General features: G+C 64.4%; 50 protein-coding genes, 1 other RNA gene and 1 pseudogene (2 of these 52 running past the window's edge). 14 read left to right on the forward strand and 38 right to left on the reverse strand.

Annotated elements, in window-relative coordinates:
- The 3 genes from ligD to JNB89_RS09865 all read right to left on the reverse strand — a co-directional run.
- On the reverse strand, positions 1–48 hold the beginning of the coding sequence (ligD, locus tag JNB89_RS09855) for a DNA ligase D (RefSeq protein WP_220362065.1). 2,877 nt of this gene lie to the left of the window's left edge; the window shows 48 of its 2,925 coding nt (coding positions 1–48); its start codon is at positions 46–48; its stop codon lies off the left edge, out of view.
- A gap of 206 nt (positions 49–254) precedes the next feature.
- Positions 255–1,280 carry a Ku protein gene (locus tag JNB89_RS09860; protein ID WP_013339148.1) on the reverse strand — a complete coding sequence of 342 codons (1,026 nt, stop codon included), beginning with the start codon at positions 1,278–1,280 and terminating at the stop codon, positions 255–257.
- A gap of 398 nt (positions 1,281–1,678) precedes the next feature.
- On the reverse strand, positions 1,679–2,911 hold the full coding sequence (locus tag JNB89_RS09865; RefSeq protein ID WP_220362066.1) for a cytochrome P450: 1,233 nt from the start codon (positions 2,909–2,911) through the stop codon (positions 1,679–1,681).
- Positions 2,912–3,112: 201 nt separating this feature from the next.
- Between JNB89_RS09865 and serB the strand changes: the two genes are divergently transcribed.
- Complete coding sequence (gene serB / locus JNB89_RS09870; RefSeq protein WP_220362067.1) at positions 3,113–3,958, forward strand: phosphoserine phosphatase SerB; 846 nt, start codon at positions 3,113–3,115, stop codon at positions 3,956–3,958.
- 55 nt (positions 3,959–4,013) lie between these two features.
- On the opposite strand, the gene JNB89_RS09875 is transcribed toward serB, so the two are convergent.
- The 11 genes from JNB89_RS09875 to JNB89_RS09925 all read right to left on the reverse strand — a co-directional run bounded on the left by JNB89_RS09875 (position 4,014) and on the right by JNB89_RS09925 (position 17,662).
- Positions 4,014–5,198 carry a cystathionine beta-lyase gene (locus JNB89_RS09875; protein ID WP_220362068.1) on the reverse strand — a complete coding sequence of 395 codons (1,185 nt, stop codon included), beginning with the start codon at positions 5,196–5,198 and terminating at the stop codon, positions 4,014–4,016.
- Positions 5,199–5,344: 146 nt separating this feature from the next.
- Positions 5,345–6,022, reverse strand: coding sequence for a hypothetical protein (locus JNB89_RS09880; protein ID WP_220362069.1), 678 nt, complete (start codon positions 6,020–6,022; stop codon positions 5,345–5,347).
- Between the two features lie 47 nt (positions 6,023–6,069).
- Positions 6,070–7,254 carry a beta-ketothiolase BktB gene (bktB, locus tag JNB89_RS09885; protein WP_220362070.1) on the reverse strand — a complete coding sequence of 395 codons (1,185 nt, stop codon included), beginning with the start codon at positions 7,252–7,254 and terminating at the stop codon, positions 6,070–6,072.
- Between the two features lie 75 nt (positions 7,255–7,329).
- Positions 7,330–8,265: a sugar kinase gene (locus tag JNB89_RS09890; protein ID WP_013339141.1), complete on the reverse strand. Its 936-nt coding sequence runs from the start codon at positions 8,263–8,265 to the stop codon at positions 7,330–7,332.
- A gap of 3 nt (positions 8,266–8,268) precedes the next feature.
- Entirely contained in the window at positions 8,269–9,660 is a 1,392-nt protein-coding gene (rimO, locus tag JNB89_RS09895) for a 30S ribosomal protein S12 methylthiotransferase RimO (protein ID WP_013339140.1), read from the reverse strand.
- Positions 9,661–10,161: 501 nt separating this feature from the next.
- Positions 10,162–10,767 carry a polyhydroxyalkanoate synthesis repressor PhaR gene (phaR, locus tag JNB89_RS09900; protein WP_013339139.1) on the reverse strand — a complete coding sequence of 202 codons (606 nt, stop codon included), beginning with the start codon at positions 10,765–10,767 and terminating at the stop codon, positions 10,162–10,164.
- A gap of 128 nt (positions 10,768–10,895) precedes the next feature.
- Positions 10,896–11,636 carry a 3-ketoacyl-ACP reductase gene (locus JNB89_RS09905; RefSeq protein ID WP_013339138.1) on the reverse strand — a complete coding sequence of 247 codons (741 nt, stop codon included), beginning with the start codon at positions 11,634–11,636 and terminating at the stop codon, positions 10,896–10,898.
- 207 nt (positions 11,637–11,843) lie between these two features.
- A complete protein-coding gene (locus tag JNB89_RS09910; protein ID WP_135893572.1) occupies positions 11,844–13,025 on the reverse strand; it encodes an acetyl-CoA C-acetyltransferase in 1,182 nt (393 codons plus the stop codon).
- 119 nt (positions 13,026–13,144) lie between these two features.
- Positions 13,145–14,971, reverse strand: a complete 1,827-nt coding sequence (phaC, locus tag JNB89_RS09915) for a class I poly(R)-hydroxyalkanoic acid synthase (protein WP_220362115.1) — start codon at positions 14,969–14,971, stop codon at positions 13,145–13,147.
- A gap of 538 nt (positions 14,972–15,509) precedes the next feature.
- Positions 15,510–16,370: a peptidoglycan editing factor PgeF gene (gene pgeF / locus JNB89_RS09920; protein ID WP_220362116.1), complete on the reverse strand. Its 861-nt coding sequence runs from the start codon at positions 16,368–16,370 to the stop codon at positions 15,510–15,512.
- Positions 16,370–17,662: an RluA family pseudouridine synthase gene (locus JNB89_RS09925; RefSeq protein WP_220362071.1), complete on the reverse strand. Its 1,293-nt coding sequence runs from the start codon at positions 17,660–17,662 to the stop codon at positions 16,370–16,372. Before JNB89_RS09925 ends, pgeF begins: the two co-directional genes overlap by 1 nt.
- Before the next feature lie 86 nt (positions 17,663–17,748).
- Between JNB89_RS09925 and JNB89_RS09930 the strand changes: the two genes are divergently transcribed.
- A complete protein-coding gene (locus JNB89_RS09930; RefSeq protein ID WP_085955104.1) occupies positions 17,749–18,561 on the forward strand; it encodes an outer membrane protein assembly factor BamD in 813 nt (270 codons plus the stop codon).
- Positions 18,562–18,733: 172 nt separating this feature from the next.
- On the opposite strand, the gene rlmD is transcribed toward JNB89_RS09930, so the two are convergent.
- From rlmD to surE, 6 genes are all read right to left on the reverse strand, one after another.
- On the reverse strand, positions 18,734–20,164 hold the full coding sequence (rlmD, locus tag JNB89_RS09935; RefSeq protein WP_218741482.1) for a 23S rRNA (uracil(1939)-C(5))-methyltransferase RlmD: 1,431 nt from the start codon (positions 20,162–20,164) through the stop codon (positions 18,734–18,736).
- Between the two features lie 90 nt (positions 20,165–20,254).
- On the reverse strand, positions 20,255–21,031 hold the full coding sequence (locus JNB89_RS09940; protein ID WP_135893669.1) for a 3'-5' exonuclease: 777 nt from the start codon (positions 21,029–21,031) through the stop codon (positions 20,255–20,257).
- A 4-nt stretch (positions 21,032–21,035) separates the two neighbouring features.
- Entirely contained in the window at positions 21,036–22,124 is a 1,089-nt protein-coding gene (gene rpoS, locus JNB89_RS09945; protein WP_013339130.1) for an RNA polymerase sigma factor RpoS, read from the reverse strand.
- Positions 22,125–22,135: 11 nt separating this feature from the next.
- Positions 22,136–23,074 carry a peptidoglycan DD-metalloendopeptidase family protein gene (locus tag JNB89_RS09950; RefSeq protein ID WP_135893668.1) on the reverse strand — a complete coding sequence of 313 codons (939 nt, stop codon included), beginning with the start codon at positions 23,072–23,074 and terminating at the stop codon, positions 22,136–22,138.
- A gap of 5 nt (positions 23,075–23,079) precedes the next feature.
- Positions 23,080–24,183, reverse strand: coding sequence for a protein-L-isoaspartate(D-aspartate) O-methyltransferase (locus JNB89_RS09955; protein WP_135893569.1), 1,104 nt, complete (start codon positions 24,181–24,183; stop codon positions 23,080–23,082).
- Positions 24,180–24,938: a 5'/3'-nucleotidase SurE gene (surE, locus tag JNB89_RS09960; RefSeq protein WP_013339127.1), complete on the reverse strand. Its 759-nt coding sequence runs from the start codon at positions 24,936–24,938 to the stop codon at positions 24,180–24,182. The genes JNB89_RS09955 and surE overlap by 4 nt, the downstream gene beginning before the upstream one ends.
- Before the next feature lie 155 nt (positions 24,939–25,093).
- On the opposite strand from surE, the gene JNB89_RS09965 reads away from it, so the two are divergent.
- Complete coding sequence (locus JNB89_RS09965) at positions 25,094–26,068, forward strand: NADPH:quinone oxidoreductase family protein (protein ID WP_135893568.1); 975 nt, start codon at positions 25,094–25,096, stop codon at positions 26,066–26,068.
- 128 nt (positions 26,069–26,196) lie between these two features.
- Here the strand turns inward: JNB89_RS09965 and JNB89_RS09970 are convergent, their stop codons facing one another.
- The 8 genes from JNB89_RS09970 to ffs all read right to left on the reverse strand — a co-directional run bounded on the left by JNB89_RS09970 (position 26,197) and on the right by ffs (position 35,480).
- Positions 26,197–27,021, reverse strand: coding sequence for an ABC transporter permease (locus tag JNB89_RS09970; RefSeq protein WP_013339125.1), 825 nt, complete (start codon positions 27,019–27,021; stop codon positions 26,197–26,199).
- A gap of 66 nt (positions 27,022–27,087) precedes the next feature.
- On the reverse strand, positions 27,088–27,900 hold the full coding sequence (locus JNB89_RS09975; protein ID WP_013339124.1) for an ABC transporter ATP-binding protein: 813 nt from the start codon (positions 27,898–27,900) through the stop codon (positions 27,088–27,090).
- Between the two features lie 49 nt (positions 27,901–27,949).
- Positions 27,950–28,987: an ABC transporter substrate-binding protein gene (locus JNB89_RS09980; protein ID WP_013339123.1), complete on the reverse strand. Its 1,038-nt coding sequence runs from the start codon at positions 28,985–28,987 to the stop codon at positions 27,950–27,952.
- Between the two features lie 110 nt (positions 28,988–29,097).
- Positions 29,098–30,423, reverse strand: coding sequence for a CaiB/BaiF CoA transferase family protein (locus JNB89_RS09985; protein ID WP_220362072.1), 1,326 nt, complete (start codon positions 30,421–30,423; stop codon positions 29,098–29,100).
- 97 nt (positions 30,424–30,520) lie between these two features.
- Positions 30,521–31,117, reverse strand: coding sequence for a recombination mediator RecR (recR, locus tag JNB89_RS09990; RefSeq protein WP_027211160.1), 597 nt, complete (start codon positions 31,115–31,117; stop codon positions 30,521–30,523).
- 554 nt (positions 31,118–31,671) lie between these two features.
- Positions 31,672–31,998 carry a YbaB/EbfC family nucleoid-associated protein gene (locus JNB89_RS09995; protein WP_006048866.1) on the reverse strand — a complete coding sequence of 109 codons (327 nt, stop codon included), beginning with the start codon at positions 31,996–31,998 and terminating at the stop codon, positions 31,672–31,674.
- 79 nt (positions 31,999–32,077) lie between these two features.
- Positions 32,078–34,984 carry a DNA polymerase III subunit gamma/tau gene (dnaX, locus tag JNB89_RS10000; RefSeq protein ID WP_220362073.1) on the reverse strand — a complete coding sequence of 969 codons (2,907 nt, stop codon included), beginning with the start codon at positions 34,982–34,984 and terminating at the stop codon, positions 32,078–32,080.
- Between the two features lie 397 nt (positions 34,985–35,381).
- An RNA gene (gene ffs / locus JNB89_RS10005) (signal recognition particle sRNA small type) lies at positions 35,382–35,480 on the reverse strand.
- A 467-nt stretch (positions 35,481–35,947) separates the two neighbouring features.
- Between ffs and trxA the strand changes: the two genes are divergently transcribed.
- From trxA to JNB89_RS10040, 8 genes and pseudogenes are all read left to right on the forward strand, one after another.
- Positions 35,948–36,274: a thioredoxin TrxA gene (gene trxA / locus JNB89_RS10010; protein WP_006048864.1), complete on the forward strand. Its 327-nt coding sequence runs from the start codon at positions 35,948–35,950 to the stop codon at positions 36,272–36,274.
- Positions 36,275–36,531: 257 nt separating this feature from the next.
- Positions 36,532–37,800, forward strand: a complete 1,269-nt coding sequence (gene rho / locus JNB89_RS10015) for a transcription termination factor Rho (protein ID WP_013339119.1) — start codon at positions 36,532–36,534, stop codon at positions 37,798–37,800.
- Positions 37,801–37,988: 188 nt separating this feature from the next.
- Positions 37,989–38,132 (forward strand): annotated as a pseudogene (locus JNB89_RS31360) (MerR family transcriptional regulator); the annotation flags it as partial.
- A gap of 196 nt (positions 38,133–38,328) precedes the next feature.
- Positions 38,329–38,619: a hypothetical protein gene (locus tag JNB89_RS31365; RefSeq protein ID WP_346656200.1), complete on the forward strand. Its 291-nt coding sequence runs from the start codon at positions 38,329–38,331 to the stop codon at positions 38,617–38,619.
- A 16-nt stretch (positions 38,620–38,635) separates the two neighbouring features.
- Positions 38,636–39,469 (forward strand): zinc-dependent peptidase, encoded by an 834-nt coding sequence (locus tag JNB89_RS10025; RefSeq protein ID WP_220362074.1) that lies wholly within the window; start codon positions 38,636–38,638, stop codon positions 39,467–39,469.
- Positions 39,470–39,647: 178 nt separating this feature from the next.
- Positions 39,648–39,914, forward strand: coding sequence for a type B 50S ribosomal protein L31 (locus tag JNB89_RS10030; RefSeq protein ID WP_013339117.1), 267 nt, complete (start codon positions 39,648–39,650; stop codon positions 39,912–39,914).
- Positions 39,915–40,218: 304 nt separating this feature from the next.
- Entirely contained in the window at positions 40,219–41,976 is a 1,758-nt protein-coding gene (locus JNB89_RS10035) for an ArnT family glycosyltransferase (RefSeq protein ID WP_220362075.1), read from the forward strand.
- Positions 41,977–41,982: 6 nt separating this feature from the next.
- Positions 41,983–43,362, forward strand: a complete 1,380-nt coding sequence (locus tag JNB89_RS10040; RefSeq protein ID WP_220362076.1) for an MATE family efflux transporter — start codon at positions 41,983–41,985, stop codon at positions 43,360–43,362.
- A 121-nt stretch (positions 43,363–43,483) separates the two neighbouring features.
- Here JNB89_RS10040 and JNB89_RS10045 read toward each other — a convergent pair whose 3' ends face one another.
- The gene (locus JNB89_RS10045; protein WP_220362077.1) at positions 43,484–43,906 is read right to left on the reverse strand and encodes a carboxymuconolactone decarboxylase family protein; all 423 of its coding nucleotides are present in this window, start codon (positions 43,904–43,906) and stop codon (positions 43,484–43,486) included.
- On the reverse strand, positions 43,858–44,358 hold the full coding sequence (locus JNB89_RS10050; protein WP_218741493.1) for a MerR family transcriptional regulator: 501 nt from the start codon (positions 44,356–44,358) through the stop codon (positions 43,858–43,860). Before JNB89_RS10050 ends, JNB89_RS10045 begins: the two co-directional genes overlap by 49 nt.
- 287 nt (positions 44,359–44,645) lie before the next feature.
- Between JNB89_RS10050 and JNB89_RS10055 the strand changes: the two genes are divergently transcribed.
- Positions 44,646–45,338 (forward strand): ComEA family DNA-binding protein, encoded by a 693-nt coding sequence (locus JNB89_RS10055; protein WP_220362078.1) that lies wholly within the window; start codon positions 44,646–44,648, stop codon positions 45,336–45,338.
- A 211-nt stretch (positions 45,339–45,549) separates the two neighbouring features.
- Entirely contained in the window at positions 45,550–45,978 is a 429-nt protein-coding gene (locus tag JNB89_RS10060; RefSeq protein WP_013339111.1) for a YidB family protein, read from the forward strand.
- 203 nt (positions 45,979–46,181) lie between these two features.
- Here the strand turns inward: JNB89_RS10060 and clpB are convergent, their stop codons facing one another.
- Positions 46,182–48,779 carry an ATP-dependent chaperone ClpB gene (gene clpB, locus JNB89_RS10065; RefSeq protein ID WP_013339110.1) on the reverse strand — a complete coding sequence of 866 codons (2,598 nt, stop codon included), beginning with the start codon at positions 48,777–48,779 and terminating at the stop codon, positions 46,182–46,184.
- A gap of 132 nt (positions 48,780–48,911) precedes the next feature.
- Positions 48,912–49,421: an Rrf2 family transcriptional regulator gene (locus tag JNB89_RS10070; RefSeq protein WP_013339109.1), complete on the reverse strand. Its 510-nt coding sequence runs from the start codon at positions 49,419–49,421 to the stop codon at positions 48,912–48,914.
- 299 nt (positions 49,422–49,720) lie between these two features.
- Between JNB89_RS10070 and JNB89_RS10075 the strand changes: the two genes are divergently transcribed.
- A complete protein-coding gene (locus JNB89_RS10075) occupies positions 49,721–50,263 on the forward strand; it encodes a group III truncated hemoglobin (protein WP_220362079.1) in 543 nt (180 codons plus the stop codon).
- A gap of 46 nt (positions 50,264–50,309) precedes the next feature.
- Here JNB89_RS10075 and moaE read toward each other — a convergent pair whose 3' ends face one another.
- The 6 genes from moaE to JNB89_RS10105 all read right to left on the reverse strand — a co-directional run.
- Complete coding sequence (gene moaE / locus JNB89_RS10080) at positions 50,310–50,786, reverse strand: molybdopterin synthase catalytic subunit MoaE (RefSeq protein ID WP_220362080.1); 477 nt, start codon at positions 50,784–50,786, stop codon at positions 50,310–50,312.
- A gap of 29 nt (positions 50,787–50,815) precedes the next feature.
- Positions 50,816–51,073: a molybdopterin converting factor subunit 1 gene (gene moaD, locus JNB89_RS10085; protein ID WP_220362081.1), complete on the reverse strand. Its 258-nt coding sequence runs from the start codon at positions 51,071–51,073 to the stop codon at positions 50,816–50,818.
- Between the two features lie 24 nt (positions 51,074–51,097).
- Positions 51,098–52,351: a molybdopterin molybdotransferase MoeA gene (locus tag JNB89_RS10090; RefSeq protein WP_220362117.1), complete on the reverse strand. Its 1,254-nt coding sequence runs from the start codon at positions 52,349–52,351 to the stop codon at positions 51,098–51,100.
- 361 nt (positions 52,352–52,712) lie between these two features.
- The gene (gene thrC, locus JNB89_RS10095) at positions 52,713–54,164 is read right to left on the reverse strand and encodes a threonine synthase (RefSeq protein ID WP_013339104.1); all 1,452 of its coding nucleotides are present in this window, start codon (positions 54,162–54,164) and stop codon (positions 52,713–52,715) included.
- Positions 54,165–54,172: 8 nt separating this feature from the next.
- Complete coding sequence (locus tag JNB89_RS10100) at positions 54,173–55,504, reverse strand: homoserine dehydrogenase (RefSeq protein WP_013339103.1); 1,332 nt, start codon at positions 55,502–55,504, stop codon at positions 54,173–54,175.
- Positions 55,505–55,600: 96 nt separating this feature from the next.
- Positions 55,601–56,702, reverse strand: partial view of a pyridoxal phosphate-dependent aminotransferase gene (locus tag JNB89_RS10105; protein ID WP_041728852.1) — the 3' portion only. Its footprint extends 146 nt past the window's final position; only the last 1,102 of its 1,248 coding nucleotides appear in the window; its start codon lies beyond the right edge, outside the window; its stop codon occupies positions 55,601–55,603.

Raw genomic sequence — 56,702 nt, forward strand, 5'->3', positions numbered from 1 at the left:
TTCGTCGAAACGGCGCTTGCGGTTGTACAGGTCGAGTCGGTCGTTCATGGCGCGGGTTCCATCGGGTTCAGATGAGCGATGGTTTGCGGCGCGTTATCGGCGCGCCTCGCTCCTGTGGTTCCAGCGGTCGGACGCGTGCACGCTTGCGTCCGCGCAGCGCGCCGTGCCGTGCCGGGTGCACTGTTCGATGCGCGATGCACGATGCCGCGCGCCGTCGCAGACGCTGCCGTTTCCATTGCCCATGCGTCGCTTCGTCAGGCCGCCGCGCGGCGCTTGCGTGCCGCCGTCGTCGACTTGGTCGCGGCCCGGCCACCGCTGCTACTGCCGCTGCTGCTACGCGACGTGCGGGCGGAGCCCGTCGAACGCGCGGTTCGCGGTTTTTTGCGCGCGGGCGTCGAACCGCCGTCGTCTTCGGCATCGGCATTCCCGTCGTCGGCTTCGTCGTCTGCGGCACGCTTGCGCGAGCCCGACGCAGGCTTGTTCTTGCCCCGCCCCAAGCTGCGTTTGAGCAGGTCGGACAGATCGAGAATGTCGGCGGATTGACGCGCTTCGCGCGGCGCCTCGATGTCGGTGATTTCCTCAGTCTTGCCTTCGCGGACCTTGCGATCGACGAGCGCCATGATGTCGTCGCGGAACGTGTCGTGATACTTCGACGGATCCCACGTATCGCTCATGTCGTCGATCAGCTTTTGCGCCATGTCCAGCTCGCGCGCGCTGACGCCCGCGGCCTTGGCGCCTTCGGCAGGCAGCTTGAATTCGTCGAAATCGCGCACTTCCTCGGCCCAGCGCAGCGTGTTCAGCGCAAGCACCGGCCCGACCGGAATCAGCGCGGCCAGATGCTGCTTGTTGTGCAGGACGACGCTTGCCACGCCGACCTTGCCCGACGATTTCATCGCCTCGCGCAGCAGCGCATAGACCTTTTCGCCCTTGCGATCCGGCGTGAGGAAGTACGGCGTGTCCAGATACAGGAACGAGATGTCGGGCGCGTCGACGAAAGCCAGAATGTCCACGGTCTGCGTGGATTCGGGATTGGCCGCGCGAATCTCCTCGTCGGTCAGGACCACGTACTTGTCCTTCTCGTATTCGAAGCCGCGCACGATGTTATCGCGCGTCACATCCTTGCCGGTGCGTTTGTTGATCTGCTTGTAGCCGACCGGGTCGATCGTGCGTTTGTCGAGCAGATTGAAGCCGACCTTCTCCGACCGGGTGGCCGGATACAGCTGCACCGGTACGTGGACAAGGCCGAAGCTGATCGCGCCTTTCCAGATCATATGTGCCATCGTGCGCTCCCCTGGGCCTAAGACCCATGACGAAGCAGCAAGCGTGCCACGGCTTGGCGGCAACGCGCGGCGCGAGCCGCTTGCGTGCCGCGCGCGTCGCGCTGTAAGTCTTGCATGAGGGCGGCAAAAACTACGGAGTCCGGCGCATTGCAGGTGTTGCTTTGATCGTTACTTCGATTGCCGCTACGAGTGCCGCTTCAATTGCCACTTCGCTTGCCGCTCCGATTGCCGCGACGATGGCCGCTCCGATTGCCGCTTCCATGGCCGCTACGCCACTTCGAGCGCCGAGTCGAGCGCGCATCGATGCCGCATCAACGCCGCATCGCCGACGCGTGACGCGGACATCAATGTTGGATCATCGGCACCTCGAGCGCCCCCCATGCCGCCACATCGGCACTTCACGCGCAAAGCAGCGGAACCTCGGCAAAGCCGCGAAACCGCACGCGTCCGCCGCGTACCGGGTCCCCGTCGAGCCGATACGCGGGAAAGCGCTGCACGAAACGGCCGATCGCAATCCGCGCTTCGAGCCGCGCGAGCGAAAGACCGGCGCATTGATGAATGCCGAAGCCGAAAGCGAGATGCCGGTTCGGCTCACGGCGAATGTGGAAGCGATCGGGCTCCGGGAACTGCTCGGGATCGCGATTGGCCGCGCCGATGCACAGCGTAATCGGCGTGCCGCGCGCAACCGGCAAGCCGCCGATTTCGGTGTCGACAGTCGTCATGCGGTTGCCGAGTTGATTCGAACTCTCGAAACGCAGGCATTCCTCCACGGCCGATTCGATCAACCCAGGCTCCGCGAGCAAGGCCGCGCGCTGATCCGGCCATTCAGTCAGCGTGACGAGGCCGTTGCCGATCAGGTTGGTGGTGGTTTCGTGGCCTGCGTTGAGTATGAAGATGCAGTTCTGCAGCAGTTCTTCTTCCGACAATTGCTCGCCGCCTGCCTCGCCCTGAATCAGGCGCGTCAGCACGTCGTGCTGCGGATCGCCCGGCTTGCGCCGGCGCCGCGCAACGAGATCGCGCAAATAGTCGACGAACTCGCTGACAGCGCGGTTGCCACGTTCGAATTGCGCGGGGGTGAGCGACGGTTCGAGCGCGCCGAGAATCGCGAGCGACCAGTCGCGCAACGGTGCGCGCTCAGCATGCGGCACGTCGAGCAGATTGCCGATGATCTCCACCGGAATGGCCGACGCGAAGTCGCCGATCAGGTCGATGCGTTTGCGCTCGGCCGCGGCGTCCAGCAAGCCGTCGACGAGCCGCACGAGACCCGGCTCCATGGCCGCGATCGCGCGTGCCGTGAGCGCTCCGGCAATCAGCTTGCGCACACGCGTATGGCGTGGCGGATCGTTGAATACGAGGCTCGTGGTGTGATGCGTGTAGAGCGGCGAGTCGCCATACTTGGGGCGGAACTCGACGGTCTTGTCGGAGCTGAAGGTTTTCGGGTCGCGGTAGACGGCCTGCACGTCGCGAAAGCGCGTGAGGAAGAGCGAACCGTCCGGCATGCGCTTGACCGGCTCGTGAGTACGCAGCGCGTGGTAGACCGGGTATGGGTTCGCGTAGAACCCGGGGCTCAGATCGCGCAGATCGAAGTCTCGCGCGAGAACGGCTGGATCGTCGGCGGTCGCGGTAGGCATGCGTTGTCTCCAATGTTCGTTTTGTCAGTATGAATGGCGCGTGCGCGGATTGCACCGGCGCGAGCCGTTACAATAGCGGGATTTTCCGCGCGCGCCGTGGATCCGCGCCGTCGAGCGCCGTCGCGCGTGAGTCCTTGCGTGAGTCCTTTCATTGGTCCTCGCGTCGGTTTCTGCGTCAATTCCTGCGTCAATGCGTCGTTCATGAACCTCGTCATCCAAAGCCCCACGCCTCTTTCCGCCACTCACCACAAAACGCTCGTCGCGCTCGCGCGCGGCTCGCAGGCCACGGCCGTCGACGCAACCGCGATCCGCATCGCCGACGCCGACCCCGCGCAGCGCCCCGACCTCGACGTGTACTGCGGCACCCATGGCCTGGACTACGCGTTTGTCGAAGCCGGCCGCAAGCTGAGCGACTTCGGGCTCGTGGCAATGGACATGGACTCCACGCTGATTACCATCGAGTGTATCGACGAAATCGCCGACTTTTGCGGTCTGAAAGCGGAAGTCGCCGCGATCACCGAAGCTGCGATGCGCGGCGAGATCAAAGACTTCAACGAAAGCCTGACGCGCCGCGTCGCGTTGCTGAAAGGGCTCGACGCGAGCGCACTCGAACGCGTGTACGAAGAGCGGCTGCAACTCTCGCCGGGCGCCGAGCGCATGCTCGCGGGCGCGAGACAAGCGGGACTGAAGACGCTGCTGGTGTCGGGCGGCTTTAACTTCTTCACCGAGAAACTGAAGCGGCGGCTCGGCCTCGACTTCACGCGTGCGAATACGCTAGAAATTGTCGACGGCAAGCTGACCGGCAAGGTGCTCGGCGAGATAGTCAATGCGGATGTGAAAGCCCGCACGCTGCGCGAGACCTGTGCGCAACTGGGTATCGAACCGTCGCGTGCAATTGCCATGGGCGACGGCTCCAACGATCTGAAGATGATGGCGCAGGCGGGACTGTCGGTCGCGTTCCGTGCGAAGCCGGTCGTGCGCGAAGCGGCCAGCGTCGCGTTCAATTACGTGGGGCTCGACGGACTGCTGCGCCTCTTCGAGGCGTAATACGCAACGCAGTTGAACGCGCCAGCGCACGACTGCGTCGCCGATCCACCGCTCTTTAAGCAAGCAGCGCGAGGCACTGTTCGATGTCCGCGCGCAAATCCGCTTCTTCTTCCAGACCAACGTAGAACCGCACGAGCGTGCCGCGATGCGGCCATTTCGCTGCGCTACGCATCGACGCGATGTCGTACGGCATGACGAGGCTATGCGCGCCGCCCCAGCTCCAGCCGATTGCGAAGAGCTCGAGCGATTCGCAGAACCGGTCGATTTGCGCCGCGCTGTAGCGCGCGTCGAACACCACGGAGAACAGCCCGCCCGCACCCGTGAAGTCGCGCTTGAAAAACTCGTGGCCCGGACAGTCGGCAATGGCGGGATGCAGCACCGCCGCGATTTCCGGCCGCGTCTTCAGCCATTGCGCAAGCGCGAGCGCCGAGCGGTCGTGCTGCTGGAAGCGCACCTGCATGGTCGGCAGGCTGCGCAGAATCAGCGAACAGTCATCCGACGAAACGCCGAGACCCATGCGCATGCGCGCCGCCTTCAGCTTCAGATGCAGTTCGCGGTCCACGGTAATCGTGGCGCCCATCAGCACGTCGCCGCCACCGGACTGATACTTCGTCAGCGCCTGCACCGAAATGTCCACGCCGTGATCGAACGGCCGGAAAGCGAGGCCCGCCGACCAGGTGTTGTCGATTGCCGTCACCACGTTGCGCGCGCGCGCGGCGGCGGCGATCGCGGGCACATCGGACACTTCCATCGTGACCGAGCCTGGCGCTTCCAGCCAGATGAGCCGCGTGTTCGGCTGGATCAGCTCGGCAATGCCCGCGCCGATCATCGGATCGTAGTAACGCGCCGTCACGCCGAAATCGCGTGCGAGCCAGTCGCCGTGATCGCGGTTCGGCGAATAGACGTTGTCCGGTATCAGCACGTCGTCGCCGGCTTTGACGAGCCCAAAGTACACGTTGGAAATCGCCGACAGACCCGACGGCTGCAAGAGCGCGTGATTGCCGCCTTCGAGCGCGGCAAGGCGCTGCGCGAGTGCCAGCGAAGTCGGCGTGGCGTGCAGGCCGTAACGCCACTGGGCGTCGTTTTTCCAGTCCAGTGCGCGCATGGTCGCGAGGTCCGGAAAGACCACCGTCGAGGCACGCGTGACCGGCATCGAGAAAGACTCGAAGCCAGGCGTGAGTTGGTCCTGCGGGTGCACGATGCGCGTTTGCAAAGCCCGTTTGAGTTTGGATTGGGTCATGTCGAAGTCGTTGAAGAAAGACGATGCGAAGCGCGGACCGCGCCGCGCCGTTCACGCAAAGAGTAGTTCACGCAAGAGTAGACGAGCCGGCAGAGGTTCGCCTCGCCGCCATGCAAAGCCGCGCGCCTGGCGGGACCGACGCGCGATCACTCGCCGGTTTGCAGGTTGCTCACGCCGCCGACCGGCTGACCGCCGCCCGCTGCGCGCGCCGGTTGGGGCGCTTGGGACGATTGAGGTGCTTGCGACGATTGATGCGCTGATGGCGATGCGGGCACGGCCCCCGCCTTCGCCCCGTTCGCCGCCTTCGCTGCCGCGGCCGGCGGCAATGCTTGTCCTGGTGCAAGCGGCTTGAGGTCGAATGGTTGCGGGTCGGAATCGTCGACATTCATGCGCTCGCCCGCGAGTGAGCCGTCCGCGGCGAATTTGCCGACCCAGTTGCCGGTGATATGCGTGCCGTCGTTCGACTCTTCGACTTCCAGCGTATCGCCGTCACGGTCGCCGGCGATCAGGATCACTTCGCCTGTGTCGGCGAACTGATACTCGCCGTGCACGCCCGCCGCGTCGTCCGTCTTGGCGCCCAGACGCAGCACGATCTGACGCGAGCCGAGCGTGCCGCTGTAGCGCGGAAATTTCGCGAACTCGGGGCTCGGCTTGAGCGGCAACTGAATCGGCGGGGGCGCGGCAAGCTCCTTGACTGCGTCGCTTTGCGCGAGCGCCACGCTGGGGAAGAAAGCCACCGCGCCTGCATAGAGCAGTGCGGCAATGCTGGTCACCATGACGCCGTGCCGGCGCGCCACCCCTTCCACCGATTTCAGTTCCTGCATCCGTTCTTCCTCATGACTTGTCCAGCTTGCCGCGCGCGATACGCGCTTCAGATCCGCTCGAAGATCGCCGCAATGCCCTGCCCGCCGCCGATGCACATCGTGACGAGCGCATAGCGCCCGCCGACGCGCTGCAGCTCATACAGCGCCTTCACGGTAATCAACGCGCCCGTCGCGCCGATCGGATGGCCGAGCGAAATGCCCGAGCCGTTCGGGTTGACCTTGGCCGGGTCGAAGCCGAGTTCCTTGCTGACCGCACACGCTTGCGCGGCAAACGCTTCGTTGGCCTCGATCACGTCGAGGTCGGCGACCGTCAGTCCGGCGCGTTCGAGCGCCTTGCGGCTCGCCGGCACCGGGCCGATGCCCATGTACGCCGGATCGACGCCAGCATGCGCGTAGGACACGAGCCGCGCGAGCGGCTGGATGCCGCGCTGTTCGGCCACGCCGCGCTCCATCAGCACGACAGCCGCCGCCGCGTCGTTGATGCCCGATGCGTTGCCGGCTGTTACCGTGCCGTTTTCCTTCGCGAACACCGGCTTGAGCTTCGAAAAATCTTCCGCCGTGGCGTTCAGGCGCGGATGCTCGTCCGTGTCGAAAACAACTTCGCCCTTTCTCGACGCAATCGTGATCGGCAGGATCTGTTCCTTGAAGTAGCCGTTCGCGATGGCCTGAGCCGCGCGGCGATGCGATTCGAGCGCGAGTGCGTCCTGTGCTTCGCGCGAAATCTCGTACTTGCGCGCGACGTTTTCCGCCGTGACGCCCATGTGGATCGACTGGAATGGATCGTTCAGCGCGCCGACCATCATGTCGACTAGGCGCGCGTCGCCCATGCGTTGACCGAAGCGCGCAGCGGGCATCGAGTAAGGCGCGCGGCTCATGTTTTCCGCGCCGCCGCCGATCGCAATGTCGGCGTCGCCGAGCAGAATGCTCTGCGCAGCCGACACGATGGCCTGCAGGCCCGAGCCGCACAGGCGGTTCACCGTGAGTGCGGGCGTGTGCTGCGCGACGCCGCCGTTGATTGCGGCGACGCGTGCCAGATACATATCCTTCGGCTCTGTATGCACGACGTTGCCGAACACCACGTGACCGACTTCGTCGCCGGGTACCTTGGCGCGCGCGAGCGCCTCGCGCACGACCCGAGCGCCCAGCTCGGTCGGTGCAAAATCCTTCAGACTCCCGCCGAAACCGCCGATTGCCGTACGTACACCGCTTACCACCACTACGTCGCGTTGCATCGCTCGCTCCTTTTCAGTCTGTCCAGATGGTTTCCTGCTGCGCGCGCCGTCTCGCCGTGCGGGGTCGCGCGACGCTCAGCCCGCCAGAATCCGTTCGACCGCCGCGCCCGAGGGGATCGGCGCAACGGCGCCATAGCCCTGCGTGGAGAGCGCCGCGGCGACGTTCGCATAACGCGCCGCCTCGAACGGATCGTCGCCCGCGACGAGCCGCGCGATAAATGCGCCGCCGAAGCAGTCGCCCGCGCCGGTGGCATCCACGGCATTCACCGCGTGGCCAGGCACGACGCGGCGCGTGTGCGGCGTCGCGATATACGAACCTTCCTTGCCGAGCTTCAGGGCGACCACGCGCGGGCCGAGCGACAGCAGAAAGTCGACGATCTCGTCGCGGCCTGTCAAGCCGGTGAGTTCGGTGACGTCGTCCCAGCTCGGCAGGCAGATGTCGGTTTGCCGGATCGCTTCGAGCATCACCGCGCGCGCCCGGGCGAGCGGCCATAGCTTCAGTCGCAGATTGGTGTCGAAACTCACGCGCACGCCATTGGCGCGGGCATGGGCGATGGCTTCGAGCGCCGCGTCGCAGGCGCTCAGACTGATCGCGAGGCTGATGCCGGAAAGGTGCACGACTTTGGCCGCGGCAATCGCATCGAGCGGCAAATCGCGCGGCGCATAGCGGCTTGCTGCGGAGCCCGCCCGCAGATAGTCGAACGCGTGTCCATCCGGACCATGCGAGACGAAATAGACGCCCGTGGATGCATGCGGATCGACGCGCACAAGCGAGGTGTCCACCTGCTCGCGCTCCCACAGATCGATCAGCAGCCGGCCGAAATGATCCGCGCCGACCGCGGACACGAAGCCGGTGCGCGCGCCTTGCCGCGCCGCCGCGATGCAGAAGTTCGACGTATCGCCGCCAAAGCCTTGCAGATAGTTCGGCTCGTCTTTCGCCGACTGATTGAACTCGATCATCGCCTCGCCGAGCGCGAGGATCTCCGGGTTAGCGGACGTGCTCGCCGTCATCGCTCAGACCTCGCCCCACAGGTCGTGGCCGTCGGCGCCGGTGATCTTGACCGACACGAAGTCGCCGACCTTGTAGCGCTTCGAAGCCTTCGCGGCCGGCGCGATGTACACGACGCCGTCGATCTCCGGCGCGTCCGCGGCCGTGCGGCCGATGCCGCCGTCCGCATTGGTCTCGTCGACCAGCACCTTGAGCGTCTTGCCGACCTTCTTCGCGATCCGTTTGGCCGACACTTGCTCGGCCACTTCCATGAAGCGCGCGCGACGCTCCTCACGCACTTCGTCGGGCAACGCGCCGTCGAGCTCGTTTGCGCTCGCGCCTTCAACCGGCGAATACGCAAAGCAGCCGACGCGATCCAGCTCGGCTTCGCGAATGAAGTCGAGCAGCGTTTCGAACTGCTCTTCCGTCTCGCCGGGGAAGCCTGCGATAAACGTGCTGCGAATCGTCAGATCGGGGCACATCTCGCGCCACGCCTTGACGCGCTCCATCACTTTTTCGGCGTTGGCCGGGCGCTTCATGCGCTTGAGCACCTCGGGATGCGCGTGCTGGAACGGCACGTCGAGGTACGGCAGCACGTGGCCTTTGTAGGGACCGGCGGCCATCATCGGAATGACTTCGTCGACGCTCGGATACGGATACACGTAATGCAGACGCACCCACGCGCCGTATTGCGCGGCGAGCTCGCCCAGTGCGCCGACCAGATCGGTCATGCGCGTTTTCAGCGGCTTGCCGTTCCAGAAGCCGGTGCGGTACTTGACGTCCACGCCGTAGGCGCTCGTGTCCTGCGAAATGACGAGCAACTCCTTCACGCCCGACTTGAACAGATTTTCGGCTTCGAGCATCACTTCAGCGACCGGCCGCGAGACGAGATCGCCGCGCATGGACGGGATGATGCAGAACGTGCAGCGGTGGTTGCAGCCTTCCGAAATTTTCAGATACGCGTAATGACGCGGCGTGAGCTTCACGCCTGCGGCCGGCACCAGATCGACGAACGGATCGTGCGGCTTCGGCAGATGCGTGTGCACGTGCTGCATGACTTCGCCGAGCGCATGCGGGCCGGTCACGGCGAGCACCTTCGGGTGCACTTCCTCGATCAGACCCGAGCCGCTCGCGCTTTTTTTCGCGCCCAGGCAGCCGGTCACGATCACCTTGCCGTTTTCGTTCAGCGCCTCGCCGATCGCGTCGAGACTTTCCTGCACCGCTTCGTCGATAAAGCCACAGGTATTGACGACCACCAGGTCCGCACCGTTGTAGGTGCCCGAGATTTCGTAGCCTTCGGCACGCAACTGCGTGATGATCTGCTCGGAGTCGACCAGGGCTTTAGGACAGCCAAGGCTAACAAACCCGACCTTCGGGCTGGAGGGCGTGGGCGAAGTGGAGGGCGTGGTCTGCGACATAGGTGAATCCGGCGTATAGCGGTGACGTGGCGACAAGGAAGCGACGGGGACGGCGCGGCAACGGGTGAAAATGGCATGGCAACTGCGTGGCAACAGCGCAGTAACAGCGCGGCAACCGAAACGAAGACCGGCAACCGCACTGGCAACCGGACCGTCAACGAACCGGCTCGCATTATTGCGACCGCCCGCGCTAATGATCCGGCGTGCCGCGCACGCAACCCGCTATTGTACCGCGCGCCGCCGACCCTGCTATGTCGGCGCCCCACACCTGGCGCAAGCCACCACCAGTACCGCACCGACGGCGGATTCACACCGCAGCTCGCGCCGTGACTGGCCTTGCCTGCGGCGCCGCGGAACCGGCCGGGAATTCAGGCCGCGAATTCAAGCCGGGCAGGCCAGGAATTCAGGCCCAGAATCAAGACCAGGAATTCACGTCCGGATTTCAGATCCGGAACTAAGGCCCGAAATTCCGCCCGCAACGTCAGACCCCGCAAGCCCCGCTTACTTCTTCTCCGGCTCGGGATTGGACTGCGGATTCGCGGGCGCCGCGGCGGCATTGCCGCCGCCCGGCCCGAACGGGAAAGTCGCAAACATCGACTTCGCCTGGTTCTGCATCTGTTCCTGCATCTGCACGAACATGTTCTTCGACTGCTCGATGTAGCTCGTCATCATGCCCTGCATCATCGGCGCCTGCATGTTCATGAACTGCGACCAGACCTCCGGATTCATCGCCTTGCCTTCGTACAGGTTCTTCGACTGGTCGGCGAGCTTCGCCTGAATGTCGATGAACGCCTGGATGTTCTTCTCCAGGTACGTGCCCATCATGCCCTGCATCGCATGGCCGTAGAAACGGATGATCTGCGAGAGCATCGACGACGAGAACATCGGCAAGCCGCCGCTTTCCTCCTCGAGAATGATCTGCAGCAGGATCGCGCGCGTCAGGTCCTCGTTGCTCTTCGCATCGATAACCTTGAAATCCTCCTGGTCCAGCACGAGCTGTTTGACATCCGTCAGCGTGATGTACGTGCTTGTCTCGGTATCGTAGAGCCGCCGATTCGGGTATTTCTTGATCAGTCGTTCGGCTGCTTTCTTTGTAGTAGTAGTCATGTAACGCCTTTGAGCGCAAGTAGAGCGCGGACGGCGCGCCGGCTGCGCAATCGGGCACTTGCGCAACCGGAACGCCGCCGGAACCATCCGAGCGGGGCGCGCCGCCTCGTGAGCGGCGCACCGCTCGCTCAGCCCATATGCAAACCGCCGTTCAGCGAGAAATCCGCACCCGTGGCAAAACCCGATTCGTCCGACGCAAGCCACGCCACGATCGAGCCGATTTCATCCGGCTGGCCAAGGCGGCGCACCGGAATGGTCGCGACGATTTTTTCCAGCACGTCGGGACGGATCGCCTTGACCATGTCGGTGCCGATGTAGCCCGGCGACACGGTGTTGACCGTCACGCCCTTGGTGGCCACTTCCTGCGCGAGCGACATCGTGAAGCCGTGAATGCCCGCCTTCGCAGTGGAGTAGTTGGTCTGGCCGAACTGCCCCTTCTGCCCGTTCACCGACGAAATGTTGATGATGCGGCCAAAACCGCGCTCGACCATGCCGTCGATCACCTGCTTCGTCACGTTGAAAAGACTGGTCAGGTTGGTGTCGATCACCGCGGTCCAGTCTTCGTGCGTCATCTTGCGAAACACCACGTCGCGCGTGATGCCCGCGTTGTTCACCAGCACGTCGATCTCGCCGACTTCGGCCTTGACCTTGTCGAACGCGGCCTTGGTCGATTCCCAGTCGCCGACGTTGCCTTCCGACGCGATGAAGTCGAAGCCGAGCGCCTTCTGTTCGTCGAGCCACTTCGCGCGGCGCGGCGAATTCGGGCCGCAGCCCGCGATGACCTTGTAGCCTTCCTTGTGCAGGCGCTGGCAAATGCTGGTGCCAATGCCGCCCATGCCGCCCGTTACATACGCAATTCGCTGTGTCATAACCTAGACTCCGTTGTCGTTCTTGAGGCGCCGGCCGGCTGCTCCAACCGGCTACCTCCACCTCGCCCCATGCTTGTCCACCATGCCGCCGGGCGACCGGCCGGCGAGGCCGCCGCTGTCAACGGCGAACCGCACGCCCTCGACCTGGCGCCTGCGCCGCGCCGCCTTGCGGGGCGCCCGCAAGCGCTGCCGGGGCGCACTTCGTCGTCAAACGCGCTCGACCGCCAGCGCCACGCCCATGCCGCCGCCGATGCACAGCGAAGCCAGACCCTTCTTCGCATCGCGCTTCTGCATTTCATGCAGCAGCGTAACCAGAATCCGGCAGCCGGATGCGCCGATCGGATGGCCGATGGCAATCGCGCCGCCGTTCACGTTGATCTTCGACGTGTCCCAGCCCATCTGCTTGTGCACGGCGAGCGCCTGGGCGGCGAACGCTTCGTTGATTTCCATCAGGTCGAGGTCGTTCACGCTCCAGCCCGCGCGCTCGAGGCAGCGTTTGGACGCGGGCACGGGGCCCATGCCCATGACCTTCGGATCGACGCCCGCGTTCGCGTAGGCCTTGATGCGGGCAAGCGGCGTGAGACCGAGCGCTTCCGCCTTCTTCGCAGACATGACGAGCACCGCCGCCGCGCCGTCGTTCAGGCCCGACGCATTGGCCGCAGTGACCGTGCCTTCCTTCGAGAAAGCTGGCTTGAGGCCCGCCAGCGACTCGGCAGTGACACCGTGACGCACGAACTCGTCGGTCGCGAAACGCAGCGGCTCGCCCTTGCGTTGCGGAATCTCGATCGGCACGATTTCGTCGTCGAAACGGCCCGACTTCTGCGCGGCTTCGGCCTTGTTCTGCGACAGCGCCGCGAACGCGTCCTGCTGCTCGCGCGTAATGTCGAATTCCTTCGCGACGTTTTCTGCCGTCACGCCCATGTGATACTGGTTGTACACGTCCCACAGGCCGTCGACGATCATCGAGTCCACGAGCTTTGCGTCGCCCATGCGGAAGCCGTCGCGCGAGCCCGGCAGCACGTGCGGTGCGGCACTCATGTTTTCCTGGCCGCCGGCGATCACAATGTCCGCGTCGCCCGCAATGATCGCGTTCGCTGCGAGCATCACCGCTTTGAGGCCCGAACCGCAAACCTTGTTGATTGTCATGCCGGGCACCGCCGTAGGCAGGCCCGCCTTGATCAGCGACTGGCGCGCCGGGTTCTGCCCCGAGCCCGCCGTCAGCACCTGGCCGAGGATCACTTCGCTTACCTGCTCGGGCTTCAGGCCCGCACGCTCCAGTACCGCGCGAATCACGGTGGCGCCGAGTTCCGGTGCGGCGATCTTCGCCAGCGAACCGCCGAATTTGCCCACTGCCGTACGAGCGGCCGATACGATCACAACATCAGTCATTTCCATATCCTCCGGGCTTGCCGGTCAATGCGACCGCGGCCCGTCAAGTTAAAAATCTCGTTGCTCGTGAATGGTGAAAGAGCCAGCTTGCTTCGTTGCGTCCGGTCCGCGCGAACGCCCTACTCCCGCTGCCGCACGTAGCGCCCCGGCGCCGGCTCGATGACCGGGAAGTCCTGCGAACCCGCCGCGGCGCGCGGCTTGATCTTCTTGCCGCCGTACTGGTCGAGCCAGGCGGTCCACTCGGGCCACCAGCTTCCGGGTACCTCTTTCGCGGCGCCGAGCCATTCGTCCGGGTCCTCGGGCAAGGTCGTCGCGTCGCTCTCGAGCGTCCAGTAACTGCGCTTCTTTTTCGCGGGCGGATTGATCACGCCGGCGATATGACCCGACGCGCCGAGCACGAACTTCAACGGCCCGGTGAGCAGCGGCGCCGACGCATAGGCCGATTGCCACGGCACGATGTGATCTTCGCGCGAACCGTAGATGAAGGTGGGCACGTCGATCTTCGACAGGTCCACTGGCTCGCCGCAGGTGGTCACCGCGCCCGGCTCGCGCAGACGGTTCTCGAGGTACGTGTTGCGCAGATACCAGACGTACATGGGACCCGGCAGGCTGGTGGAGTCGCTGTTCCAGTACAGCAGGTCGAACGGCACCGGCGTGCGTCCCTTCAGATAATTGTCGACGACATAGTTCCACACCAGGTCGTTCGGTCGCAGGAACGAAAACGTGTTCGCGAACTCGATGCCGCGCATGAGTCCCGGCGGCGCGCCGTTCTTGCCGCCGATGGTCTGCTCGCGCATTTGCACGTGCGCCTCGTCGACGAAAATGTCGAGCACGCCGGTGTCCGCGAAATCGAGCATTGCGGTGAGCAGGGTCATGGACGCGGCCGGATGTTCGCCGCGCGCCGCCGCCACCGCGAGCGCCGTGGCGAGCAGCGTGCCGCCGACGCAGAAACCGAGCGTATTGATCTGCTCGCGGCCGCTGATGCTGCTGACCGTTTGCATGGCCGTGAGCACGCCTTCGCTCACGTAGTCGTCCCAGGTTTTATGCGCGATGGACGCGTCCGCATTGCGCCACGAAATGAGGAACACCTGGTGCCCAGAATCGAGTGCATGGGCGACGAGCGAATTCTCCGGCTGCAGATCGAGAATGTAGTACTTGTTGATGCAAGGCGGCACGATGAGAAGCGGCCGCTCGCGCACGGTCGCCGTGCGCGGCTTGTACTGGATCAACTGGATCAGGTCGTTTTCGAACACGACCGAGCCTTCGGTGGTCGCGAGGTTTTCGCCGACCACGAAGCGCGATTCATCAGTTTGCGAAATCTTGCCGCGCTGCATGTCGGCGAGCAGATTCATCACGCCCTGGCGCAAGCTCTCGCCCTGGCTTTCGAGCAAGGTCTTTTGCGCTTCCGGATTCAACGCGAGGAAATTGCTCGGCGATGCAGCAGCCGTCCATTGCTGAACCGCGAAGCGGATGCGCTCGCGCACCTTCGGCTCGGCTTCGAGCGCATCGACCATTTCCTGCAGATAGCGCGCATTCAGCAGATACCAGGCGGCGGTGAACGCAAAGGCCGGCGTGGCGCTCCATGCGTCCGAGCTGAAGCGGCGGTCCTTGAGTTCGGGCGCCTTGGGCGCCGCGCCGCCGCTCGCCTGCTGCAGCAGCACCATCGCTTCACGCGTGTAATCGGCTTGCAGTTTCTGCAGACGCTCAGGTGGAATTGCCGCGGCCGGCAGATTGAAACCGGCGAGAGACTGCATGCCGGGCATTGCGCCGGCCACGAGTTTGCTGAAGTCAGGCATGCCAGGAAACGACGATATGGACGGCAGAGCCCACGCAGCGGCGCCCGGCATGGAAGGAACCTGCGGCATGGCAAACGGCACGCCTTGAGCGCCAGCCGCTGTACCGAACGAACGCCATGCGTTTAACCATGCGTCGAAAAATTGTTGCATGCCCGCGGCCGGTGTCGCGCCGCTGGTGTCGGCCTGCTGCGTTTGCTCCTTCGAGGAGTCGGTGCTGGGGGAAGCTGAGGAATGAGAAGCTGCCATACCTGCTTTTGACCGGTGAGTCCTTGCGGACGGTTGAGAGGCAGGTTCTTGCGCACGTGGGCGATCGCTCGCGACCTCGTCACGCCCTGTCCCATGTACGAGGAGCTGTGGGGAACATTCTTGCTCCCCATCGCAAGGCATGTCAATGCTCGTTCCCGATTTTGCCGCAGTGCGATAGTTTTTTAATTATCGTTTTCCCTGTAGGACGCACAGGCCTTTTCGGACATATGTCAATTGAATGGCGGATACTGAAAAAACGCTGTATCGCCACGCTTGATTCACATGAACGAGTCATGCGGCACATCGGCAACTGGCCGGGCGCGGCGCCCTCGCGACGCCTTCCGGCAGTGCAGCAAAAACGCGCGGCCGGGTGCACAACCAACTTACCGATCTGCGATGCACGCAGCGACCCTGCGGGCACTGCCGCGCCATGGTCCTGTTGTCAATCGCCGAGCGTCTGCGCTTGGTCATCCAGCCAGATCAGCGCGGCCATGCGCCCTGTCTCGCGGTCGCGGCGGTACGAGTAGAAGCGCTCGCGCTCGTTGACCGTGCACATGTCGCCACCCACGACGCGCGTGACGCCGAGCCGCTGCAAGCGCAGGCGCGCCAGCGTGGGAAGGTCCGCCAGATATTTTCCGGCGTTGCGCGGATGCGCGGCGAACGCGGCTGCGGTCGCGTCGCGTTCGTCGGCCTGGGCGGCGTTCATGAAAGCGTCGCGTACGTCCGGCCCCACTTCGAACGACTCAGGGCCGATGCACGGCCCGAGATACGCATGCAGCGCACTCGGCTCCACGCCGGCCAATGCGGCGACACGACTGGCCGTCTGCTCGACGATGCCTGCCGCAAGGCCGCGCCATCCGGCGTGCGCGGCACCCACCGCGCGCCCCGCCTCGTCGCACAAAAGCACCGGCATGCAGTCCGCCACCATCACCACGCAGGCTATGCCCGCGCGGTCGGTCACGCTTGCATCCGCTTCCGGCGGCGTACCGTTTGTCTGCGCTGCGCGCAGCGCGTCCTCGGCCCGAAGAATCTGCGCGCCGTGCACCTGCGCAAGCCAGGCCGCCTCGCTCACCCCGGCGAGCGCAAGCAGGCGTGCCCGATTAGCCGCGACGGCGGCTGGGTCGTCACCGGACTTCATGCCCAGATTGAGGCCGCCGGGCTGGTCTGCTCCATCTTGCCAGCGGCCGAACGGCGGCCCGCTCACGCCGCCGCGGCGCGTCGTGACGAGCGCGCGCACGCGCGGCGCAACGTTCCATGCGGGTTGCACGACGTCGGCAAAACTCAGTTCGGGCAGGCTTGTCATCATGCGCGGTCATCCTCGTCTTGCGTGCGGTGGGAGTCGGCTTCGGCTTCGTCGTATTCGTCGTATTGGTCGTCTTGGTCGAGCTCCATCGGCTCGTCGCCGGACGCTGCTTCGTAGCCGTCGTCCTCATAGTACGTGTCGTCGAATTCGCCTGCATCGTCGCGACCAAGGCCGAGCGCCGCCGACAGCGCCGCCATGTCTTCGGGCACGTCCGCGCGCCATTGCATGCTGCGGCCGGTTTTCGGATGAATCAGGCCGAGGCGCCACGCATGCAGCGCCTGGCGCGCGAACTCGCCTGGCAGCGGCGTGACCGAGCGCTTGCCGCGCGCGCGCCCATATACGGGATCGCCGAGCAGCGGATGGCCGATATGCGCGCAGTGCACGCGAATCTGATGCGTGCGGCCGGTTTCGAGATCGCAGTGAATGGCGGTCACCGGCTGCCGTTGCCAGATCGCCGTGTCCACGCGCCGGAAATGCGTGCGCGCCGGTTTGCCCGAGGCGCCCGTAACCACTGCCATGCGCGTGCGCTCACGCGGATCGCGGCCGATCGGCGCGTCGATCGTGCCTTCTTCGGGCATGTTGCCCCACACGAGCGCGAGGTAGCGGCGCTTCACCGTGCGCGCCTGCAGTTGCCGCACGAGGTCGGTCTGCGCCTCGAGCGTGCGCGCGACCACCATCAGACCTGAGGTTTCCTTGTCGAGCCGATGCACGATGCCCGCGCGCGGCAGACCGGCCGCCGCGTCGCCGTAGCGGTACAGCAGACCGTTCAGCACCGTGCCGCTCCAATTGCCGGCCGCCGGGTGCACGACCATGCCGGCCGGCTTGTTGATGACGACGAGCGTGTCGTCCTCGAACACGATCTCGAGCGGCACCGGCTCGGGCGTGAACGCGAGCTGCTCGGGCAGCAGATCCGGCACGAGTTCGATGCTCGCACCAAGCGGCACCGGCTGGCGAATCTTTGCGGGCTTGCCGTCGATGCGCACGCGCTCCGCCTCGATCCAGCTTTGCAGACGGTTGCGCGAGAATTCGGGAAACACGCGCGCGAGCACCTTGTCCAGACGCTCGCCCGCCAGCTCGTCGGGCACGACGACGGTGCGCGGCGTTTCGTCGGTGACGCGGTTCGCGACGCTCGGCACGGCGCTCGCCAGCGCGGCCTTGCGAAGCGCCTCGGCGCCCAGGTCGTCGTCTAGCGAATCGGGCCCCAACGCGTCGGCGGGGTCGGCGCTTACGTTATAATCTTCGTTGCTATTCCGGGCACCGGTTGCAGCGCCTGGAGTATTTGAGCGGGTCATTGAGTCTGGGTCACCTGGACGTAAAGCTAGACTGGAAAATGCGAGCCTTGAACACCATCACTAAAGCGGCGATCAATTTGAAGGCCATGAAGAGCGCGGCCCGGAAAGTGGCCGGATACATTGCGTGTGCCGCAGCCGTCGCGGTTGTTGCGGCTTGCCACGGCCTGCCGGAGAAGACCGACGAAACGGCAACGTGGAACAACAACAAATTATATACGGAGGCGAACGACGCCCTGAACGGCGGCGACTACGGCAAGTGCGCGAAATACTTCGAAATGCTCGAAGGCCGCGACCCGTTCGGCCACTTCGCACAGCAGGCGCAGATCAACGTTGCGTACTGCAACTGGAAAGACAATGAAACCGCGGCCGCAGACCAGGCTATCGACCGCTTCATCCAGCTGCACCCGGATCATCCGGACATTGCCTACGCGTACTACCTGAAGGGCATGATCCACTTCAACGACGACCTCGGTCTGTTCGGCCGCTTTTCCGGTCAGGACATGAGCGAGCGCGATCCCAAGTCGCTGCGCGAGTCGTACGACGCCTTCAAGGTGGTGGTGGACCGGTACCCGAACAGCAAATACGCGCCGGACGCCGCGCAACGCATGCGCTACATCGTGAACGCGCTTGCCTCGCACGAAGTGCACGCGGCTGACTACTACTACCGCCGCGGCGCCTATGTCGCCGCCATCAACCGCGCGCAGCTCGCGTTGAAGGAATACAAGAACGCGCCGGCTATCGAAGACGCGCTGCACATCATGATGCTGTCGTACGAAAAGCTGAACCAGCCGCAACTCGCCGACGACACGAAGCGCGTGCTCGCCGGTACCTTCCCGGACAGCCCTTATGTCACGGGTCGGCCGAGGCCGGGCAAGGAAAAGTCGTGGTGGCAGTTCTAAGCCGCTTAGGCCGCTTAGGCCGCTTAGGCCGCTTAGGCCGCTTAGGCCGCTTAAGCCGCGCGCCGGTCTGAAACCGGCTCAAGATTGCTTCACGACAAAACGCCACGACTTCGCAGTCGTGGCGTTTTTGCTTTATGCACGAGCCCAAAGCGCGTGCGCGTGGTGCGCGGAATCAGTCGCGCTCGAATAGCGCAATCGACTCCACATGCGAAGTGTGCGGGAACATGTTGACGACGCCCGCACCCACCAGCCGGTAGCCCGCCTCGTGCACGAGCAGGCCCGAGTCGCGGGCAAGCGTCGACGGATTACACGACACGTAGACAATGCGCGCGGGCAGCGGCCCGGTGCCGCTCTGCGCGATCTCGGCCAGCGCCTTGGCGACGGCCAGTGCGCCTTCGCGTGGCGGATCGATCAGGAACTTGTCGAAATGGCCGAGCGCGCGCAGGTCGTCGGCAGTGACTTCGAACAGATTGCGGCAGGCAAACGACGTATGCCCCGCCACGCCGTTCAGCTCTGCGTTCGCGAGAGCGCGCGTGGTCAGCACTTCGCTGCCCTCGATGCCCACCACCTCTTTCGCGATACGCGCGAGCGGCAGCGTGAAATTGCCGATCCCGCAGAACAGATCGAGCACGCGGTCCGTGCGCGCGGGCGCGAGCAAGCGCAGCGCGCGGCCCACCAGCACGCGGTTGATTGCGTGGTTGACCTGCGTGAAGTCGGTCGGCTTGAACGGCATGCGAATGTCGAATTCGGGCAGCGTGTAGTCGAGCTGCACGTCGAGCGGATACAGCGGCGTGACCGTGTCCGGGCCGCCGGGCTGAATCCAGAACTGCACCTTGTGCTCGTCGGCGAACTCGCGCAGCACCTGCTCGTCTGCCTCGGTCAACGGCTCGAGGTTGCGCACCACGAGCGCGGTAACCGACGAGCCGACCGCGAGTTCCAACTGCGGCATGCGGTCGTAAATGGACAGCTTGCGCACCATGAAGCGCAGCGGCATCAGCATGGCCGACACATGCGGCGGCAGCACCTCGCAGGTTTTCATGTCTGCGATATAGCTGCTCTTTTTCTCATGAAAGCCGATGCGCATGCCGCCTTTCTCCGGCAGAAAGCGCACCGCGAGACGCGCGCGATAGCGGTAGCCCCATGCCGGTCCGTGAATCGGCCGGAACACGGTTTCCGGGCGCAGCTTCGCAAGATGCAGAAGGTTGTCTTCGAGCACGCGCTGCTTCACCGCTACCTGCGCGCGAATGTCCAGATGCTGCATCGAGCAGCCGCCGCAAATGGCAAAGTAAGCGCATTTCGGCTTGGTGCGGATCACGCTTTCGCGGAACACCTGAACGACTTCGGCCTGCTCGAACTTCGGCTTGCTGCGATGCGTCGAGTAGCTCACGCGCTCGCCGGGCAGCGCGCCTTCGACAAAGATCACCTTGCCGGGCGTGCCGTCCTCGGTCTCGACGCGGCCAACGCCGCGCGCTTCCATGTCGAGCGAAACGATTTCGACGACCGGCTCATTGCCGGTCGGCACGAGCGGAGCAGCCGCGGCGGGCGCCTTGTGGTACCTGGACGGGCGCTTCGGCGAGCGACGGTGGGGGGCAGTTCGGGACACCTGCTACTTCCTGACAAACTTGGGGAAAGGCGAGATTGTAGACGAAGCCGACGTGCGTGACGCCTCGCGCCCGTCCGCACGGGCGCACTGCTACTGGTCGAACGCCGCCAGATATTCTGCCCACTGCGGCGCCGTTTCCAGCGCCAGAGCGTTCTTCACGAGGTTGATCTCGTCAGCATACTCCGCGGCGGAAAAGCCGCCGCGAATCAACTGGAAGCGGCAATAGAGCAGATACGTATTGACGACGTCCGTCTCGCAGTAGTTGCGGATTTCTTCGATACGCCCTTCCTGGAACGCATGCCAGACCTGGCTGCCGTCCATGCCCATCTTGCCGGGAAAGCCGCACATTTTCGCGAGCGCGTCGAGCGGCGCGTTGGCGCGCGCCTGGTACATGGCGAGCACGTCCATCAGGTCGGTGTGACGCGCGTGGTAGCGGCTGATGTAGTTGTTCCACTTGAACTCGCGGTCGTCCTCGCCGAGATCCCAGAACCGGTACGCGGGAATGCGGTTGACGAGCGCGCGGTAGTTCAGCACCGGCAGGTCGAAGCCGCCGCCGTTCCATGAAACCAGTTGCGGCGTGTACTTCTCGATCACGCGATAGAACGACTGGACGAGCGCCGCTTCGCCGTCTTCGGGGGTGCCGAGCGAGCGCACGCGAAAACCGTTGTTGTCGCGGAACACGCAGGAAATCGCGGCGATACGTTGCAGGTGATGCGGCAGAAAATCGCTGCCTGTTTTCTCGCGACGCGCGGCGAACGCGTGCTCGGCGACTTCGGCGTCGCTCATCGTGGCGGGCAAATCTTCGAGACGGCGGATGCCGGCGACATCGGGAATCGTCTCGATGTCGAAAACCAGAATAGGTGTCATCAAGTCAGAGAACGGCGTCTTTGCGAACGCCGTTGGAGGCGAAGAAGCGCTTTAACCTCACGAGCGCTTCCTGTTGGATCTGGCGCACACGCTCGCGCGTGAGGCCCATTTCGTCGGCCAGCTCTTCGAGCGTGGCCGGTTCGATGTGGTTCAGACCGAAGCGCCGTTCGATCACGTGGCGATGCTTGTCGGACAGGCGCGCAAGCCACGCACGCGTGAGCGTTTCGAGCTCGCGATGCTGAACCTCCGCGTCCGGCGACTGGCTCTGGTCGTCCGACAACAGGTCGAGCAGACTGCTGGCAGGATCGAGATCGAGCGGCGCATCCAGCGACGCCGTGTGCTCGTTCAGCGCAAGAATGTCCGTGACTTCGTCGGCGGTCTTGCCGGTCAGATAAGCAATATCGTCGATGCTGGCGTCGCGCCGCTCGGCGGCATCGCCCGAATTCATCGAATTTTTTTCCAGATGGCGCTTGGCCCGCAGCACCTGGTTGAGCTCGCGAATCACGTGCACCGGCAGCCGCACGGTGCGCGCCTGGTTCATGATCGCGCGCTCGATGCTCTGTCGAATCCACCAGGTCGCGTAGGTAGAAAACCGGAAGCCGCGCGTGGGATCGAACTTCTCGATGGCATGCATCAAGCCGAGGTTGCCCTCTTCTATCAGATCGAGAAGCGGCACGCCGCGATTCAAATAACCCTTAGCGATGCTGACGACAAGCCGCAGGTTGCGCTCGATCATGACCTGCCGCGCTTCGAACTCGCCCGCCTTCGCGAGACGCGAGTATTTCTGCTCTTCCTCCACAGTGAGAAGCGGCTTTACGCTGATGCGATTCAGATAGTGCTGGATGGTGTCGGCCGTCAGCTCGGCTTGCAGGAGCGCGCGGAAGTCGTCTGCGTCGGGGACCGCCTCGCTTGCACCCTCGCGGGCTTCGCCGCCCTCGCCGCTTTCTTCCGCGCCCTGACGGTCGTCGAGCTCGCGCTCCTCTGCGAGCTCTTCTTCCGCTTCCGACGCGCCGCTGTCGTCCATCGAAGCGGACGTGGCATCGCTGATCGTTTCAGATTCGGCTTGCGGCAGGCGGCGCTTCGATTTCGGCATGGTCGTATCGCTTATTGCGGCGGCAAATACTTCAGTGGGTCGACAGGTTTACCCTGCCGGCGAACTTCGAAATGCAACATGACGCGGTCTGAATCGCTGTTGCCCATCTCGGCGATTTTCTGCCCCTTCGTCACCGCGTCCCCCTCTTTTACCATCAAAGCGCGGTTGTGTGCATACGCGGTGAGATAAGTTGCGTCATGCTTGATGATAATGAGATTGCCGTAGCCACGCAGCCCATTTCCGGCATAAACCACGCGGCCGTCTGCCGAAGCCTTGACTGCCTCGCCCGCCGAACCGCCAATATTCACGCCTTTGTTTGTCGAATCGTTAAACGTGCCGAGCAGCGGTCCGCGCACGGGCCAGGAGAAGTTCGTATTGCCAGATGCGCCGGCATTCGAATCGCTCGCGCCAGCAGCAGCCGACGGCGGCGTGAGTGCGGCGCTGTTCGTGCTCGAGCCGTAGATCGGGGGCGCCGCGACGCCGGCTGCGGCACCCGTTGCCGGCGCGCTGCCGTTGAGCGGCGCCGATTGCACTGCGCCATTGCTGCCGATCGGCGCGGTCGCCACCCCAGGCGTCAACGCGGCGGTGTTAGCGCCCGGGGGCACCACGCGCAGCAATTGATCGACCTCGATCTGATTCGGGTTGGTGAGATTGTTCCACGCGGAAATGTCGCGGTAGTTCTGGCCGTTCTCCAGCGCGATCCGATACAGCGTGTCGCCCGGCTTCACGCGATAGTAGCCAGGCGGCGGCGGGCCGAGCGGCACCGCCGGTTGCTGCGCGGCTTGCGTGCTGAGCACGTTGCCGCCGGAGCGGTCGACAACCGGCGCCTGGTCGAGCCGGGATGCACAAGCTGTCATCAACAGGGACAAGGCGAGCACGCACACGCTACGCTGGGTGACGGACAAGGGGACATTCAGGGTGGTTCTTTGCATCGCGCGCAACATACTCATCGGTGTCAAATCACTCCGGATTTTAAGGGTACAAAGAAAACGCGATCAAGCTGCGACTCGCGCCACTGCGCCGGCCCGAGACGCTCGACGAGCGTCAGCACCTGGCTTTGCCCTTCCTGCGAGCCGACCGGCGCGATCAGACGGCCGCCGATCGCGAGTTGTTCAAGTAACGCCTGCGGTACGTCGAGACCCGCCGCCGCGATCAGGATTGCGTCGAAAGGCGCCGCCGAAGGCAGCCCCAGACGTCCGTCGCCGTAGTGCAGCCGGATGTTCGGAATTCGCAGCGGACGCAAGTTTGTCTTCGCGCGCTCGGACAACGGCTTGATGCGCTCGATCGAATACACCTCGCGCGCGACCTGGCTCAGCACCGCCGCCTGATAACCGCAACCCGTACCGATTTCGAGCACGTTGTTCAGCGCACGGCCGGCCGCGGCGAGCTCGATCATGCGCGCGACCACCGACGGCTTCGAGATCGTCTGGTGATGTCCGATCGGCAGCGCGGCATCCTCATAGGCCTGAACCGCGAGCCCAGGGTCGACGAACATATGACGCGGCACCACGGACATCGCGCTCAACACGCGCTGATCGGTCACGCCGTTCGCACGCAGGCGTTCGACCATGCGCTCGCGAACCCGTTCCGAGGTCAATGCCATTGCGCCGTTCAATGCGACGTTCGGCGCACTGCCGCGCTCATTCGGACGAGCGGGCGCGGACTTCGCCGGCAAAGAAGCCGGCGTGGCCGGCTTGCCGGCCGTTCGCGCGGGCGACGCTGCCGCGGCAGTCGCCGGCATAGGGCGCGCCACGTTGGCCTTCTGCTGGACCGGCCGAGCCGGTGTTTTTGCCACGGGCGCGGGAGCGGCGAGCGGCCTGGGCGGCGTCAATACTGCTGCCTTGGCTGCGACGGGCCCGAGCGCTTTGCCCTGCTTCGGCTGCGCCTTGCCTGCCGCACCTGCTTGCGGGTTCTTTGCCGGCTGCTGCCGCGCATTGAGCGCGGCACTCGCGGCAAGCGCCGCCGCGCGCACTTCTCCGGGACGGCCTTCGGGCCGGCGCGGCTCGCGCACCAGGTCCTCGAGACCCAGCGGGAAGCGCTTCGCGCGCTCGTTCGTCATGAAGCGCCGCTGCCCGCGCGGGCCCAGTCGTGTGCTGCCGGCAGCATCTGCGTGTGGGTCAGATCGAGTTGCAGCGGCGTGATGGACACGTGGCCGTTCGCGACTGCGTGGAAATCGGTGCCTTCGCTCGCATCGCGCGCGCTGCCCGAGGGGCCGATCCAGTAGATCGGCTCGCCGCGCGGATTGGTCTGGCGGATCACCGGCTGCGACGGATGCCGCTTACCAAGACGCGTGACGCGCCAGCCGCGCAACTGCTCGTATGGCAGGTTCGGGATATTGACGTTCAGAAGCGGATGCCCCGGCAGCGGATGCGCGAGGTAATGCGCGACGATCTCCGCGGCAACGCGCACCGCGTCTTCGAGATGAACCCAGTCCTTGTCGACGAGCGAAAACGCGATAGCCGGAACGCCGAACATGATGCCTTCGGTAGCCGCCGCGACGGTGCCCGAATAGAGCGTGTCCTCGCCCATGTTCTGGCCGTTGTTGATACCCGAGACGACGAGGTCGGGCGTGTGGTCGAGCATGCCCGTAAGCGCGATGTGGACCGAGTCGGTCGGCGTGCCGTTCACGTAGTAAAAGCCGCTTGCCGAGCGCAGGACCGACAGCGGCCGCGACAGCGTCAGGGAATTGGACGCGCCGCTGCAATTCTGTTCGGGCGCCATCACGGTCACGTCGGCGAGCGGCTTGAGCGCTTCGTAAAGCGCGGCAAGGCCGGGCGCCAGATAACCGTCGTCGTTGCTGAGTAGGATTCGCATCCGGCGATTGTAACCGAGGAAACAAGGCGCGCGAACGACACGGCAAGCGCGGCGCGCCGCGTGTGGCAAGCGCGTGCGCCGAAGCCGCGCGGCGTGTGGTCGTGCGCATGCTTTACACTCGAAGCCATTGCGAACCCTCAGTGAATGGAGACACGATGCGCGCGATTCGCTGCAATCAATACGGACCGCCTGAGAGCCTCACCGTCGAAGATCTGCCCGATCTCGCGCCGCCGCCGGGGCACGTCGTGATCGACGTGAAGGCCGCCTCTGTCAACTTTCCCGACGTGCTGATCATCGAGAATAAATACCAGTTCAAACCGCCGCTACCCTTCACGCCCGGCTCCGAGGTCGCCGGCATCGTGCGGGAGGTCGGCGCGGGGGTCACGCAGTTTGCGCCCGGTTCGCGCGTGGTCGCGTTCACGGGTTCCGGCGGTTTCGCGCAGCAGGCGCTCGCGGGCGAGTCGGCGTGCGTGCCGCTCGCGGACGGCGTCGACCTCGAACTGGCGGCGGCGTTCACGCTCGCGTACGGCACGGCGCATCACGCCGTGGTTGATCGCGGCGCGCTGCAACCCGGCGAGACGATGCTCGTACTGGGCGCGGCGGGCGGCGTCGGTCTCGCGGCGGTGGAAATCGGCAAGGCGCTCGGCGCGCGCGTGATCGCGGCCGCGTCGAGCGATGAAAAGCTCGCCGTGTGCGTCGAGCATGGCGCCGACGCGACCATCAACTACAGCAGCGAAGATCTGCGCGAGCGCATCAAGGCGCTCACCGACGGCCAGGGCCCGGACGTGATCTATGATCCGGTTGGCGGCGTCTACTCGGAGCCGGCGTTTCGCAGCATCGGCTGGCGCGGGCGCTATCTGGTGGTCGGTTTTGCCAACGGCGAAATTCCGAAGCTGCCGCTTAACCTGACACTGCTCAAAGGCGCAAGCGTGGTCGGCGTGTTCTGGGGAGACTTTGCGCGGCGCGAGCCAGAGCGCAATTACGCGGCGTTCGCGCAGATGGTCGGCTGGATCGGCGAAGGCAAGCTCAAGCCGTATGTGTCCGCGCGCTATCCGCTCGACGAAACGCCGCGCGCGCTGCGCGACATGGCCGAGCGGCGCGTGATCGGCAAGGTGGTGATCACGCCGTAGCCTGAAGTGCGGCCGCGGCGGGCTGCGGGACGGCGAGCCTTCAATGCGCGCCCTGCTTCAAGCGAAGACAGCGTGTGGCTCGCGCAAACCACACGCTGCTTCATAGGCGCTCCAGGCGCTCGCGGCGGCTACAGTTTTTCGGTGTCGCTGGTCTTCGGCTGCCACTTCATCAGGTGCCGCTCGCCCATCCCGACAAGCGCGTCGAGAATCAGCGCGAATGCGGTCAGCACCAGAATACCGGCGAACACGGTATTGATATCGAAGGTGCCCTCCGCCTGCAGAATCAGATAGCCGACGCCGCGCGCAGAGCCGAGATACTCCCCGACCACCGAGCCCACGAACGCAAGACCCACCGACGTGTGCAAGCTCGAGAACACCCAGCTCATCGCGCTCGGCAGATAGACGTGGCGCAGCAGTTGCTTGCCGTTCGCGCCGAGCATGCGCGCATTCGCAAGCACGACCGGGCTCACTTCCTTCACGCCCTGGTAGACGTTGAAGAACACGATGAAGAACACCAGCGTCACGCCCAGCGCGACCTTGGACCAGATGCCGAGGCCGAACCACACGCCGAAGATCGGTGCGAGAATCACGCGCGGCATTGAGTTCGCGGCCTTGATGTACGGATCGAACAGCGCGCTAGCAAGCGGCGACAGCGCAAGCCACAAGCCCACGCCGAGTCCTATTGCGGTGCCGAACGCAAATGCGAGCACGGTCTCCAGCAGCGTGATCCACAGGTGCAGATAAATCTCGCCGCTCGTGAACCATTCCCAGATGCGCAGCAAAACCTTCTGTGGTTCGCCGAAGAAGAAAGCCGCCTTGTTCGGATCGTCGAAATAGAACGCAGGCAAGAGCGTCGGACTCGTCAGCACGTACCAGAGCACGAAGCACAGCACCAGCAGCAACCATTGCCAGATCACCAGATTCGCCCGGTTCGGGCGCAACGTCTTCCACATGACTCGATTTGCCTCGGTTTGCCTTACACGATGGATGGACCTGAAACGCGCTGCATCCGCGCACCGTCACACGGCTGTCAACTGCTGCTGGTAGCCCTTTAGCACCTCGTCGCGCAGCACGCTCCAGATCTGCGCGTGCAGCTCGACAAAGCGCGGATGCGAGCGGATTTCGGCGACGTCGCGCGGGCGCGGCAGATCGATCGTGAATTCACCGATGGGATGCGTGCCCGGCCCCGCCGACAGCACCACGACGCGGTCGGACATGGCAATCGCCTCGTCCAGATCGTGAGTGATGAAGAGCACCGCCTTGCGCTTTGCGGCCCACAGGTCGAGTAGCTCGTTTTCCATCAGCTGGCGCGTCTGGATGTCGAGCGCGGAAAACGGTTCATCCATCAGGATGATGTCCGGGTCCAGGATCAGCGTCTGCGCCATCGCAACGCGCTTGCGCATGCCGCCCGACAACTGATGCGGATAGCGGTCGCCGAAACCGCCGAGGCCCACGCGCTTGAGCCACTCCTCGCCCTTCGTGCGCGCCTGCTGCTGGGGCATGCCGTGAAACGCAAGGCCGGCCGTCACGTTGTCGATGGCGGAGCGCCAGGGCATGAGCGCGTCCGCCTGGAACATATAGCCCGCGCGCCGGTTGATGCCCGCGAGCGGCTCGCCAAACACGCTGACCGTGCCCGCCGACGGGGCGAGCAGGCCCGCGCCGACGTTCAGCAAGGTGGACTTGCCGCAACCGGTCGGCCCGACCACGGAGACGAACTCGCCCGGCGCGATCCGCAACGTGGTGTCCTTGACCGCTGTATAGCGCTGCGCGCGGTTCTCGCGCGCGGCGAAAGTGCAAGTGATGTTTTCGAGCGCCAGAGCTGCAACGGTCATCGTTCGACTCGCTTGATGGATCGGTTTCGGTGTGGATCGCGGCGTGCTTTCAGGCCTTGACGGTGGCAAGCGCCTTCTTCACGAAGTCGTTCGTCCAGGTCTTCGACACGTCGATCGGCTTGCCCTGCACCGTGGCGTCGAACGCCTGCAAGGTCTTCAGCGACGTGGCTGGGCCGTCGGCCGGCATCAGACCGTCGGGCGACATGGCTTCCTTCACGTGCTGCCAGGCGTCCAGATAGACTGCGCGGTCGCCCAGCAGGTAGCTTTCCGGCACGGTGTTGATGAGTTCGGTGCCCGTTGCCGTCTGCAGCCATTTGAGCGCGCGCACCATGGCATTGGTAAGCGCCTGGGTGGTATTGGGGTTCTTCGTGATGAAGCTTTGCGACGCATACAGGCACCCTGCCGGCATATCGCCGCCGAACACGCTGCGCGTATCCGCGAGCGTGCGCGTGTCCGAAACAATGCGAATGTCGCCGCTGCGCTCGAGCTTGGTCATTACCGGATCGAGGTTCGCAAGGGCGTCGATCTGTCCGGACTGCAATGCGGCAATCGCGCCGGCGCCCGCGCCCACGCCGATGAACGCCACGTCCTTCGCGGTCAGTCCGCCCTTGGCCAGCACGAAGCTCGCCATGATCGAGGTGGACGACCCAGGGGCGGTCACGCCGATCTTCTTGCCCCGCAGGTCGGCGATCGACTTGTAATTGGGCATGGTCTTCTTCGACACCGCGAGCACGATTTGCGGCGCGCGTCCTTGCAGCACGAACTCGCGGAAAGACTGCCTTTGCGCCTGCAACAGCAGCGTATGTTCGAAGGCGCCGGACACGACATCCGCGCTGCCGCCCACCGCCGCCTTCAACGCCTGCGAGCCGCCCGCGAAGTCGGAGATCTCGACTTCGAGTCCTTCGTCCTTGAAGAAATTGCGGCGCTCGGCAATGGTGAGCGGCAGATAGTAAAAGAGGTTCTTGCCGCCGACAGCAACGGCAACCTTGGTGGTTTCCAGCTTGCCCTGTGCGAACGCGAGCGGCGTGGCCGTCAGCGTGGCGCCCGCGAACGCGGCGGTAGCGGCGAGGAAGCTTCTGCGATGCATGTTCGTTGTCTCCGAGGCTCTTGCAATCTTTGCTGTTGCGATTCTATTTGTGGCCCGCAGCGGGCGTCTTGCGCGCATGCCCGCGGGTTTCTGCGGTGCTCTCGCGTGGCTCACACAATTTGTTGCGCATGCAACCTTGCGATGTGGTCTGCATCATAACCTAGCGATTGCAGGACTTCATCCGTATGTTCACCCAGTTCGGGACCGAGCCAGCGCGTCTCGCCTGGCGTTGCCGAGAGCTTCGGCGTGACCGCGGGCAACGTGATCTCACGGCCGTCCTGCCACTTGAAACGCTGGATCATCTGACGCGCCATGTATTGCGGATCGGTGAACATGTCGGCCACGCTGTAGATGCGTCCGACCGGCACGTCGGCGGCATTGAGCACCGCGAGCGCTTCGTCGATCGTGCGCGTGGCCAGCCACGCGGCGATCGCCGAGTCGATTTCCTCGGTGCGCGGCACGCGGCCGTCGTTATGCGCGAGCGCGGCGTCGTTCGCGAGATCCTCCCGTTCGATGGCGAGCATCAGGCGCCTGAAGATGGGATCGCTATTGCCGCCGATCACGATGCTGCCGTCGCGGCACGGATAGGTGTTGGACGGCACGATGCCCGGCAGCGACGCGCCGGTGCGCTCGCGCACCATGCCGTACACGCCATATTCGGGCACTACGCTCTCCATCATGTTGAAGACGGCCTCGTACAGCGCGACGTCGACAATCTGGCCTTTGCCGCCGTTCACCTGCTTGTGGTGCAGCGCCATCAGCGCGCCGATCACGCCATGCAGCGCCGCGATCGAGTCGCCGATCGAAATGCCGATGCGCGGCGGCGGCAGATCCGGGTAGCCGGTGATATGACGCAGACCGCCCATCGACTCAGCAATCGCGCCGAAGCCAGGACGGTCGCGATAGGGTCCGGTCTGGCCGTAGCCGGAGAGCCGCACCATCACGAGTCCGGGATTCTCCGCCGAGAGCACGTCGTAGCCGAGCCCGAGCTTTTCCAGTAGCCCAGGCCGGAAATTCTCGACGACGATGTCCGCTTCACGCGCGAGACGGCGCACGATCTCCTTGCCCTCTTCTGCCTTCAGATTGACCGTAACCGACTTCTTGTTGCGCGCCTGCACGGCCCACCAGAGCGACGTACCGCCTACTTCCGGATAGAGCTTGCGCCACTTGCGCAGCGGATCGCCGCCTTTCGGGTCTTCGATCTTGATGACCTCGGCGCCGAATTCGCCGAGAAAGCGGGCCGCGAACGGGCCGGCGATCAGCGTGCCAAGCTCCAACACTTTCACGCCGGCAAGCGGGCCAGGTGCGGTTGGGGGCGTGTTTCCGGAGGCGCTTCTGGACGCGTCTTTGGACGTGTCTTTGGAGGTGTTCAGGGACGCGTCCTCTGGCGGACTTTGTGGCGCCTCGTTCGCGCCCGGTTGGGAAGTTGCGCTCATAGTCTCCTTGTGTACGTTCTTGCAGCCGCGTTGCACTCGCGCACTGCTCACACCGGCCCCGCTCGACGCTGCGCGGACGCCGCCCGCGCGGGCGCGGCTACATCGAGCGGCGATCGAGCATCGCGCGGGCTATGGTGCCCGCATCGACGTACTCCAGTTCGCCGCCCACCGGCACGCCGCGGGCAAGGCGCGTGACGGACAGACCGCGCGCCTTGAGCGTTTGCCCGAGGTAATGCGCGGTGGCTTCGCCTTCGTTGGTGAAGTTGGTGGCCAGCACGACTTCCTTCACGACGCCGTCCGACGCGCGCTTCACCAGCCGGTCGAAATGTATCTCTTTGGGACCGATGCCGTCGAGTGGACTGAGCCGCCCCATCAGCACGAAATACAGACCGCGATAGGTCATGGTCTGCTCGAGCATGATCTGGTCGGCAGGCGTTTCGACGACGCATAGCAACGTCGGATCGCGCTCGGGGTCGAGGCACACCTCGCAGACCTGCGCTTCGGTGAAGGTATTGCACTTCTCGCAGTGCTGCAGATGCTCGGTCGCGAACAGCAACGCGCGGCCGAGCTTTTCGGCGCCGTCACGGTCGTGCTGCATCAGGTGATACGCCATGCGTTGCGCGGACTTCGGTCCGACTCCGGGCAGCGCGCGCAGCGCTTCGACGAGCGCCGACAAGGCGGAAGGTTGTTTCATGCGAATCGGCGTCGAGGTGGGTGATGCCCGGGCATGTGGCTCGAGGTTTGGTTTGCTGTGGACCTGCTGCGGACTGGCTGCGGACCGCTCAGGCGGGTGGCGCCTCGCGCGCGTCAGTGCTTTGCCTGCGCTGCGCACGGAACGGCTCTTCAACAGTACGTGTCGCCAAACGGACCGCGGGCAGTGCGAAACGCGCAGCGCGTCGCATCGATTAGCGCGGCCAGGTACGCAAAAAACGCGGCTGCGCTGGGACTGCGATCGAACTGCATGCGGGCTGCAATTGAGCTACAAGCGGGTTGCGGGGAACTGCAATCAGACTGCAATCAGACCGCAATCAGGCTGCAACCCAGCCGCATTCGAGCTGCGCAACGGACGCTCTCGGGCCACTCCGGGCAACCTTAGGCCACTTTGGGCAATCTCAGGCGCGGCTGGCTCGCGCGGCTCGTCCGGAACGCGAGCCGCGCGTTGGCCGGATGATCGTCGCACCTTGCGCGCGGCAAACGCAACGCTTTCAGTCGTGCCGCGCCCGCCCGCTATCCGCTATGGCGCGGCGCTCAGAACGGCAGTTTGAAGCCCGGCGGAAGCGGCAGGCCCGAGGTCATGCCGCCCATCTTTTCCTGAGCGGTGGCTTCGGCCTTGCGCACGGCGTCGTTGAATGCAGCGGCGACCAGGTCTTCCAGCATGTCCTTGTCGTCGGCAAGCAGGCTCGGGTCGATCGACACGCGGCGCACGTCGTTCTTGCAGGTCATCGTCACTTTGACGAGGCCCGCGCCCGACTGCCCTTCGACTTCGATCTGAGCAAGCTGCTCCTGCATCTTCTTCATGTTTTCCTGCATCTGCTGGGCCTGTTTCATCAGCCCGGCGAGTTGACCTTTCATCATGGAAATGCTCCTTCTTGATAGCGTGAAATTCGTGAAATGCGCGCGCTGTCAGTGTATTTGCAGGGCGACGCGCGGCGAATCAGTGAACCGGGGACGCGCCGTTCGCGCCGGCGTCCGGAGTAATCGGGCGAATCGAGCCCGGCACGATGCTCGCGCCGAATTCGCGAATCAGCGACTGCACGAACGGATCGGCGCTGAGCTCGCGCTCCGCTTCCTGCTGGCGTTGCGCGCGCAGCGCGGCGTCGCGGGCAGCCGCGGTGCGGCGCGCCGGGCCGACTTCGACCACCACGTCGACGTTCTGGCCGAGCTTTTCGGCGAGCGCCGCCTTGAGCTTCGCAACCTGCGAGCTCTCCGCGTACTGCGGCACCGGCACGTTAAGCTTCAGCGTCTTGCCTTCGAGTGCCATGAGCTCGCTGTTGAACGCGAGCTGATACGAGATGCCCTTGAGCGGCAGATCGACCGCGAGCGCCGGCCAGTCGCCCGCGAAGCCGAGCGGATCGAGCGGCACGGCGGGCGGCAGCGGACGCTGATCGACGACGGGCGCGGGCGCGGCAGCGGCCGGCGCGTTGACGCGGACATCGTCCGGGCCGGTGTCGAACACCGGCATGTAGTTGTCGTCCGGCGGACCGTAATAACCGTCGTCCGATGCGGAGAGCGGCATGTAGTCGTCGGGCGGCATGTCGTCCCACGGAGGCACCGGCGAGCCGCTTTGCCGCACGTCGTTCCGGGGCGCTGATTGTGCCGATTGCGTTGATTGTGCCGATTGCGCGGACTGCACCGATTGCGTTGATTGTGCCGATTGCGCGGATTGCACCGATTGCGCGGACTGTGCCGGTGCGCGCCCCGCCGCCGCGGCTTGCGCTGAGGCCTCGCGCTGCGCGCCAGGGGTCGGCACGGGAACCACCACGCGCGGCCCGGCCGGCTTGGCCGCCGGAGCCGCCACGGCGGACGCGGCAGGCCGAGCGCTGGCGCCAGCGCCTGCACGGCCACGATCAGAAGACACTTTGAGGCCGGCGCTGCGCAACACGTCGAGTGCGGCGCTGGCGCCGCCCGCGCGGCGCGGCGCTGGCGCCTGCGAAGCGGCCGCTTCCTGGTTCGCGCCTGGCGAGCCGGCGGCTTCGCTCACGCGCGCCGAGGCTGCAGCGGCCGGTGCGCTCAAGCTGGCCGGCGGCGCGTCATCGGGCGCCGTTGCAATGATCGACGCAGGATCGGACGCAGCAGTAGCCTGGTGTTCCAGCACGGCACCCGGCGCGGGTGCGGCTGGGATTGCCGAAGGCAGCGTGTCGGCCGGCGCGCTCGCTGTTGCGTTTGCTGTTGCGGCCGGCGCATCGGCGGGAACGGGAGACGCTGCCGCATCAGCCGGCGCGTCCTCCCACGGCGCGAGAGCTGACGCCGCAGCGGCCGGGGCAACCGCGGACGTCTCATTGGATGGCGCCGGCTCCTGTCGGTCCGCCGGCGACTGCATCGCACGGGCATTCGCGGCAGCCGACGCAACGCCAGGCCCGCTCGCCTGAGTTGCTTCCCGAGCCGCCGGTTCGTGAGTCGGGCCTTCAGCGACTTGTCCCGCTACTGCTTGCGCTGCCGGCTTCGCGTTGCGCTCAACGGCTGGCAGCGAATCGCCGCCGCCATGCGACTCGCCGATAGCAGCGGTCTCACCTGACGCTGCAGCGTCATTATTTCTCGCATCGCGCCCCCGCGACACCGCGGCAACGGGCTCGGCCGAAGCGGGCCGGGTTGGCGCGACAGACGTCTGGAAAGCAGAAGCCCCCGAAGCATCGGCAGACAGGGCCGACGACCGTTGCTGCGCGGCCACCGCAGGCGCGCCCGCCGGCCTTGTGCCGCTCGCGGCCGCCTGAGCGGCTTGCCGGCCGGAGCCGGTTGCGCCGCCACCGCCGCCCGTTGGAGCCGGCTCGAATGCCAGCATGCGCAGCAGCGTCATCGTGAAGCCGGCGTATTCGTCGGGCGCGAGACCCAGTTCGCTGCGCCCGATGGTCGCGATCTGATAGAACAACTGCACCTGCTCGGCGCTGAGGGTGTCCGCGAAGCGGCGCAGATCGCCGGCCTCCGGCCACTCGTCGAGCACCGACGACGGCGCGAACTGCGCCCACGCAACGCGATGCAGCAGGCTCGCCAGATCTTGCAGCGCGGTGGAAAACGACAGACTGCGCAGCGCCATTTCGTCGGCAATGGCGAGCACCGCGGCACCGTCGCCTTGCGCGAGCGCGTCGAGCAGGCGGATCAGGTAGCTCTGGTCGAGCGCGCCGAGCATGCCGCGCACCGCCTCTTCATTGACCTGATTGGCGGAATAGGCGATAGCCTGGTCGGTCAGCGACAGCGCATCGCGCATCGAACCGTCTGCGGCACGCGCGAGCAGGCGCAGCGCCTGTGCCTCGTACGGCACCTTCTCCTCGCCGAGAATATGCTCCAGGTGCGAGACGATATGACCGGCCGGCATCTGCTTCAGATTGAATTGCAGACAGCGCGACAGCACCGTGACGGGAATTTTCTGCGGGTCGGTGGTGGCCAGAATGAACTTGACGTGCGGCGGCGGCTCTTCCAGCGTCTTCAACATTGCGTTGAAGGCGTGGTTCGTGAGCATATGCACTTCGTCGATCATATAGACCTTGAAGCGCGCGTCGACCGGCGCGTACACCGCGCGCTCGAGCAGCGCCGCCATTTCGTCGACACCGCGGTTGCTCGCCGCGTCCATTTCGACATAGTCGACAAAGCGCCCTTCGTCGATTTCGCGACACGCGCGGCACACGCCGCACGGCGTTGACGTTACGCCCGTCTCGCAATTGAGCGCCTTGGAGAAGATGCGCGACAGCGTGGTCTTGCCGACGCCCCGCGTGCCGGTGAACAGATAGGCGTGGTGCAGACGGCCGCCGTCGAGCGCGTGCGTGAGCGCGCGCACCACGTGCTCCTGTCCGACGAGCGACGCGAAATCCTTCGGCCGCCATTTGCGTGCGAGAACTTGATAGGTCATCCGGAAATTGTATCAGTAACAATGCCGTGCAAAACCGATTCGGTGGGCCGCCTGCACGGCGCCGCCCGCCGATTGATAACGGCTAATGGACCAATAGAAAAATATTGTGCAGCCACGCTCGCAGGTAGCGCTGGCGGCCTAAGGTCAATAGCGCGCGCGGGCTTGCACGCAACACTTGCGAGGGTGAGCCACTCGCGCTCAGGCACAGCCCAATTGGACGCCGCAAAGCCACGCAGCATGACAAACCGGTATCTAAAGAGATGCGGAGAGCGCGCTCTCACCAGACTCAAGACAAACTTGGGAACAGCGGGGAAAACAGCGGGGACAACAGCAGGAAAAACAGCAGGAAAAACAGCAGGAAGAAAACTGAACGAGCAGAACAAACAGAAAGGAGGAAGGTGACGAGCCTGACCCTCGGCACTGGTGGAAAACGGCTGTGGCTGCTTCGTTCCCGACCTGACCAGGTTGACCATCCCTCCATGCGAGGAGGCCCGTCACGAAACATTCTATCATTGCCGCGCCGGTTGCGCGACTGTTAATGCGAGCAAAGCGACTGGCGCGATGTGAAGCGTGCGCGCAACCGCGAAGCGCCTCTTTTCGCGACGCGCGCGTTGCGCGCTCTACAGTCTCTCTTGAGTTCCTGCGCCGCGCCTCCAGATAGGCTACGTCGCAGTTAATGAAACACGGTGGCAGTTCCGCGGCAGTCATCGGCAGCTATAGGTCCCACCGGGCCGCACTGCCCCTGACGGCTACTATCGCCCCCGGCAACGGATAGCGAATTAAGCTAAACTGCCGTACGGATGACCCGCAAGCGCGAGCCTTCCGCGTATTCGCGAATAGTCTCAGGCTTTTCGCGCAGAAGCGGCGAGGCTCCGGATGCGGCTAAGCGAACGGAAGTTTTCCTGATTTTTGACATATCGTGGCGAGCAATTCAGGCGGGCCTCGAACCGATAGAGGTATTCAATGAGCGAACAGATCAAGCATATTAGCGACGCATCCTTCGAACAGGACGTCGTGAAATCCGATAAACCCGTGCTGCTCGACTTCTGGGCTGAATGGTGCGGTCCGTGCAAGATGATCGCGCCGATCCTCGACGAGGTCGCGAAGGATTACGCCGATCGCCTGCAGATCGCCAAGATCAACGTCGACGAACATCAGTCCACGCCGGTGAAGTTCGGCGTGCGCGGCATCCCCACGCTGATCCTCTTCAAGAACGGCGCGGTCGCCGCACAAAAGGTCGGCGCATTGTCGAAGTCGCAACTCACCGCATTCCTCGACGGCAACCTGTAAAGCGTTTGAGCGGGCGCACTGCGTGGTCTGACCGGACCCGCTCGCGCCCGCTTCTCACCGCGCTGTCGCCTTCTCTTCTGTTGTCAGCCGGCAACGTTTCTTCTCACAAAGATGCCGTGCCGGCGCACTGGCGGAAACTGGCGTGTGCTATGCTAGAATCCGCAAAACGTCGAAAAGACGTGTAAGTCCTTGAGCGGTTCCGCTCACTTCTCCTCCCAGATTTCATTTCGTCGCACCTTCTCCTGCGGGTTCTCCGTATGCATTTATCCGAGCTTAAGACTCTGCACGTGTCCGAATTGATCGAGATGGCCAATGGCCTCGAGATCGAAAGTGCGAACCGCCTGCGCAAGCAGGAATTGATGTTCGCCATTCTAAAAAAACGAGCCAAATCGGGCGATACGATCTTCGGCGACGGCACGCTCGAAGTGCTGCCGGACGGCTTCGGCTTCCTGCGCTCACCGGAAACCTCTTACCTCGCCAGCACGGACGACATCTACATCAGTCCGTCGCAAATCCGCCGCTTCAACCTGCATACGGGCGACACGATCGAAGGCGAAGTGCGCACGCCGAAAGACGGCGAACGCTATTTCGCGCTGGTGAAGGTGGACAAGGTCAACGGCCAGCCGCCGGAGGCCTCGAAGCACAAGATCATGTTCGAAAACCTGACGCCGCTGCACCCGAACAAGGTGCTGCTGCTCGAACGTGAAATGCGTGGCGAAGAAAACGTGACGGGCCGCATCATCGACATGATCGCGCCTATCGGCAAGGGTCAGCGCGGTCTGCTCGTGGCCTCGCCCAAGTCCGGCAAGACCGTGATGCTTCAGCACATCGCGCACGCCATCAAGCAGAATCATCCGGACGTCGTGCTGTTTGTGCTGCTGATCGACGAGCGCCCGGAAGAAGTGACGGAAATGCAGCGTTCGGTGGCCGGCGAAGTGATCGCCTCGACCTTCGACGAACCGGCCGCGCGTCACGTGCAGGTTGCCGAAATGGTGATCGAAAAAGCCAAGCGCCTCGTCGAAATGAAAAACGACGTGGTGATCCTGCTCGACTCGATTACGCGTCTCGCGCGTGCGTACAACACGGTGGTGCCGGCTTCGGGCAAGGTGCTGACGGGCGGTGTGGACGCGAACGCGCTGCAACGTCCGAAGCGCTTCTTCGGCGCGGCGCGCAATATCGAGGAAGGCGGCTCGCTCACCATCATCGGCACGGCGCTGATCGAAACCGGCAGCCGCATGGACGACGTGATCTACGAAGAGTTCAAGGGCACGGGCAATATGGAAGTGCACCTGGAGCGCCGTCTCGCCGAGAAGCGCGTGTATCCGTCCATCAACCTGAACAAGTCCGGCACGCGGCGCGAAGAACTGCTGATCAAGCCCGAGGTGCTGCAGAAGATCTGGGTGCTGCGCAAGTTCATTCACGACATGGACGAAGTCGAGTCGATGGAATTCCTGCTCGACAAGATCCGCCAGACCAAGAGCAACTCCGAATTTTTCGACATGATGCGGCGCGGCGGCGGCAGCTAAGCCGCGCGTCAGGCAACATCGCACCCGCAAACCGCTCGTTGCCGACGAGCGGTTTTTTTTCGTGCAGTGGGTTTGGCGTGTCCGGCAGGCTAAAGCCGATTTACTGAAAGCGTCGGCAATGATGTACGTGAGCGCATAGGTCGGAGTACGAACAAATGCTCGCCTGCTCGCTTTGCATGTCAACGCACATGACAACCAACTCACCTGCCCTCCTCACCGTACCGGAGGTCGCAGGGCGCCTCGGCGCGACGGTGCGCACATTGAAAGTATTACGAGGAGCGCGGACTCGTGTCGACCACGCGCGCAACGAAGGCCACTATCGCCTTTACGACGAAAGAGACTTGCTGCGCTTCGGACGCATTTTGCGTTTGCAGTCGCAGGGCTTTCCCTGCATGGCATCATGCGGGATGCTGAAGCGGCCCATGGAAAACGGTCAACGGCAAGCGGCGTGTTTCGACCGGATCGCTACAGCAGATTCACGACGCGATCGCCGAACAGGCCGCTGCGCTCGACACACGCATTCAGGCCATGCGCCGCGAGTTGCGGGAAGCGCAAAAGTTACGCGAGCAATTGCGTCCGGATCTCGACTATCTGAAGCGCCGCTTTGCGGGCGAGAATGCGGACGCGTTGCTCGAACAGAGCAGCCGCGCGCCTGCGAGAAACAGTAAAGCGTGTAACAGCAGGAGCACCGTTAAGCCAGGCAAAAGCCGCGCGAAAGACCTGACCGGTTCTCGCAGTGCGCTGGACGGCTTCTATTCCCTGTTCGGCATCGCGACACGCGACGGAATTTTCGCCGCCTGGCAAACACAGATCGACTAATGGTTTTTATCGGCCCATGCTTTCCAAACTGACTCAATGGCTCGGCGCCCGCCGGCGTCAACGCGCACGGCGGGACTACGCGATTGGCGACACGCTGTGGCAAGCCACGCTCGACGGCCTGCCGTTTCTCGCGCACCTGGACCCGCCGGACCTCGCGCGTTTGCGCGAAATGAGCAGCCTGTTCATCGCGCAGAAGGAGTTTTCCACCGCGCACGAGCTGGAACTGACCGACGCGATGACCGTCGCCATCGCAGCGCAAGCCTGCTTGCCGGTGCTGAACCTGAGCCTTGACCTGTACCGCGGATGGGTCGGCGTGATCGTCTATCCGGGCGAATTCGTGATTCGCAAGACCGTCGAGGACGAAGACGGCGTGGTTCACGAAGTCGAGCAGGATGCAAGCGGCGAGGCCTGGGAAGGCGGCCCGGTGATCCTGTCGTGGGAAGACGCGCAGATGACGGACGGCCTCGACGCGTACAACGTGGTGATCCACGAATTCGCGCACAAAATCGACATGCTCAACGGCGAGGCGGACGGCCACCCGCCGCTGATCCGCCGCTGGCATGCGCCGCTCGATGCGAACGCGTGGGCCGACGTGTTCGATTCCGCCTACGACCAGTTCTGCGCCCGCGTCGACGCAGTGCCGCAGCGCCGCTGGACGCGCTTCGAGCGTGAATCGCTGATCGATCCGTACGCCGCCGATCACCCGTCTGAGTTCTTCGCGGTGTGCAGCGAGGCGCTTTTCGTCAAGCCACGGGCCTTCGAGGCGGCGTATCCGGAACTGTACCGGCTCCTCGCGCGCTATTACCGTCAGGACCCGGCGCGCGTCGGTCTGAGCTTTGCACCGCTGTAATACCGGAAAAAGGCGCCACAGCCGTGAACCGGTCAAAAACCTCCGGAGAATTCGTCAAGCGACTGATTTTCTGGCATAATCGCGCTTTTCGACCCTAGGCAAGTGGCTCGCGCCAAGATGCGGTCCGCGCAACAGCGGCCTCACGCGGGTTGGCTACCGCCAGATTAAAGGAAAGACCATGAAAGAAGGCATTCACCCGGATTACCGCGAAGTCCTGTTCGTCGACGTGTCGAACGACTTCAAGTTTGTCACGCGCTCCACGATCCAGACGCGTGAAACCGCTGAATACAACGGCAAGACCTACCCGCTCGCCAAGATCGAAGTGTCGTCGGAATCGCATCCGTTCTACACGGGTCAGCAAAAGATCATGGACACGGCAGGCCGCGTCGAGAAGTTCCGCAACAAGTTCGGCTCGCGCGCTACCGGCAAGGCCGCAGCGAAGTAATACGCCTGAACAACGCTTCGCCAGCTCCGGCCGGCAGCGATGCAGCAAAAACGAAGGGCAGCGTAAGCTGCCCTTTTTTGTCCCCTGCGGGCCCGCAGCCGCGCTCCTCTGCTGCGCCGGCGCGAGGCTTGCGCAGCGGGCGCGCGCTACGGGTTGTTACGGCGCCCCCGACGCCGTTGCGCGCCGTTACCGGTCGTGACGCGCACACTGCGCGCCGACTACAATGCCGGATGCTCAAACCAGCCCGTCTCAGCCGGATTCGCACTCCGATGGCGGCTTTCGATTATCCAATAATTCAAACCGCATGAGACCTGTCGTTCGCCTCACTGCCTCTGCGACCAGTGCGCTGCCGCGCTGGCTGCTGTTGACCATCTGCATCGTCTACGCGTCGTTCGGCCTGTTCGGCCGCGATCCATGGAAGAACGAGGACGCAGCCGGCTTCGGCGTGATGTGGACCATGGCGAACGGGACGGCGCACGACTGGCTCCTGCCCAATCTGGTCGGCAAATATCTGACTGAAGACGGCCCGCTCGGCTACTGGCTCGGCGCAAGCGCGATCCGCGCGCTGGCGCCGTGGGTCGACGCAAGCAATGCCTCGCGCGTCTTTACCGGCCTGCTGTTTTGCGCGGGCTGCGCGTTTGTCTGGTACGCGGCCTACCTGCTCGGCCGGCGCGCCGAAGTGCAGCCGTTCAAGTACGCGTTCGGCGGCGAGCCGGAGCCGCGCGACTACGGCCGCACGCTGGCCGACGGCGCGCTGCTGATCCTGCTGGCGTGCTTCGGCCTCGCCGAACGCGGTCATGAAACCACGCCGCAGCTTGCGCAATTCGTCGGCATTGCCATGCTGGTGTACGGCCTCGTGCGGATGATCGACAAGCCGATTCAGGGCGCGTCGATCTGGGGGCTTGCCGTCGGCCTCGTGACGCTCGCGAGCAGCCCGGTGCTGGTCGGCGCGCTGTTGCTCGGCACGCTCGCGATGACGCTGATCGTGCGCGAAACGCGCTCGCGCTGGCTGCTGCTCGTCGGCCTGCCGATTGCCCTCGCGATTTCCGTCGCCTGGCCGATTGCCGCGCTGGCGGCTTTTCCCGTCGACGCCGTCTGGTACCTGAACCAATGGGTGCATGTGAGTCTGAGCTCGTTTGCCGGACCGCCGGGCTCGGTCGCGGCCTACGCGCTCAAGAACCTGCCGCTCTTCACATGGCCCGCGTGGCCGCTCGCGCTGTGGGCCTGGTTCAGCTGGTCGGGGCTGCGGCGCGCGCCGCACGTCGCCATTCCGCTTTCGGTGATCGGGCCACTACTCGTGCTGGTCGTGCTGCAAAGCCATCAGTCGAACCGGCTCTATATGCTGCTGCTGCCCGCGCTCGCGGTACTGGCCACGTTCGCGCTGCCCACGCTCAAGCGCGGCGCGATCAACGCGATTGACTGGTTCGCGCTGCTCAGCTTCACAATTCTCGGCAGCTTCGTCTGGCTCGTCTACGTCGCCGGTCTCACTGGTTTTCCGCATCCGCTTGCGCGCAATCTCGCACGTCTTGCGCCGGGCTTTGCGCCGCAGTTCAAGATTCTGTCGTTTCTGTGCGCGGTGGCGGTGACGCTCTGCTGGTTCGTACTCGTGCGGTGGCGCCTCGCGCGGCATCCCAAGGTGCTGTGGCGCAGCGTCGTGCTCTCGAGCGCGGGCACTACGCTCATGTGGGTGTTGCTGATGACCTTGTGGCTGCCGGTCGTCAACTACAGCCGGACCTACAAGGACGTCGCCGAACAGATTGCGAGCCATCTGCCGGAGGACTACACGTGCATATCGCCGGTGCGGCTCGGCAATGCGCAGATCGCGACGTTTGCCTATTTCGGCGACATGCATTTCGCGTTCGATGAAGACTGCGACGTCATTCTGCGCCAGGACACCCAGGACTACGGCGAGCCGAGCGCAATGTCCAACTTCATGTGGAAGCTCGTGTGGGAAGGCCGCCGCGTGGCCGACCGCGACGAACGCTTCCGTCTGTATGTGCGCATCGACCGGCCCAAGCCGCCTGTGGTCAAACGGCGCGGCTGGCGCAAGAAAGCCGACTGAACGAACATGCTCGCCGACCTACGGAAAATCGCAGGACTCGCCTGGCCGGTGCTGATCGGCCAACTGGCGATCATCGCGTTCGGCGTAATCGACACGGCCATGGTCGGCCGCTACTCGGCGGTCGATCTTGCTGCGCTCGGCCTGGGGTCGTCGATCTATGTCTCTGTCTACATCGGCTTGACGGGGATTCTCACCGCGCTGCAACCGATCACCGCACAACTGTACGGCGCGCGCCGCTACGAGGAGATCGGCGAGGAAGTGCGCCAGGCGTTGTGGCTCACGCTCGCGCTGACGGTGATCGGCTTTCTGATCCTGTTCTTTCCCGGCCACCTGCTGCAACTCGCGCGCGTGCCCGACGCGCTGCACGAACGCACGGTGTCGTATCTGCGCATACTCGCGTTCGGCCTGCCCGCCGGCCTCGCTTTTCGGGTGTACGGGTCGATCAGCAATGCAGTAGGCAAGCCGCGGCTCGTGATGATCCTGCAGGTCGGCGCACTGCTGCTCAAAGTGCCGCTCAATACATGGTTCATCTTCGGCGGTTTCGGTGTGCCGGCGCTTGGCGGACCCGGCTGCGCGCTCGCCAGCAGCCTGATCAACTGGGCGCTTGCGCTGCTCGGCATGACGCTGCTCACGCGCGTGGACGTGTTCACGCCTTTCGCGATCTTCAAGCGCTTCTGCTGGCCGGTCTGGCGGCGCCAGGCAGCACAGTTGCGGCTCGGCATTCCGATGGGGCTGTCCTATCTGATCGAGGTCACGTCGTACACCTTCATGGCGCTTTTCATCGCGCGCTTCGGCACGACCACCCTCGCCGGGCATCAGATTGCCGGCAACATCGGCGCGGTGCTTTATATGACGCCGCTTGCCATCGGCATTGCTTCGTCGACGCTCGTCGCTCAGGCGCTCGGCGCGCATCGCCCCGAAGCGGCGCGCACGCTGTCGCGCCACGGCATCATGATGGCCGTCGCAATTGCCTGCTGTTATGGCGTGATCGTGCTGGCGCTGCGCCCCTATGTGATTGCGGGCTATACGCCGAATCCCCAAGTCGCGGCGGCAGCGATGCCGCTCGTGCTGATCGTCGTCTGCTATCACTTCTTCGACGCATTGCAGATCACCACTGCCTTCGTGCTGCGCGCCTACAAGGTGGCTGTCGTGCCAACCGCGATTTACGCGGTCGCGCTGTGGGGCGTGGGGCTTGGCGGCGGTTATCTGCTTGGCTTCAACGTGAGCGGCACGATTCCGTCATGGCTGACGGGCGCGCGCGGCTTCTGGGTTGCCAACACGGCAAGTCTCGCGATCGCCGGCATCGGGCTGCTGCTCTACTGGCGTGTGATCAGCAGGCGCCATGTGCGCGCCGCCCGCAAATTGAGCGCCGACGCCAGCGTGTGACGCGGCTGGCACCACGCGCGGCGGCGGCGAAAGCATGCATGCGCGGGGCTCTCGCGAAGCCGCGTGCTCAGGTCGCCTATGGCACTGCCTAGCCGTTGCCCAGCCATTGCCCAGCCATTGCCTACGCCATCGCCTGTCCCTCCTTCGCTTCTTGCGATGCCCGATCGTGGCGCTCGAAAATTTCGCGGGCCGCGAAGAGCGCATTCAGCGCCGCGGGGAAGCCCGCATAGAGCGCCATCTGCATGAACACCTCGACGATTTCCTCGCGCGTGCAGCCGACATTCAGCGCCGCCTCGATATGCACCTTCAACTGAGGCTGCGCGCAGCCGAGCGTGGCGAGCGAGGCGATCGTCGCAATCTCGCGCGCCCGCAGATCGAGTTGCGGACGGCTGTAAATATCGCCGAAACCGAACTCGATCAGAAGACGCCCGAAATCCGGCGCGATCGGCGCGAGCGCGGCAATCACCTGTTCGCCGGCTGCACCGTCGATTTCCCTCAGTTTGTTCCAGCCTTGCGTGTAGCGGTCGGTTTGTGCGTGGTCCATGGTGAGTCCTTTTCCGAGTGTGAGTGCGATGACGTGTCGTCGATCCGTCGTGTCCGGTTGCCGCCCGCGGGCGGCTTGCGGGCCGCCTCGCCTTCGTAATACGCGATCTTGTCGATGATCGCGCCGAGGTTGGTCTGCAATTCGGCAATCTGCGCGAGAACTGCATCGCGATGCGCGGCCAGCATGTCGCGGCGCGCGCTCACCGTCTGCTGACCTTCAGCCCGCAGCGCCGCGAAAGCCTGCATGCCGGCGATCGGCATGCCGGTCGCCTTCAGGCGCATCACGAAGCGCAGCCAGTCGAGATCGGCCGGCGAATACAGACGATGCCCCGCTTGCGTGCGGCCGACCTCGCGAATCAGGCCGGCCTGCTCGTAGTAGCGCAGCGTATGCGTGGAGACGCCGATGATTCCGGCGACCTGCCCGATGGTGAGTGCGTTCGACGTTTTCGACATGACAGGACTCAGGTTAGGACTTCGAGTGCACTCTAAGTCAAGTGCGCCGCGCTGTCATCGTCGGTGAGCCATTCATGCGTTTCGCACTATGGACTCACATCTGCGCAATGCAGAGGCAAAAGGTTTAAAGATTGTCCGAGGCGATTTACTTGCCACTCGTCGGCCGGTATAAATCGTCGGCGTTCGCGAATAAGGACGCGCATTTGTCCTATGCTTAAGCGCAGCGCCTGCTGACAGAATGCGTCGTCCGTTCCTGGCTAATTTTTGCCCTCAATGGAGTGCTTGCCATGCTGAAAAAGCTTGTGATGCTTTGCGTTGCTCTCGCGCTGTCGCTGTCGGCCGGCCTGGCGGCGGCGGTCGAGGTGAATTCGGCCGATCAGGCGGCTCTCGAATCGGTTAAGGGCATTGGCCCCGCGCACGCCAAGGCGATCATTGAAGAACGTACGAAGAACGGCCCGTTCAGGAGCGCAGACGACCTCGCCGCGCGCGTCAAGGGCATCGGCAACAAGTCGGTGATCAATCTGGAAGCGGCGGGCCTGACCATCAATGGCTCGTCAGCGCCGCCCACGGGTAGCAAGTCCGCCACGACGTCCGCGGGCGCGAAGTCGCCGGCGACGAAGGCCACGCCGGCGGCCAACGGCGCGGCAACTGCAGCGCCTGCGACCAGGACGCCTGCAACCACGGCGACCGGCGCCGCCACTACAGCAACGCCGGCTGCCCCTGCGGACGCTTCCGGCGCAAAAGCGTCGAAGTCGTCGAAGTCGTCGCATTCTTCGAAGAAGAACAAGGAGGCCGCCGCAGCGGCGTCCGCGCCCGCTGCTACCACTGCTACCACTGCTACCACGGCTGCCACTACTACCGCCGCTGCCAGCGGAACTGCCGCGAGTGCGCCTGGCGACGCATCCGGCGCGAAGGCATCGAAGAAAAAAGCCAGGAAGAGCAAAACGGCATCCGCCGCCGCGGCTTCCGGCGGCGCATAGAGAACCTGTCTGGCGCGACACGCGTCAGACACTGACTTAACCAGCAAGGCGGCGTGCCGAGCGGGGTTTTCGTGTCGTCTGCGCGCGTGCTGCGCATGACAGGCACGGCAACAGCCTTCGCAGTGCGCCTTCCTTCCCTCGACGCCGCGCAGCCGCGCGGCGCCTCACCCGCCGGCCGTCTGCGACGTGCCGGCATTCAAGAGAGACCGTCATGAGCCTACTCGATACCCTCGGTTCCCTGGTCGGCAAATCGCCGGAAGGCGGCGGCCAGCAAGCGTTGATTGCAGCCGCGCTCGAATTCGTCAATAGCCAGCCAGGCGGCCTGAACGGCCTGGTCCAACGCTTCCAGGAAAAGGGCCTCGGCGACGTCGTATCGTCGTGGATCAGCAACGGCGAGAATCAGCCGATTGCGGCCGACGCGCTGCATAGCGTGCTCGGCTCCGAAGCCGTCACGAACCTTGCCGCGAAAGCCGGCGTGCAGCCGGACCAGGTGACCGGCCTTCTAGCGCAGATCCTGCCGCACGTGGTCAATGCAGCGACGCCGGAAGGCGAAGTGCCGGCCGAAGGCAAACTGAACGCGACGACCGTGCTCGGCGCGCTTGGTGGCTTGTCGGCACTGTTTGGCAAGGGTACGGCGTAATTAGCGGCGCGGGCGGCGGCGACCGCTTGTGCTGCGACGGCAACGGCAACGGCAACGGCAACGAGAACGGCAACGAAAGCCAACCGACAAGCAAGCCAACGCACCCAATCGCACCCACAAAAAAAAGCGGCAACGAAGATCACTTCGTTGCCGCTTTGCTATCTACGCGGCTTGCCGCATGTCGCGTCGGATGGTTCGCGAGTTCAGTGCACGACACGCTCGAACACGAGATTGCCGTCTTCCAGTTCGACCGGAATGACATCCTTCGGACCGAACTTGCCCGCGAGTATCAGCTTGGCGACCGGGTTCTCGATCTCCTGCTGGATCGCGCGCTTCAACGGCCGCGCACCGAACAGCGGATCGTAGCCGACCTTGCCGACATGCTCGAGCGCCTCGTCCGACACCACCAGTTGCATGTCGAGCTTGGCCAGCCGCTCATGCAGGCGCTGCAACTGGATCCGCGCGATGGACTGCACGTTCGAGCGGTCGAGTGCATGGAACACCACGACATCGTCGATCCGGTTCAGGAACTCCGGACGGAAGTGCAGCTTCACTTCGGTCCACACCGCGTCCTTCACCGCTTCCTGCGGCTCGCCGACCATCGACTGGATGACTTGCGAACCGAGGTTCGACGTCATCACGATCACCGTATTCTTGAAGTCCACGGTGCGGCCTTGCCCGTCAGTCATGCGGCCGTCGTCGAGCACCTGCAGCAGCACGTTGAAAACGTCCGGATGCGCCTTCTCGATCTCGTCGAGCAGAATCACGCTATACGGCTTGCGACGCACCGCTTCCGTCAGATAACCGCCCTCTTCGTAGCCGACATATCCCGGCGGCGCGCCGATCAGACGCGCCACACTGTGCTTCTCCATGAACTCGCTCATGTCGATGCGAATGAGGTGCTCCTCCGAATCGAACAGGAACGCAGCCAGCGCCTTGCACAGCTCCGTCTTGCCCACGCCGGTCGGACCGAGGAACAGGAACGAACCGTACGGACGGTTGGGGTCGGACAGCCCCGCGCGCGAGCGGCGGATTGCGTCGGCCACCGCGTTGATCGCCTCGTCCTGGCCGATCACGCGCTCATGCAGCTTTTCTTCGATCTGCAACAGCTTTTCGCGCTCACCCTGCATCATGCGGGAGACCGGAATGCCGGTTGCACGCGAGACCACCTCGGCGATTTCCTCCGCACCGACCTGGGTGCGCAACAGACGCGGCCGCGTCGGGTTGTTCTGCTCCTTCGCCTCGGCCTGCGTGACTTCCTTCAGTTGCGCCTCGAGACCCGGCAGCTTGCCGTACTGCAGTTCGGCGACCTTCTCGAGCTTGCCTTCGCGCTGCAAGCGCGTGATCTCGGCTCGCGTGCGGTCGATCTCTTCCTTCAGTTGCGCACTGCCCTGCACCGCCGCCTTTTCGGCGGTCCAGATTTCTTCGAGGTCCGAATATTCGCGGTCGAGCCGCTCGATTTCCTCTTCGATCAATTGCAGGCGCTTTTGCGACGCTTCGTCCTTCTCCTTCTTGACCGCTTCGCGTTCGATCTTCAACTGGATCAGGCGGCGATCGAGCCGGTCCATTTCTTCGGGCTTCGAATCAATTTCCATCTTGATCTTCGACGCTGCTTCGTCGATCAGATCGATGGCCTTGTCCGGCAGGAAGCGATCGGTAATGTAGCGATGCGACAGTTCAGCCGCCGCGACGATAGCCGGGTCGGTGATGTCCACGCCGTGATGCAGTTCGTACTTCTCCTGCAAGCCGCGCAGAATGGCGATCGTTGCCTCGACCGTCGGCTCGTCGACGAGCACCTTCTGGAAGCGGCGCTCGAGCGCGGCGTCCTTTTCAATGTACTTGCGATATTCGTCGAGCGTGGTCGCGCCAACGCAGTGCAGTTCGCCGCGCGAGAGCGCCGGCTTGAGCATGTTGCCCGCGTCCATCGCGCCTTCGGCCTTGCCTGCGCCGACCATCGTATGAATTTCGTCGATGAAGACGATGGTCTGCCCTTCGTCCTTCGCAATGTCGTTGAGCACGGCCTTCAGACGCTCTTCGAATTCGCCGCGATACTTCGCGCCCGCCAGCAACGCGGCCATGTCGAGCGACAACACACGTTTGCCCTTGAGCGTTTCCGGCACTTCGCCGTTGACGATGCGCTGCGCGAGCCCTTCCACAATCGCGGTCTTGCCCACACCCGGTTCGCCGATCAGCACCGGATTGTTCTTGGTGCGGCGTTGCAGAATCTGAATGGAGCGGCGGATTTCGTCGTCGCGGCCGATCACCGGGTCGAGCTTGCCGGCCCGCGCACGCTCGGTCAGGTCGATGGTGTACTTCTTGAGCGCTTCACGCTGGCTTTCGGCGTCCTGGCTGTGCACCTGCGAGCCGCCGCGCACCGCGGCAATCGCGCTTTCGAGCGACTTGCGCGACAAGCCATGCTGACGCGCGAGCCGGCCCGCCTCGCCTTTATCGTCGGCGATGGCGAGCAGGAACATTTCGCTCGCGATAAACGTGTCGTTGAGCTTTTGCGCTTCCTTGTCCGCCTGGTTCAGCAGACCGGTCAGCTCGCGGCCGATCTGCACGTTGCCGTCGGTGCCCTGAACTTGCGGCAGACGCGTGATGGCCTCGTCGAGCGCGGTTTGCAACGCCTGCACGTGCACGCCGGCGCGCGACAGCAGCGAACGCGCCGAACCGTCCTGCTGCGCGACGAGCGCCGCGAGCACGTGAACCGGCTCGATATACTGATTGTCATGGCCGACCGCGAGACTCTGCGCGTCCGCCAGCGCTTCCTGGAATTTAGTGGTGAGTTTGTCGATTCTCATTCGAGACCTCCAATTTCGATTACCACCAAAATGAGGCGATTTATTCAGGATTCAAGCGCTTTTTTGCAGTCCCGGTGGAGTTTTTGAACAACTGACGCGAGAAAATGCGCGGCGTCCGAAGCGAAGCCGTGGTCAGGCAACCGGCACCGGGTTGTCGCTCGCCGGCTCGACGGGCAACGCGGGCACGACCGGAATCACCGTGCGTATGCCGAGCAGCGCGGCCAGCGGCCCTTGCGGACCGGCGACCTCGTCGATGGTATGGCGGTCGAGCTCTGCGAGAAAAGCATGGCGCGCCGCTTCCAGTACGTTGCGCAACCTGCACTGGGGCGTAATGACGCATGCGCGGCGTTCGCCGTTCTGATCCGGCAGGCAGGCAACCAGCGCGAAGTCGCTTTCGGTGGCGCGCACAATCTCGCCGACGGTCAGCGAGCGGGTGCGCTCGGCGAGACGCAGGCCGCCGTTGCGGCCGCGCACTGTCTCGACCCAGCCGAGTTCGCTCAACTGCTGCACCACCTTCATCAGGTGGTTCTTGGAGACGCCGTAGGCCTCGGAAATATCCTGAATGGTCGACAAACCCTGCCCGCGCACAGCGAGGTACAAAAGGACGCGCAGCGAATAGTCGGTGTAGTCGGTCAGTCTCATGGTTGCAGTATCACAATGAGCGCAAGCCGCGATCCGTGGGATAACCGCGTCGATGCAAGGGTTGCCGGTGCCACGGCTTCGCCATAAGATGCAGCGCATACGCTTGTTTATTTATGCTGCATCGGTAAAGCCGGGCTTTCGACACCAATGGTAACGTTTCGCGCCGCGCCTATTTGCACGAAAAGTACGCTATTTTGAGCTCAGTTCCGCCGGGCGGGCCGCTATTGTGGCAGTTTTGGCCGTTTTGTGGCGCACCGCGACGAGTTCGGGACGAATCGTCGCACACCTCTGGAATTTGCATGAACCCTTCCTTTCCCTCAGCGCCGGTCGTCGAGCGTGCTGCCGAGCCGACCGAGGCGAACATTCGCGAGCTGGTGTACGCGTTTTATGACCGCGTGCGCGCGGATCCGTTGCTTAGCCCGGTGTTCGACGCGACGTTGGCGGGCCGCTGGGACGACCATCTGCCGAAGATGTGCACCTTCTGGGCGAGCCTCGTTTTGGGTGCGAAGCAGTACCGCGGCAATGTGCAGCAGGCGCACCAGCCGCTTGCAGGCATCGAGCCGCAGCATTTCAGCCGCTGGCTGTACCTGTTTCTCGACACCGTTGAGTCGCGCTACCAGCCGGCTGCGGCCGTGCGCTTCATGGAACCGGCGTTGCGGATTGCGCAGAGTCTGCAATTGAGCCGCTTTGGCTGGGACTACAAGATTCCGGCGGAACAGCAGGCCCTGCTCGAGCGTGTGGCGCCGAAGCGGGCCCGTCCGGACGACGACGCGCATCTGCCTGCGCGGGCCGCCGGCGAGCCGTTCCCGACGCGCATCATTGGGAAATCGCGGGACGAGTGATTTACCGGGTGCGTGAGACGCCTGCCGTCATGCGCGGCTAGCGCGCTCATTCCGACGCGCCGTTACCCGATTCGACGCCCCAGCGCGCGAGCGCCGCATCGTCGGTGACGCGGGCATCGACCCAGCGCTCGCCTGCCTCGGTTTTCTCCTTCTTCCAGAACGGCGCCTGGGTCTTCAGATAATCCATGACGAATTCGCACGACGCGAATGCGTCGCCGCGATGCGCGGCCGTTGTCGCAACGAGCACGATCTGGTCGAGCGGATAGAGCTTGCCCACGCGGTGCACGATCAGCACTTCGATGCCCGGCCAGCGCTCGCGTGCGCTCACGATGATCGCTTCGAGCGACTTCTCGGTCATGCCCGGATAATGCTCCAGCTCCATGGCCTCTACCGTGCTGCCGTCGTTCAGATCACGCACGGTGCCGACAAAGCACGCCACCGCGCCGATCTTCGGATTGCGAGCCCGCAGCGCGGCGACCTCGGCGGTGAGATCGAAATCTTCAGTCTGTACACGAACGGGCATAGCCGGCTCCTTGCGCTGCTCTTTGCAGGTTAGCCGCCCGTGACGGGCGGAAAGAACGCGACCTCGCAACCTTCGGTGATGCGCGTGCCGGCATCGGTCACCACATGGTTGCACGCCATGCGCAGCGCGCGGCCTTCGGCAAGCGTGTCGGCCCAGATGGCGCCGCGCAGGCGCAGCCACGCGCGCACGTCGCCGACGGTCGCGACGCCCTCGGGCACCTCGACCGTTTCGTCAGCCAGATCGAGCGCTTCACGCACGCTCGCGAAATATCGCAGTTGGATCTTCATGGGATACGGCCGGCGCAGCCAGCCTCAATTCAGCAGTTCGGAAAAAGGAATGAAACGCACGGTTTCGCCCGCACTGATCGCGTGATTGGGCGGATTGTCGATCAGTCCGTCGCCCCATACGGTCGATGTCAAAACGGCCGAACTCTGGTTCGGGAACAGATCGAGACCGCCGGCGGCATTGATGCGCGCGCGCAGGAATTCGTTGCGGCGATCCGCCTTGCCCTGCGTGAAGTCCGCGCGCAGCGACAGCGCGCGCGGCGCGACCGCGTGCACGCCGGCAAGCCGCAAAATGAACGGACGCACGAATATCAGGAAGGTCACGAAGCTCGACACCGGATTACCCGGCAAGCCGATGAAAAACGTTTCGGCGCGCGCACCGGCCGGGTCGGCGGTGTCTGCTGCCGGCTCATTGTCTGCGCTGCGGCGCACGGCGCCGAACGCGAGCGGCTTACCCGGCTTCATCGCGATCTGCCACATCGTCAGGCGCCCTTCCGCCTCGACAGCGGGCTTCACGTGGTCTTCCTCGCCCACCGAGACGCCGCCGCAGGTCAGAATCAGATCGTGTGCGCTGGCCGCTTCGCGCAGCGTGGCGCGCGTGGCCTCGAGCTTGTCTTCGACGATGCCGAAATCGCTCACCTCGCAGCCAAGGTTCTCGAGCAAACCGCGCAGCGTGAAGCGGTTCGAATTGTAGATTGCACCCGGCTTGAGCGGCTCGCCGGGCATGGTCAGCTCGTCGCCGGTAAAGAACACGGCGACTTTCACGCGGCGGCGCACCGGCAGTTCGGCGCAACCCACGGATGCGGCAAGCCCCAGCGCCTGCGGCGTGAGCCGCGTACCCGCCGGCAGGATCACCGAACCGCTGCGGATGTCCGCGCCTTGCGCCGTGATCCATTCGCCGGCCCGTGGGCTGTGCAGGATCGTCACTTCGTCGCCGGCCGTTTCCGTCTGCTCCTGGATGACGATTGCGTCGGCGCCCGGCGGCACCGTGGCGCCCGTGAAAATGCGCGCCGCCGTGCCCGGCTTGAGCGGCTCGGGCGCATGGCCTGCGGGAATGCGCTGCGACACGGGCAGGCGGCGGTTGCCGTGGCTCGTGACGTCGGCCGCGCGGATCGCGTAGCCGTCCATTGCGCTGGTGTTCATCGGCGGCACGTCGAGCGGCGAGACGACGTCCGCGGCAAGCACGCGGCCATGCGCTTGAAGCGTCGGTACGGATTCGCTGCCGTTGACCGGCCTCGCGGCGTCGAGCAGGATCGCAAGCGCGTCGGCGGTGGCGAGCATCGGAGCGCGGGGCGTGGGGGTAGACATCTCAGGTTCGAAGCCGCTGGTTAAAAGAATATTGTAGCGGCCGAAGGCCAGAGCTTGCCGCAGCCGTGCTTATCGAGGGGGTTTTCGGTTTCTGCGATCGTCTGGGGCGCGGCGGTTCGCTGGGCATCAGATGCCGGCGCGGCCCGCGGTGCAGGGGTTCCGGTGCAGGCCCGCGGTACAGGTTCATGGTGCAGACTCAGAGTGCAGCGTCAGAGTGCAGACTCATGGCGCAGGCTCGATCCGCCGCCCTGGCGGCCGGGTCTGCATGACGCACGAGCGGCTCGGCTCGCTGCGGTGCGCAGGCCGCAGGCCCCGCGCACCGCACTCACTGCAATCAGATGCCAGTGTTCGCCGCGATGAAGTCCTTCACACGCTGCACGTCCGCAGGCACGACCTCGAAGCGTTGCGGCAGCGACTCCAGTCCGGCGAAAGCCGGCGGACGCTCCGGTTCACGCAGCAGCGCTTCGCGAATCGTTTCGCCGAACTTGATCGGCTGGGCCGTTTCCAGCACGATCATCGGCACGCCCGGCTGCAGATGTTCGCGCGCTACCTTGAGGCCGTCGGCGGTATGTGTGTCGATCATCGTGTCGTAGCGCTGGAACACGTCGCGGATCGCCTCGACGCGGTCGTCGTGGCTGCTGCGACCCGACACGAAACCGAACTCCTTGACGCGCGCAAAGTCACCGCTCGCCGCAAGGTCGAAACCGCCCTTCTCCTCCACGTCGCGGAACAGTTGCAGCACCCGCGACGGGTCGCGGCCAAGCAGGTCGAACACGAAGCGCTCGAAATTCGAGGCCTTCGAAATATCCATGCTCGGGCTGCTCGTGTGGTACGTCTCCGCCGCCTTGCGCACGCGGTAGACGCCGGTGCGGAAGAACTCGTCGAGCACGTCGTTTTCGTTGGTGGCGACCACCAGCTTTTCGATCGGCAGGCCCATCATGCGCGCGATGTGACCTGCGCACACGTTGCCGAAGTTGCCCGAAGGCACCGTGAACGACACGCGCTCGTCGTTGCTCTTCGTCGCCGCGAAATAGCCCTTGAAGTAGTAGACGACCTGAGCGACCACGCGTGCCCAGTTGATCGAGTTGACCGTGCCGATCTTGTACTTCGCCTTGAACGCGTGATCGTTCGACACGGCTTTGACAATGTCCTGGCAGTCGTCGAACACGCCTTCGACCGCGAGGTTGAAGATGTTCGGATCTTGCAGGCTGTACATCTGCGCGGTCTGGAACGCGCTCATCTTCTTGTGCGGCGACAGCATGAACACGCGAATGCCCTGCTTGCCGCGCATGGCGTATTCGGCCGCGCTGCCGGTGTCGCCGGAAGTCGCACCGAGAATGTTGAGCGTTTCGCCGTGCTTCGCGAGCGCGTATTCGAACAGGTTGCCGATCAGCTGCATCGCCATGTCCTTGAACGCGAGCGTCGGACCGTTCGACAGTTCCAGCAGCGACAGCGGCGCGCCATCTTCGACGCCGAGCGTTTTGAGCGGCGTGATCTGCGCAGCGCTTTCGTCGTCGCGCACGTTGCAGTAGGTGGCGGCCGTGTAGGTCTTGCGGGCCAGCGCGCGCAGGTCTTCAGCGGGAATGTCGTCGCTGAATTTCGACAGGATTTCGAACGCCAGATCCGCGTACGGCAGCGTACGCCAGCGGGCAAGTTCGTCCGCACTGACGCGCGGGTATTCGGCGGGCAGGTACAGGCCGCCGTCTTTCGCGAGACCGCCGAGCAGAATGTCGGAGAAGGTGTGGCGCTCGCCGGCTCCGGCGCCGCGCGTTGAGAGATAGTTCATAGTTCGGCCTAGTTCAGCGCTTCCATGCGCAGCTTCGTGACTTGCGAGACGACGGTCTGCAACGCCTCGATCGACGTGATCGCAGCATTGACGTTCTTTTCGACCGTTTCGTGCGTGATCAGGATGATGTCGGTTTCGCCCTTACCATTGGCGTCGACCTGTTCGGACTCCTTCTGCAGGAGCGCGTCGATCGAGATGCCGGTGTCCGCCAGAATGCGCGTGATGTCGGCCAGCACGCCCGTCACGTCCGCCACTCGCAAACGCAGGTAGTAGCCGCTCGTTACCTCGTCGATGGGCAGAATCGGCGTGTTCGACAGACGGTCCGGCTGGAATGCGAGATGCGGCACGCGGTGCTCCGGGTCGGCCGTATGCAGGCGCGTCACGTCCACCAGATCGGCGACGACCGCCGAAGCCGTGGGCTCCGCGCCCGCGCCCTTGCCGTAGTACAGCGTGGTTCCCACCGCGTCGCCATGCACGACGACCGCGTTCATCGCGCCTTCCACATTGGCGAGCAGGCGCTTTTCCGGAATCAGCGTGGGATGCACGCGCAACTCGATGCCCTTGTCCGTGCGGCGTGCAATGCCGAGCAGCTTGATGCGGTAGCCGAGTTCCTCGGCGTACTTGATGTCGATCGCCGCGAGCTTGCTGATGCCTTCCACGTAAGCGCGGTCGAATTGCACCGGCACGCCGAACGCAATCGCGCTCATGATGGTGGCCTTGTGCGCGGCGTCCACGCCTTCGATGTCGAAGGTCGGGTCCGCTTCGGCATAGCCCAGTTCCTGCGCGGCTTTAAGCGCAGTTCCGAAGTCCAGCCCGCGGTCGCGCATTTCCGAAAGAATGTAGTTCGTCGTGCCGTTGATGATGCCCGCGATGTACTGGATCTGGTTGGCCGTGAGACCTTCGCGCAGCGCCTTGATGATCGGGATGCCGCCCGCCACCGCAGCCTCGAACGCGACCATTACGCCGTTGGCGCGCGCTGCCTCGAAGATTTCGGTGCCATGCACCGCAAGCAGCGCCTTGTTGGCCGTGACCACATGCTTGCCGTTGGCAATGGCGCGCAGCACGAGGTCGCGCGCCACGCCCGTGCCGCCGATCATTTCCGCAATGATGTCGATAGACGGGTCGTCGACCACCGCGTTGAAGTCGTCGGTGAGCGCGACGCTCGCGGCCTGCGCGCCGAGCGCGGCCGTCGCCTTGGCGGGATTGCGCACGGCAATGCGCGCAACCTCGATGCCGCGGCCCGCGCGACGTTTGATTTCTTCCTGATTGCGGCGCAGTACCGTGAAGGTGCCGCTGCCTACCGTGCCGAAGCCCAGCAGTCCAACTTTGATCGGTTCCATGCAGCGTGGTGTCGAGTAGTGATTAAGGGAATTCGAAAGCGGCGCTTGCCGGATGCGCGCAGCGGACAGATCACGCGTTGCACCCCGTATTGTGCGCTAGGCCGTGTGACGTTTGCGGTAACCGTCGAGAAAGCGCGCGATCCGGTTGATGGAATCGGCCAGATCGTCCACGTTCGGCAGGAACACGACGCGGAAGTGATCCGGCGTCTTCCAGTTAAACCCAGTGCCCTGCACGAGCAGCACGCGCTCTTCGAGCAGCAGGTCGAGAATGAACTGCTGGTCGTTCTGGATCGGATAGACCTTCGGGTCGAGGCGCGGGAACATGTAGAGCGCCGCCTCGGGCTTCACGCAGCTCACGCCGGGAATTGCCGTGAGCATGTCGTACGCCAGTTCGCGCTGCTTGTAGAGGCGCCCGCCCGGCACGATCAGGTCGTTGATGCTCTGATAGCCGCCTAGCGCCGTCTGAATGGCGTACTGACCAGGCACGTTCGGACACAGACGCATGGACGCGAGAATGCCGAGCCCCTCGAAATAGTCTTTCGCGTGACGGCGGTTTTCGCCGGTCAGGCCCGAAATGAACATCCAGCCTGCGCGGTAGCCGCACGAGCGATAGCTTTTCGAGAGGCTGTTGAACGTGACGGTCAGGACGTCTTCGGAGAGCGCGGCCATCGACGTGTGCTTCTTGCCGTCATAGACGATCTTGTCGTACACCTCGTCGGCGAAGATCACGAGGCCGTGCTGGCGTGCGATTTCGATCAGCCCCAACAGCAGTTCGTCGGAATACAGCGCGCCGGTCGGATTGTTCGGATTGATGACGACGAGCGCGCGCGTGTTCGGCGTGATTTTGGCGCGAATGTCGTCGAGGTCGGGCATCCAGCGGTTCGACTCGTCGCAGATGTAGTGCACCGGGGTGCCGCCCGCGAGGCTCACGCCGGCGGTCCACAGCGGATAGTCCGGCGCGGGCAGCAGCACTTCGTCGCCGTCGTTCAGGAGCCCCTGCAGCGCCATCACGATCAGCTCGGACGCGCCGTTGCCGATGTAGATGTCATCCAGCTCGACGCCGTGCACGCCCTTTTGCTGCGTGTAATGCATGATCGCCTTGCGCGCGGCGAACACGCCCTTCGAGTCGGAGTAGCCCGACGAGCCGGGCAGATTCAGGATCATGTCCTGAATGATTTCGTCCGGCGCTTCGAAGCCG

The sequence above is a fragment of the Paraburkholderia phenoliruptrix genome, assembly GCF_019511605.1.
Taxonomy (GTDB): Bacteria; Pseudomonadota; Gammaproteobacteria; order Burkholderiales; family Burkholderiaceae; genus Paraburkholderia; species Paraburkholderia phenoliruptrix_A.

Bases quoted from the DNA above. Each gene is read 5' to 3' on its own strand.
- JNB89_RS10035 (WP_220362075.1), top strand. From the start codon at position 40,219: ATGAGACCTGTCGTTCGCCTCACTGCCTCTGCGACCAGTGCGCTGCCG.
- JNB89_RS09930 (WP_085955104.1), top strand. From the start codon at position 17,749: ATGAAGAGCGCGGCCCGGAAAGTGGCCGGATACATTGCGTGTGCCGCA.
- JNB89_RS10090 (WP_220362117.1), bottom strand. From the start codon at position 52,351: ATGCTCGCCACCGCCGACGCGCTTGCGATCCTGCTCGACGCCGCGAGG.
- JNB89_RS09890 (WP_013339141.1), bottom strand. From the start codon at position 8,265: ATGACGGCGAGCACGTCCGCTAACCCGGAGATCCTCGCGCTCGGCGAG.
- JNB89_RS09950 (WP_135893668.1), bottom strand. From the start codon at position 23,074: ATGAGTATGTTGCGCGCGATGCAAAGAACCACCCTGAATGTCCCCTTG.
- JNB89_RS09875 (WP_220362068.1), bottom strand. From the start codon at position 5,198: ATGACCCAATCCAAACTCAAACGGGCTTTGCAAACGCGCATCGTGCAC.
- JNB89_RS09905 (WP_013339138.1), bottom strand. From the start codon at position 11,636: ATGACACAGCGAATTGCGTATGTAACGGGCGGCATGGGCGGCATTGGC.
- JNB89_RS09970 (WP_013339125.1), bottom strand. From the start codon at position 27,021: ATGTGGAAGACGTTGCGCCCGAACCGGGCGAATCTGGTGATCTGGCAA.
- pgeF (WP_220362116.1), bottom strand. From the start codon at position 16,370: ATGACAAGCCTGCCCGAACTGAGTTTTGCCGACGTCGTGCAACCCGCA.
- JNB89_RS09860 (WP_013339148.1), bottom strand. From the start codon at position 1,280: ATGGCACATATGATCTGGAAAGGCGCGATCAGCTTCGGCCTTGTCCAC.
- JNB89_RS10030 (WP_013339117.1), top strand. From the start codon at position 39,648: ATGAAAGAAGGCATTCACCCGGATTACCGCGAAGTCCTGTTCGTCGAC.
- serB (WP_220362067.1), top strand. From the start codon at position 3,113: ATGAACCTCGTCATCCAAAGCCCCACGCCTCTTTCCGCCACTCACCAC.
- moaD (WP_220362081.1), bottom strand. From the start codon at position 51,073: ATGAAGATCCAACTGCGATATTTCGCGAGCGTGCGTGAAGCGCTCGAT.
- phaR (WP_013339139.1), bottom strand. From the start codon at position 10,767: ATGACTACTACTACAAAGAAAGCAGCCGAACGACTGATCAAGAAATAC.
- JNB89_RS09865 (WP_220362066.1), bottom strand. From the start codon at position 2,911: ATGCCTACCGCGACCGCCGACGATCCAGCCGTTCTCGCGCGAGACTTC.
- trxA (WP_006048864.1), top strand. From the start codon at position 35,948: ATGAGCGAACAGATCAAGCATATTAGCGACGCATCCTTCGAACAGGAC.
- JNB89_RS10045 (WP_220362077.1), bottom strand. From the start codon at position 43,906: ATGGACCACGCACAAACCGACCGCTACACGCAAGGCTGGAACAAACTG.
- rho (WP_013339119.1), top strand. From the start codon at position 36,532: ATGCATTTATCCGAGCTTAAGACTCTGCACGTGTCCGAATTGATCGAG.
- JNB89_RS09880 (WP_220362069.1), bottom strand. From the start codon at position 6,022: ATGCAGGAACTGAAATCGGTGGAAGGGGTGGCGCGCCGGCACGGCGTC.
- bktB (WP_220362070.1), bottom strand. From the start codon at position 7,254: ATGCAACGCGACGTAGTGGTGGTAAGCGGTGTACGTACGGCAATCGGC.
- JNB89_RS10050 (WP_218741493.1), bottom strand. From the start codon at position 44,358: ATGTCGAAAACGTCGAACGCACTCACCATCGGGCAGGTCGCCGGAATC.
- JNB89_RS10025 (WP_220362074.1), top strand. From the start codon at position 38,636: ATGCTTTCCAAACTGACTCAATGGCTCGGCGCCCGCCGGCGTCAACGC.
- surE (WP_013339127.1), bottom strand. From the start codon at position 24,938: ATGCGAATCCTACTCAGCAACGACGACGGTTATCTGGCGCCCGGCCTT.
- rpoS (WP_013339130.1), bottom strand. From the start codon at position 22,124: ATGCCGAAATCGAAGCGCCGCCTGCCGCAAGCCGAATCTGAAACGATC.
- clpB (WP_013339110.1), bottom strand. From the start codon at position 48,779: ATGAGAATCGACAAACTCACCACTAAATTCCAGGAAGCGCTGGCGGAC.
- JNB89_RS10075 (WP_220362079.1), top strand. From the start codon at position 49,721: ATGAACCCTTCCTTTCCCTCAGCGCCGGTCGTCGAGCGTGCTGCCGAG.
- JNB89_RS10055 (WP_220362078.1), top strand. From the start codon at position 44,646: ATGCTGAAAAAGCTTGTGATGCTTTGCGTTGCTCTCGCGCTGTCGCTG.
- JNB89_RS31365 (WP_346656200.1), top strand. From the start codon at position 38,329: ATGCGCCGCGAGTTGCGGGAAGCGCAAAAGTTACGCGAGCAATTGCGT.
- JNB89_RS09995 (WP_006048866.1), bottom strand. From the start codon at position 31,998: ATGATGAAAGGTCAACTCGCCGGGCTGATGAAACAGGCCCAGCAGATG.
- JNB89_RS09965 (WP_135893568.1), top strand. From the start codon at position 25,094: ATGCGCGCGATTCGCTGCAATCAATACGGACCGCCTGAGAGCCTCACC.
- JNB89_RS09985 (WP_220362072.1), bottom strand. From the start codon at position 30,423: ATGAGCGCAACTTCCCAACCGGGCGCGAACGAGGCGCCACAAAGTCCG.
- JNB89_RS09980 (WP_013339123.1), bottom strand. From the start codon at position 28,987: ATGCATCGCAGAAGCTTCCTCGCCGCTACCGCCGCGTTCGCGGGCGCC.
- phaC (WP_220362115.1), bottom strand. From the start codon at position 14,971: ATGCAACAATTTTTCGACGCATGGTTAAACGCATGGCGTTCGTTCGGT.
- recR (WP_027211160.1), bottom strand. From the start codon at position 31,117: ATGAAACAACCTTCCGCCTTGTCGGCGCTCGTCGAAGCGCTGCGCGCG.
- JNB89_RS09955 (WP_135893569.1), bottom strand. From the start codon at position 24,183: ATGACGAACGAGCGCGCGAAGCGCTTCCCGCTGGGTCTCGAGGACCTG.
- JNB89_RS09925 (WP_220362071.1), bottom strand. From the start codon at position 17,662: ATGACCCGCTCAAATACTCCAGGCGCTGCAACCGGTGCCCGGAATAGC.
- dnaX (WP_220362073.1), bottom strand. From the start codon at position 34,984: ATGACCTATCAAGTTCTCGCACGCAAATGGCGGCCGAAGGATTTCGCG.
- moaE (WP_220362080.1), bottom strand. From the start codon at position 50,786: ATGCCCGTTCGTGTACAGACTGAAGATTTCGATCTCACCGCCGAGGTC.
- JNB89_RS10070 (WP_013339109.1), bottom strand. From the start codon at position 49,421: ATGAGACTGACCGACTACACCGACTATTCGCTGCGCGTCCTTTTGTAC.
- thrC (WP_013339104.1), bottom strand. From the start codon at position 54,164: ATGAACTATCTCTCAACGCGCGGCGCCGGAGCCGGCGAGCGCCACACC.
- JNB89_RS09975 (WP_013339124.1), bottom strand. From the start codon at position 27,900: ATGACCGTTGCAGCTCTGGCGCTCGAAAACATCACTTGCACTTTCGCC.
- JNB89_RS09910 (WP_135893572.1), bottom strand. From the start codon at position 13,025: ATGACTGATGTTGTGATCGTATCGGCCGCTCGTACGGCAGTGGGCAAA.
- JNB89_RS09940 (WP_135893669.1), bottom strand. From the start codon at position 21,031: ATGACACCTATTCTGGTTTTCGACATCGAGACGATTCCCGATGTCGCC.
- JNB89_RS10060 (WP_013339111.1), top strand. From the start codon at position 45,550: ATGAGCCTACTCGATACCCTCGGTTCCCTGGTCGGCAAATCGCCGGAA.
- JNB89_RS10040 (WP_220362076.1), top strand. From the start codon at position 41,983: ATGCTCGCCGACCTACGGAAAATCGCAGGACTCGCCTGGCCGGTGCTG.
- rimO (WP_013339140.1), bottom strand. From the start codon at position 9,660: ATGTCGCAGACCACGCCCTCCACTTCGCCCACGCCCTCCAGCCCGAAG.
- JNB89_RS10100 (WP_013339103.1), bottom strand. From the start codon at position 55,504: ATGGAACCGATCAAAGTTGGACTGCTGGGCTTCGGCACGGTAGGCAGC.